This is a genomic window from Allobosea sp. Root483D1 (genome assembly GCF_001429505.1).
GTDB lineage: Bacteria > Pseudomonadota > Alphaproteobacteria > Rhizobiales > Beijerinckiaceae > Allobosea.
This window is the reverse complement of the sequence record NZ_LMJW01000015.1, coordinates 1-57671: the sequence shown is the minus strand read 5'-3', so window position 1 is coordinate 57671 and position 57671 is coordinate 1. Positions and strand designations below refer to the sequence as shown.

The 57671-nt window shown below is 62.6% G+C and carries 47 protein-coding genes and 1 pseudogene (1 of these 48 running past the window's edge); 22 read left to right on the top strand and 26 right to left on the bottom strand.

Going from position 1 to position 57671, the window contains the following annotated elements; all coding sequences use genetic code 11:
* Nucleotides 1–640, bottom strand: the 5' portion of a protein-coding gene (locus tag ASE66_RS12815; protein WP_057190018.1) for a transglutaminase-like domain-containing protein. It extends 137 nt beyond the left edge of the window; the window shows 640 of its 777 coding nt (coding positions 1–640); its start codon is at nucleotides 638–640; the stop codon falls past the left edge of the window.
* A 252-nt stretch (nucleotides 641–892) separates the two neighbouring features.
* On the opposite strand from ASE66_RS12815, the gene ASE66_RS12810 reads away from it, so the two are divergent.
* Both ASE66_RS12810 and glgX (ASE66_RS12805) read left to right on the top strand, forming a co-directional pair.
* Nucleotides 893–3361 carry a glycogen/starch/alpha-glucan phosphorylase gene (locus ASE66_RS12810; protein WP_413814264.1) on the top strand — a complete coding sequence of 823 codons (2469 nt, stop codon included), beginning with the start codon at nucleotides 893–895 and terminating at the stop codon, nucleotides 3359–3361.
* 56 nt (nucleotides 3362–3417) lie between these two features.
* Nucleotides 3418–5349: a glycogen debranching protein GlgX gene (gene glgX, locus ASE66_RS12805; protein WP_413814265.1), complete on the top strand. Its 1932-nt coding sequence runs from the start codon at nucleotides 3418–3420 to the stop codon at nucleotides 5347–5349.
* Between the two features lie 18 nt (nucleotides 5350–5367).
* Here glgX (ASE66_RS12805) and glgX (ASE66_RS12800) read toward each other — a convergent pair whose 3' ends face one another.
* Nucleotides 5368–7446, bottom strand: a complete 2079-nt coding sequence (gene glgX / locus ASE66_RS12800; RefSeq protein WP_057190017.1) for a glycogen debranching protein GlgX — start codon at nucleotides 7444–7446, stop codon at nucleotides 5368–5370.
* Between the two features lie 195 nt (nucleotides 7447–7641).
* Here glgX (ASE66_RS12800) and glgA point away from each other — a divergent pair, with 195 nt between their 5' ends.
* Nucleotides 7642–9174 (top strand): glycogen synthase GlgA, encoded by a 1533-nt coding sequence (glgA, locus tag ASE66_RS12795; protein WP_082613400.1) that lies wholly within the window; start codon nucleotides 7642–7644, stop codon nucleotides 9172–9174.
* A 77-nt stretch (nucleotides 9175–9251) separates the two neighbouring features.
* On the opposite strand, the gene ASE66_RS12790 is transcribed toward glgA, so the two are convergent.
* A complete protein-coding gene (locus ASE66_RS12790) occupies nucleotides 9252–9479 on the bottom strand; it encodes a DUF2934 domain-containing protein (protein WP_057190016.1) in 228 nt (75 codons plus the stop codon).
* Nucleotides 9480–9673: 194 nt separating this feature from the next.
* Between ASE66_RS12790 and malQ the strand changes: the two genes are divergently transcribed.
* Nucleotides 9674–11722: a 4-alpha-glucanotransferase gene (gene malQ, locus ASE66_RS12785; protein ID WP_082613399.1), complete on the top strand. Its 2049-nt coding sequence runs from the start codon at nucleotides 9674–9676 to the stop codon at nucleotides 11720–11722.
* A gap of 382 nt (nucleotides 11723–12104) precedes the next feature.
* A complete protein-coding gene (treY, locus tag ASE66_RS12780) occupies nucleotides 12105–14660 on the top strand; it encodes a malto-oligosyltrehalose synthase (protein WP_057190015.1) in 2556 nt (851 codons plus the stop codon).
* 6 nt (nucleotides 14661–14666) lie between these two features.
* Here the strand turns inward: treY and treZ are convergent, their stop codons facing one another.
* The 5 genes from treZ to ASE66_RS12755 form a co-directional block, all read right to left on the bottom strand.
* The gene (gene treZ, locus ASE66_RS12775) at nucleotides 14667–16436 is read right to left on the bottom strand and encodes a malto-oligosyltrehalose trehalohydrolase (RefSeq protein ID WP_057190014.1); all 1770 of its coding nucleotides are present in this window, start codon (nucleotides 16434–16436) and stop codon (nucleotides 14667–14669) included.
* Nucleotides 16437–16469: 33 nt separating this feature from the next.
* Nucleotides 16470–17327 carry an SDR family oxidoreductase gene (locus ASE66_RS12770; RefSeq protein WP_057190013.1) on the bottom strand — a complete coding sequence of 286 codons (858 nt, stop codon included), beginning with the start codon at nucleotides 17325–17327 and terminating at the stop codon, nucleotides 16470–16472.
* A 201-nt stretch (nucleotides 17328–17528) separates the two neighbouring features.
* A complete protein-coding gene (gene glgB, locus ASE66_RS12765; protein WP_057190012.1) occupies nucleotides 17529–19724 on the bottom strand; it encodes a 1,4-alpha-glucan branching protein GlgB in 2196 nt (731 codons plus the stop codon).
* Nucleotides 19717–22989 carry a maltose alpha-D-glucosyltransferase gene (gene treS / locus ASE66_RS12760; RefSeq protein WP_200964590.1) on the bottom strand — a complete coding sequence of 1091 codons (3273 nt, stop codon included), beginning with the start codon at nucleotides 22987–22989 and terminating at the stop codon, nucleotides 19717–19719. The genes glgB and treS overlap by 8 nt, the downstream gene beginning before the upstream one ends.
* A gap of 14 nt (nucleotides 22990–23003) precedes the next feature.
* Nucleotides 23004–26081, bottom strand: coding sequence for an alpha-1,4-glucan--maltose-1-phosphate maltosyltransferase (locus tag ASE66_RS12755; RefSeq protein ID WP_200964588.1), 3078 nt, complete (start codon nucleotides 26079–26081; stop codon nucleotides 23004–23006).
* Nucleotides 26082–26264: 183 nt separating this feature from the next.
* On the opposite strand from ASE66_RS12755, the gene ASE66_RS12750 reads away from it, so the two are divergent.
* Together ASE66_RS12750 and ASE66_RS12745 are read left to right on the top strand one after the other, a co-directional pair.
* Nucleotides 26265–27488: a YihY/virulence factor BrkB family protein gene (locus ASE66_RS12750; RefSeq protein ID WP_244494902.1), complete on the top strand. Its 1224-nt coding sequence runs from the start codon at nucleotides 26265–26267 to the stop codon at nucleotides 27486–27488.
* A complete protein-coding gene (locus ASE66_RS12745) occupies nucleotides 27466–27789 on the top strand; it encodes a SemiSWEET family sugar transporter (protein WP_244494900.1) in 324 nt (107 codons plus the stop codon). The genes ASE66_RS12750 and ASE66_RS12745 overlap by 23 nt, the downstream gene beginning before the upstream one ends.
* Before the next feature lie 194 nt (nucleotides 27790–27983).
* On the opposite strand, the pseudogene ASE66_RS33975 reads toward ASE66_RS12745, so the two are convergent.
* Nucleotides 27984–28118, bottom strand: a pseudogene (locus tag ASE66_RS33975) (response regulator); the annotation flags it as partial.
* 557 nt (nucleotides 28119–28675) lie between these two features.
* On the opposite strand from ASE66_RS33975, the gene ASE66_RS32085 reads away from it, so the two are divergent.
* The gene (locus ASE66_RS32085; RefSeq protein ID WP_156412134.1) at nucleotides 28676–28984 is read left to right on the top strand and encodes a hypothetical protein; all 309 of its coding nucleotides are present in this window, start codon (nucleotides 28676–28678) and stop codon (nucleotides 28982–28984) included.
* Nucleotides 28985–29426: 442 nt separating this feature from the next.
* Here ASE66_RS32085 and ASE66_RS12730 read toward each other — a convergent pair whose 3' ends face one another.
* From ASE66_RS12730 to ASE66_RS12715, 4 genes are all read right to left on the bottom strand, one after another.
* Nucleotides 29427–29681, bottom strand: a complete 255-nt coding sequence (locus ASE66_RS12730; RefSeq protein WP_162262479.1) for a DUF768 domain-containing protein — start codon at nucleotides 29679–29681, stop codon at nucleotides 29427–29429.
* Nucleotides 29682–30048: 367 nt separating this feature from the next.
* The gene (locus ASE66_RS12725; protein WP_057190004.1) at nucleotides 30049–32253 is read right to left on the bottom strand and encodes an amylo-alpha-1,6-glucosidase; all 2205 of its coding nucleotides are present in this window, start codon (nucleotides 32251–32253) and stop codon (nucleotides 30049–30051) included.
* A 15-nt stretch (nucleotides 32254–32268) separates the two neighbouring features.
* On the bottom strand, nucleotides 32269–33399 hold the full coding sequence (locus ASE66_RS12720; protein WP_082613395.1) for a glycosyltransferase family 4 protein: 1131 nt from the start codon (nucleotides 33397–33399) through the stop codon (nucleotides 32269–32271).
* A 76-nt stretch (nucleotides 33400–33475) separates the two neighbouring features.
* A complete protein-coding gene (locus ASE66_RS12715; protein WP_244494898.1) occupies nucleotides 33476–34696 on the bottom strand; it encodes an MFS transporter in 1221 nt (406 codons plus the stop codon).
* A 261-nt stretch (nucleotides 34697–34957) separates the two neighbouring features.
* Here ASE66_RS12715 and ASE66_RS12710 point away from each other — a divergent pair, with 261 nt between their 5' ends.
* Together ASE66_RS12710 and ASE66_RS12705 are read left to right on the top strand one after the other, a co-directional pair.
* Entirely contained in the window at nucleotides 34958–35359 is a 402-nt protein-coding gene (locus ASE66_RS12710) for a PRC-barrel domain-containing protein (RefSeq protein WP_057190003.1), read from the top strand.
* Nucleotides 35360–35403: 44 nt separating this feature from the next.
* On the top strand, nucleotides 35404–35607 hold the full coding sequence (locus tag ASE66_RS12705) for a CsbD family protein (protein ID WP_057190002.1): 204 nt from the start codon (nucleotides 35404–35406) through the stop codon (nucleotides 35605–35607).
* Between the two features lie 1185 nt (nucleotides 35608–36792).
* Here the strand turns inward: ASE66_RS12705 and ASE66_RS33970 are convergent.
* From ASE66_RS33970 to ASE66_RS12695, 3 genes are all read right to left on the bottom strand, one after another.
* Nucleotides 36793–37044: a helix-turn-helix domain-containing protein gene (locus ASE66_RS33970; RefSeq protein ID WP_082613394.1), complete on the bottom strand. Its 252-nt coding sequence runs from the start codon at nucleotides 37042–37044 to the stop codon at nucleotides 36793–36795.
* Nucleotides 37045–37277: 233 nt separating this feature from the next.
* Complete coding sequence (locus tag ASE66_RS12700) at nucleotides 37278–38105, bottom strand: alpha/beta fold hydrolase (RefSeq protein ID WP_057190025.1); 828 nt, start codon at nucleotides 38103–38105, stop codon at nucleotides 37278–37280.
* Nucleotides 38106–38354: 249 nt separating this feature from the next.
* Complete coding sequence (locus ASE66_RS12695; protein WP_057190001.1) at nucleotides 38355–39047, bottom strand: type 1 glutamine amidotransferase domain-containing protein; 693 nt, start codon at nucleotides 39045–39047, stop codon at nucleotides 38355–38357.
* Nucleotides 39048–39208: 161 nt separating this feature from the next.
* Here ASE66_RS12695 and ASE66_RS12690 point away from each other — a divergent pair, with 161 nt between their 5' ends.
* On the top strand, nucleotides 39209–40117 hold the full coding sequence (locus ASE66_RS12690) for a LysR substrate-binding domain-containing protein (protein ID WP_057190024.1): 909 nt from the start codon (nucleotides 39209–39211) through the stop codon (nucleotides 40115–40117).
* Nucleotides 40118–40168: 51 nt separating this feature from the next.
* On the opposite strand, the gene ASE66_RS12685 is transcribed toward ASE66_RS12690, so the two are convergent.
* Complete coding sequence (locus ASE66_RS12685) at nucleotides 40169–41140, bottom strand: alpha/beta fold hydrolase (protein ID WP_057190000.1); 972 nt, start codon at nucleotides 41138–41140, stop codon at nucleotides 40169–40171.
* Nucleotides 41141–41333: 193 nt separating this feature from the next.
* Here ASE66_RS12685 and ASE66_RS12680 point away from each other — a divergent pair, with 193 nt between their 5' ends.
* The 3 genes from ASE66_RS12680 (at nucleotide 41334) to ASE66_RS31360 (ending at nucleotide 42665) form a co-directional block, all read left to right on the top strand.
* Complete coding sequence (locus ASE66_RS12680; protein ID WP_057189999.1) at nucleotides 41334–41753, top strand: Rrf2 family transcriptional regulator; 420 nt, start codon at nucleotides 41334–41336, stop codon at nucleotides 41751–41753.
* Nucleotides 41754–42045: 292 nt separating this feature from the next.
* The gene (locus ASE66_RS12675) at nucleotides 42046–42417 is read left to right on the top strand and encodes a hypothetical protein (protein WP_057189998.1); all 372 of its coding nucleotides are present in this window, start codon (nucleotides 42046–42048) and stop codon (nucleotides 42415–42417) included.
* Complete coding sequence (locus ASE66_RS31360; protein ID WP_200964586.1) at nucleotides 42414–42665, top strand: RES family NAD+ phosphorylase; 252 nt, start codon at nucleotides 42414–42416, stop codon at nucleotides 42663–42665. Before ASE66_RS12675 ends, ASE66_RS31360 begins: the two co-directional genes overlap by 4 nt.
* A gap of 75 nt (nucleotides 42666–42740) precedes the next feature.
* On the opposite strand, the gene ASE66_RS12670 is transcribed toward ASE66_RS31360, so the two are convergent.
* Nucleotides 42741–43358, bottom strand: coding sequence for a hypothetical protein (locus tag ASE66_RS12670; RefSeq protein WP_057189997.1), 618 nt, complete (start codon nucleotides 43356–43358; stop codon nucleotides 42741–42743).
* Between the two features lie 187 nt (nucleotides 43359–43545).
* Here ASE66_RS12670 and ASE66_RS31355 point away from each other — a divergent pair, with 187 nt between their 5' ends.
* The 7 genes from ASE66_RS31355 to ASE66_RS12640 all read left to right on the top strand — a co-directional run bounded on the left by ASE66_RS31355 (nucleotide 43546) and on the right by ASE66_RS12640 (nucleotide 52095).
* Nucleotides 43546–44298 (top strand): ImuA family protein, encoded by a 753-nt coding sequence (locus tag ASE66_RS31355; protein ID WP_082613393.1) that lies wholly within the window; start codon nucleotides 43546–43548, stop codon nucleotides 44296–44298.
* Nucleotides 44213–45736, top strand: a complete 1524-nt coding sequence (locus ASE66_RS12665) for a Y-family DNA polymerase (RefSeq protein ID WP_057189996.1) — start codon at nucleotides 44213–44215, stop codon at nucleotides 45734–45736. The genes ASE66_RS31355 and ASE66_RS12665 overlap by 86 nt, the downstream gene beginning before the upstream one ends.
* The gene (locus tag ASE66_RS12660) at nucleotides 45733–48993 is read left to right on the top strand and encodes an error-prone DNA polymerase (RefSeq protein WP_057189995.1); all 3261 of its coding nucleotides are present in this window, start codon (nucleotides 45733–45735) and stop codon (nucleotides 48991–48993) included. The genes ASE66_RS12665 and ASE66_RS12660 overlap by 4 nt, the downstream gene beginning before the upstream one ends.
* Nucleotides 48994–49087: 94 nt before the next feature.
* Nucleotides 49088–49813, top strand: a complete 726-nt coding sequence (locus ASE66_RS12655; RefSeq protein WP_244494896.1) for an exonuclease domain-containing protein — start codon at nucleotides 49088–49090, stop codon at nucleotides 49811–49813.
* A 644-nt stretch (nucleotides 49814–50457) separates the two neighbouring features.
* Nucleotides 50458–50964 (top strand): ferritin-like domain-containing protein, encoded by a 507-nt coding sequence (locus tag ASE66_RS12650; protein ID WP_057189993.1) that lies wholly within the window; start codon nucleotides 50458–50460, stop codon nucleotides 50962–50964.
* 52 nt (nucleotides 50965–51016) lie between these two features.
* Nucleotides 51017–51445 carry a low affinity iron permease family protein gene (locus ASE66_RS12645; protein WP_057189992.1) on the top strand — a complete coding sequence of 143 codons (429 nt, stop codon included), beginning with the start codon at nucleotides 51017–51019 and terminating at the stop codon, nucleotides 51443–51445.
* A complete protein-coding gene (locus ASE66_RS12640) occupies nucleotides 51442–52095 on the top strand; it encodes a CinA family protein (protein ID WP_057189991.1) in 654 nt (217 codons plus the stop codon). Before ASE66_RS12645 ends, ASE66_RS12640 begins: the two co-directional genes overlap by 4 nt.
* A gap of 488 nt (nucleotides 52096–52583) precedes the next feature.
* Here the strand turns inward: ASE66_RS12640 and ASE66_RS12630 are convergent, their stop codons facing one another.
* Nucleotides 52584–52775, bottom strand: coding sequence for a hypothetical protein (locus ASE66_RS12630; RefSeq protein WP_057189989.1), 192 nt, complete (start codon nucleotides 52773–52775; stop codon nucleotides 52584–52586).
* A gap of 146 nt (nucleotides 52776–52921) precedes the next feature.
* Between ASE66_RS12630 and ASE66_RS32075 the strand changes: the two genes are divergently transcribed.
* Nucleotides 52922–53305 (top strand): hypothetical protein, encoded by a 384-nt coding sequence (locus tag ASE66_RS32075; RefSeq protein ID WP_156412132.1) that lies wholly within the window; start codon nucleotides 52922–52924, stop codon nucleotides 53303–53305.
* A gap of 376 nt (nucleotides 53306–53681) precedes the next feature.
* Here ASE66_RS32075 and ASE66_RS33205 read toward each other — a convergent pair whose 3' ends face one another.
* The 7 genes from ASE66_RS33205 to ASE66_RS12605 form a co-directional block, all read right to left on the bottom strand.
* Entirely contained in the window at nucleotides 53682–53831 is a 150-nt protein-coding gene (locus ASE66_RS33205; protein ID WP_244494894.1) for a BA14K family protein, read from the bottom strand.
* Nucleotides 53832–54500: 669 nt separating this feature from the next.
* Nucleotides 54501–55055, bottom strand: a complete 555-nt coding sequence (locus ASE66_RS12625) for a terminase small subunit (protein WP_244494893.1) — start codon at nucleotides 55053–55055, stop codon at nucleotides 54501–54503.
* Between the two features lie 307 nt (nucleotides 55056–55362).
* Nucleotides 55363–55578: a hypothetical protein gene (locus tag ASE66_RS12620; protein WP_057189987.1), complete on the bottom strand. Its 216-nt coding sequence runs from the start codon at nucleotides 55576–55578 to the stop codon at nucleotides 55363–55365.
* A gap of 120 nt (nucleotides 55579–55698) precedes the next feature.
* The gene (locus tag ASE66_RS33200) at nucleotides 55699–55923 is read right to left on the bottom strand and encodes a hypothetical protein (protein WP_082613391.1); all 225 of its coding nucleotides are present in this window, start codon (nucleotides 55921–55923) and stop codon (nucleotides 55699–55701) included.
* A gap of 12 nt (nucleotides 55924–55935) precedes the next feature.
* Complete coding sequence (locus tag ASE66_RS12615) at nucleotides 55936–56121, bottom strand: hypothetical protein (protein WP_057189986.1); 186 nt, start codon at nucleotides 56119–56121, stop codon at nucleotides 55936–55938.
* A gap of 332 nt (nucleotides 56122–56453) precedes the next feature.
* The gene (locus tag ASE66_RS12610; protein WP_057189985.1) at nucleotides 56454–56903 is read right to left on the bottom strand and encodes a DUF768 domain-containing protein; all 450 of its coding nucleotides are present in this window, start codon (nucleotides 56901–56903) and stop codon (nucleotides 56454–56456) included.
* A gap of 78 nt (nucleotides 56904–56981) precedes the next feature.
* On the bottom strand, nucleotides 56982–57428 hold the full coding sequence (locus ASE66_RS12605) for a hypothetical protein (protein ID WP_057189984.1): 447 nt from the start codon (nucleotides 57426–57428) through the stop codon (nucleotides 56982–56984).
* Nucleotides 57429–57671 lie beyond the last annotated feature (243 nt).

The window sequence follows — 57671 nt, the reverse complement described above, 5'->3', positions numbered from 1 at the left end:
CGAGCCACCACGCACCTTCGAGATAGACCTCGGCGATAGCGTGAAAATCCGGTGGCTCTAGTGCAAAGGCATAAGCGCTGACCGCCCGTGCCGGGATCGAGAGCGCTCGGCAGAGCGAGATCGTCAGATGGGTGAAGTCGCGGCAGACCCCGGCGCGGGTCATGAAGGTCTCCGCGGCAGTCGTCTCGGCAGTACTCGTGCCGACCACATAGTCGATGTGATCGTGGACCCAGCCGAGAACGGCCATGACGCGCGCGACGCCGTCGCCAGCATTGCCAAATTCTCGCTGGGCGAAGCGCTGAAAGCGATCGCTCGGGCAGAAGCGACTTGGCAGGAGGTAGGGCAACACTTCCAATGGCAGATCGGACCAGAGATGTTGCGAGCCAGTTGCAGGCAGAAGCTGCCGTTGGCCGTTGTCAACTGTCGCCAAATAGTTGATTGCTACCTCGCCATCGAGGGACGCTCGAAATCGCCGCGTACCATCTGGCTCTGCCTCGCATTTTTGCGAGGCGTTCGGCTCACAGGTCAGATTTTCATCAAGGATCGTTTGATCCGGGGACTTCGCCGCCTGGATAAGGCCGATCGTCTGCGTCGGCCCGCTAAAACGGTAAGTCAGTGTAGTCGAAACACGGAGCTTCATCGATCGCCTCAGAGAGGGTGACGATCGGAAAACCGAAAGAGCTAGTCTACGTTCCACGAGCAAGTGTTTTTTGTTGAAGCAGGCCGTACACCGAGCAGAGATCGCCAATCAGGCACTCCGGCAAGCGTCAATGCCGCCTTGCATTGGCTGGACCACACTCACCCTTGGCGATTGCATCGTCATCTCCTAGACTCATGCCCGGCAACCAGCGCCATTGGCCGACACCTTCTCCAAGGCAGAGGAACATCGCGGTTGAACGATATATCCGACAAGCGGACCGCAGCCGTCCATTTCGAGCCCGATGATCAAGTCGATCGTCTGAAGTCCGAGATCCTGCGCAAGCTCACCTATTCGCTAGGCAAAGCTCCAGCCGCCGCCCAAGCGCATGACTGGCTCACCGCGGGCATCCTTGCGACGCGCGATCATGCAATCGACGTCTGGCAGGCAAGCACGAAGGAGAGCTACGCGACCGGCCGCAAGCGGGTTTATTACCTCTCGCTCGAATTCCTGATCGGCCGCTCGCTCGCCGACACGCTCAACAATCTCGGGCTGACCGAGCCGATGACTCGGGCCATGCGCGAGCTCGGCGTCGACCTGCCGGAGATCGAAACCATCGAACCCGATGCTGCACTCGGCAATGGCGGCCTCGGCCGTCTGGCGGCCTGCTATATGGAGGCAATGGCCTCGACCGGCGTCCCGGCGCTCGGCTACGGCATCCGCTACGATCATGGCCTGTTCAAGCAACGGATCGAGAACGGCCGGCAGGCCGAGCGGCCGGAGGACTGGCTGTCGTTCCGCAATCCCTGGGAGTTCGAGCGGCGCGAGGCGTCCTATCGCATCGGCTTCGGCGGTTCGGTGGTGGCCAGCGGGCCGGATCAGGTTATCTGGACACCGGAGGAGACGGTGTTCGCCGTCGCCTATGACACCCCGGTCGTCGGCTGGCGCGGCCGCGATTCGACGACCCTGCGGCTCTGGCGTGCCCGCGCCATGCATCCGCTCTCACTCGACGCGTTCAACAAGGGCGACCTCGTCGGCGCGGTCGCCGAGCGCAATCGCGCCGAGGCGATCTCTAAGGTCCTCTATCCCAACGACTCGACGCCGGCCGGGCAGGAATTGCGCCTTCGGCAGGAGTTCTTCTTCACTTCGGCCTCGCTGCAGGACTTGGTCCATCGTCACCACCGGCAGTTCGGCAGCCTCGACAATCTTGCCGAGAAGGCCGCGATCCAGCTCAACGATACGCATCCGTCCCTTGCTGTCCCGGAGCTGATGCGGCTCCTCATCGACGAACATAAATTCAATTGGGAGAAGGCCTGGGAGATCACCAACGCGACGATCTCCTACACGAATCACACTCTGCTGCCCGAAGCGCTCGAGACTTGGCCAGTCGCGCTGGTCGAGCGCCTGCTGCCGCGGCATATGCAGATCATCTTCGGCATCAATGCTCGCTTCCTCGATGCGCTCCGCCGCCGCTCGCCCGACGCCGATCTGACGAGCCTTTCGCTGATCGACGAACATCATGGCCGACGCGTGCGCATGGCCCACCTCGCCTTTGTCGGCTCCCACACCGTAAACGGCGTCTCGGCCCTGCACTCCAACCTGATGAAGGAAACTGTTTTCGCCCAGTTGCACCGGACCTTCCCCGAGCGGATCACGAACGTCACCAACGGCATCACGCCGCGGCGCTGGTTGCTCAACGCCAATCCTGGGCTGACCCGGCTACTGCAGGAAATGTGCGGCGAAGGAGTCGCGGACGATATCGGCCTGATCCGACAGTTCGGCGCCCATGCCGACGATGGCGGGGTCCACGAGCGGCTTGCCGCCATCCGCCGCGATAACAAGCTCAGGCTCGCCAAGATCATCCGGCAGGACTGCGGCGTCGTCGTCGATCCGGAGGCGCTCTTCGACGTGCAGATCAAGCGCATCCACGAATACAAGCGCCAACTCCTCAACATCCTCGAGACGATAGCGCTCTACAATGCCATCCGGAGCGAGCCTTATCGCGACTGGGCGCCGCGCGTGAAGGTCTTCGCCGGCAAGGCCGCATCGAACTACACCACGGCCAAATCGATCATCAACCTGATCAACGACGTCGCGGCCGTGGTGAACAACGACATCACCACCCGTGACCGGCTCAAGGTCGTGTTCTTGCCGAACTACAATGTCAGCCTCGCCGAGCTGATCATCCCCGCCGCCGATCTCTCCGAGCAGATTTCCACCGCCGGCATGGAGGCGTCCGGTACCGGGAACATGAAGTTCGCCTTGAACGGGGCGATCACCATCGGCACGCTCGACGGCGCCAATATCGAGATCGGCGAGCGCGTCGGAGCGGACAATATCGTGATCTTCGGCATGACGGCGGACGAGGTTGAAATCGCCAAGCGCAATCCGCGGCCGAGCGCCGAAGTGATCCGCGCCGCGCCGCATCTCGAAGGCGTGCTCGACGCCGTCGCCGGCGGCGCCTATTCGCCGGGCGAGCGTGACCGCTATGCCCAGCTCGTCGAGGGCCTGCGCCTGAACGACTGGTTCATGGTGCTGCGCGATTTCGAGAGCTATCACCACGCGCAGCGACTGGTCGATGCGCTCTGGGCTGATCGCGCGCGCTGGTGGCATATGTCGGTCGCCAACACAGCCCATTGCGCTTGGTTCAGCGCCGACCGGGCGATCGGCGAATATGCGCAGCGTATCTGGCACGTGCCGGCAGGCCAAGCCGGGCGAGTCTGACCCTTGCGACCGTGCAATCCGGCGATGCGGCGGTTCCGGCGGTGACGGCCGAGCTGATCCCGTGCCGGCTGCCGCCGCAGCTCGGCGCGACGATTATGGCAGAAGGCGTCGCCTTCGCCGTCTTCTCGCACAACGGCGAGCGCGTGCTGGTTTCGCTCTTCGACGAGAGCGGCGAGACCGAGACCGCGCGATTGCCGCTGCCCTGCCGCAGCGGAGACGTCCACCACGGCTTGCTTCCTCGCGCCGGTCCCGGCCTACGCTATGGCTTACGAGCTGAGGGGCCGTGGCAGCCTGATCGCGGCCATCGCTTCGATCCGGCGAAGCTGCTGGTCGATCCCTACGCCAAGGCCATCGACCGACCATTCCGCTGGGAGCCACGGCTGGCGCAGCATGGCAAGGAGACGGTCGATCTCGTGCCGCGCGGCATCGTCATCGCGGAGAGCGCACCACTGGTCGTCGAGACGACACAGCCGAGTTTCATCTACGAGATCGCTGCGAAGGCGTTCAGCATGCACCATCCAGCAGTATCGGAGACGCTGCGCGGAACGCTCGCCGCACTGAGGGAACCTCGCATTCTGGATCATCTCCGCCGTCTCGGCGTCAGCCATGTCGAGCTCATGCCGATCGCGGCGTGGATGGATGAACGTCACCTGCCGCCCCTCGGCCTGCGCAATGGCTGGGGCTACAACCCCGTCAACTTCTTCGCACTCGATCCGCGGCTCGCCCCGGGCGGGGCTGAGGACCTGCGCAAGCTCTGCGCCACATATGCTGAGGCCGGCATTGGCGTGGTCCTCGACATCGTCCTGAACCATACCGCCGAGAGCGACGAATTCGGCGCGACGATCTCGCTGCGCGGCCTCGACAATGCCGTCTACTATCGGCATGCGCAGGACGATCCCGGGCGGCTCGTCAACGATACCGGCTGCGGCCATACGCTGGCGCTCGATCGTGTGGCATTGGTGGCGCTGGCGATGGACGCGCTAAGATATTGGCGCGGCCTAGGCGTCGCCGGCTTCCGCTTCGACCTGGCGACGGTGATGGGCAGAACGGCGGCCGGTTTCACACCCGACGCGCCGCTCCTTGCGGCGATCCTGCAGGATCCGGTGCTCTCGCAAACCATCCTGATCGCTGAGCCCTGGGATATCGGCCCAGGCGGCTACCGACTCGGCGAGTTCCCTTTTCCCTTCGCTGAATGGAATGGGCGCTTCCGCGACAATGTCCGCCGCTTCTGGCGAGGCGACGCCGGCATGGCCGGCGCGCTGGCGACGCGGCTTTCCGGCTCGTCGGACCTGTTCGCGGCGCGGCATCGCGGTCCGCATGCCAGCGTCAATTTCCTGGCCGCCCATGACGGCTTCACACTCGTTGATCTGGTCAGCTACGCCGGAAAGCACAACCATGCCAATGGCGAGGACAATCGCGACGGCGACAATGATAGCCATAGTTGGAACAATGGCCTGGAAGGTCGGACCGACGACGCGACGATGACGGCGGCCCGCGCTCGCGATGTCCGCGCATTGCTCGCGACGCTCTTTACGTCTCGTGGCGTTCCGATGTTGACTGCCGGCGACGAGTTTGGCCGCACGCAAGGCGGCAATAACAACGCCTATGCCCAGGACAACGAGACGACATGGCTCGATTGGGCGAATGTCGATGAGGATCTGATCACGTTCGTCGCTGGCCTCGCGCGGCTGCGTCGCGAGCTAGTCCTGCTGACCCGGAACGGATTTCTCAAACGTGACGGCGATCCACCCGAGGCGCAATGGCTCAAACCGGACGGATCGGCGATTGCCGACGACGAATGGCCAAGCCTCGATGTGCTCTGCCTGCTGCTGCGCGATCAGGCGCACAGCGTGCTCGTTGCGCTCAATCGGAGCTGGAAGGGTGTTTCACTATCGCAGGCAGAGCGAGGCTGGGCTCGCCTGCTCTGCTCGTCGGACGGTCCCGACGATCTTCCTGCACGCAGCGTGAGCTTGTGGCGAGCCGGCTGAGTTGCGCAGTCCAGCCGGCTACATCAGCACGATCAGCGAGCGCGGCGAGAGCGTGATCTCCTGATCGGCTTTCAGCCCCTTACGGCCTTCGTCGGAATTCGGACCGGTCTCGGTGTCCAGCACCACCGACCAGGAACCGCTCTTCACACGCGAGGGGATTTTGAAGACGACCTCGCCATCGAAGGCGTTGAACAGCATGAGCGCCTCGTCGCCGCCGGCTTCGACATCAGGCATGTGCATCAACAGCCCGATCGCCAGCACGCCGGGGTCGTCCCAATGCTCCTCCTGCTGCTCGCCGCCGGCCGGGTTGATCCAACGCAGCAGGCAGCCGTCACGGAATGAGGCGCGGCGGAAGATCGGATGCTCGGCCCGCAATTGCAGCACGCGTCTCACGAAGTCGCTGAGCTTCTGGTCCCGGGCGCTGATCTCTTCCCAGCGCATCCAGGCCGTTTCGTTGTCCTGGGCGTAGACATTGTTGTTGCCGTGATTGGAATGCCCGTACTCGTCGCCGGCGAGCAGCATCGGCGTGCCGTGCGACAAAAGCAGCGTCGCCAGCATGTTGCGCTTCTGGCGCTGGCGGACGGTGAGGATGCCGGGATCGTCGGTCGGCCCCTCCGCGCCATGATTGAAGGACAGGTTATGGCCATGGCCGTCCTTGTTGTCCTCGCCATTCGCCTCATTGTGCTTGTCGTTGTAGGAGACGAGATCGTTCAGCGTGAAGCCGTCATGGGCGGTGATGAAGTTGACGGTCGCCCAGGGCCGCCTCCCACGTTGATCGTAGACGTCGCCCGACCCGGTGATCCGCGCCGCGAGGTCGCGGATGATGCCCTCCTCGCCCTTCCAATAGGCGCGGATCGTATCGCGGTACTTATCGTTCCACTCGGCCCAGCCAGGCGGAAAGCCTCCAACCTGGTAGCCACCTGGACCGATATCCCAGGGCTCGCCGATGAGCTTGACCTTGCGCAGCACCGGATCTTGGCCCACCGCGTCGAAGAAGCCGCCGCGCGGATCGAAGCCGTGCGGCTCGCGGCCGAGAATGGTGCCGAGATCGAAGCGAAAGCCGTCGATCTCCATGACCTCGACCCAGTAGCGCAAGGAATCCATCACCAACTGCAGCACGCGCGGATGGCTGGTGTTGACGGTGTTCCCGGTGCCGGTGTCGTTGATGTAGTAGCGCGGCTCCTCGGGCATCGTCCGGTAATAGGAGAAATTGTCGATGCCCTTGAACGAGAGGGTCGGCCCTAGCTCATTGCCTTCCGCGGTGTGGTTGTAGACCACGTCGAGGATGACCTCGAGACCGGCATCGTGGAAGGCCCTGACCATCTCGCGGAACGAGGCCAGACCCGCCCTACCCTCATAGCGCGGCATCGGCGCGAAGAAGCCGATGCTGTTGTAGCCCCAATAGTTCGAAAGGCCCTTCGAGACGAGGTGATGGTCGTCGAGATAGGCATGAACCGGCAGCAGCTCGACGGAGGTGACGCCGAGGCTGCGGATGTAGTCGATCACCTGGTCATGACGCAGCCCGTCGAAGGTGCCGCGCTCGGCCTCCGGCACGGCAGGGTGAAGTTGGGTAAAGCCGCGGACATGAGCTTCGTAGAAGACGGTCCGGTCCCAGGGAACGTGCGGCTTGGCCGGCGGCTGTGGATCAGCCTTCCAGTCGCAGACCACGCATTTGGGCGTGAAAGGCGCGCTGTCGAGCTCGCTGAAGCTGAGATCGCGATCCTCGGTGGCGTTCAGATTGTAGCCGTAATGCGCCTCGTTCCAGTCGAGGTCGCCCGCAAATTCGCGGGCGTAGGGATCGAGCAGGAGCTTATTTGGATTGAAGCGATGCCCCTCCTCCGGTGCAAAGCGGCCATGCACCCGGTAGCCATAGCGCTGACCGGAGCGAACCCCCGGCAGATAGCAGTGAAAGATTTCGTCGGTATACTCCGGAAGGATTATCCGCGCCGTCTCGGTCTTCCCGCTGTCATTAAAAAGGCATAGTTCGACACGATCGGCATAGGTCGAGAACAGCGCGAAATTGGTGCCCTCGCCATCGAAGTTCGCCCCGAGCTCGACTGAGGAGCCGGGCCTCACCTCGATCTGTTCTTGCGACATGTCGTGATTGTCCCTGGATGCTTGAGCAGAGGGCCTGCTCTCGACGAGTGGCCGTTCGCGGCGCCGTGCCGATTGCAACGTGACAGGAGGCCGGCAGTTCCAGCCCGGCCTCAAGCTTGCATGTGAATTTTGCACTGCAGCATGGAACTCAGGATCACGCTAGTGGTTGCGGGTTCGCAGTCTGGGAACCGGGCCATGGCGGACGTTTTGAAGCTCACCGAGACGAGGACCGCGTCCTCCACGTCGGCGCACGCACTTCACTATGCACACGTCGTCAAAGACGATCTCCATGATGCCCCATCCCCGATCGCGGGAAGCACGAAGCTTCTCTTCGTGACCTCGGAGATGAGCGACTTCGTCAAGGCCGGCGGTTTGGGGGAGGTCTCGACGGCCCTGCCGCGGCAGATGCGCTCGTATTGCGACGTCCGGGTCCTGATCCCAGGCTTCCGCCAGGTCCGCACCGCCAGGCCGGTGATGGAGGTCGTGCGCCAGATGCCAGGCACGGCCGAACTGCCGCCCTGGTCGCTCGGCCGCTTCGCCACAGCCGACGGCCTGACGATTTATACCGTGCTCTGCGACGAGCTTTATGATCGCGCCGGTTCGCCTTACGGACCTTTCGGTGGCAGCGATTTCCCCGATAATGACATCCGCTTTGCTCGTCTCTCGCTCGCGGCAGCAGAGATCGCGGCTGGCGAGGCCGACCCGAATTGGAAGCCGGACATCCTGCACATCAACGACTGGCCATCCGGGCTAACCGCCGGCTATTTGCGCTGGAAGGATGTATCGACACCGACCATTCTGACCATCCACAATCTTGCCTATCAGGGTCTGTTCGAGCCTGGTCGAATGGCCGCCCTTGGCATACCGGACCAGGCATTCAGCGTCGACGGCGCCGAGTGCCACGGGATGCTGTCCTTCCTCAAGGCCGGGATCTTCTACGGCTCGCACGTCACCACCGTCAGCGAAACCTATGCGAGGGAGATCACCACGCCCGAACATGGCTGCGGCCTCGACGGCCTGCTCCGGAGCCGGATGAAAGCTGGCCATCTGACCGGGATCGTCAACGGCATCGACGCCAGTTGGGATACGCTGATCGACGGCGGGGCGACAACCGAGCAGGTTGTCCGGCAGTGGAAGCGGCGCAATGCGGCTGCGATCCGCAAGGCGTTTGCGCTGCCAGAGTCGCGCGGTCCGCTCTTCTCGATCATCTCCCGTCTCGTCCATCAGAAGGGCATCGATCTGTCGATTGAGGCAGCCGAGACGATCGTCGCAGCCGGCGGACAACTCGTGGTCAAGGGTCAGGGTGAGTCCCGCCTGGAGGATGCGGTCGCGCATCTGGCGAAACGCTATCCGCATGCGGTCGCCGCGCGGATCGGCTTCGACGATGCCGAGGCGCGCCGCCTGTTCGCCGCCAGCGATTTCCTACTGATGCCGTCGCGCTTCGAACCCTGCGGCTTGAGCCAGATGTATGCGCAAAGGGCAGGAGCGCTTCCGATTGCCTACCGCACCGGGGGACTCGTCGACACGATCGAGGATGGCATCTCGGGCTTCCTCTTCTCGTCGCTGAGCGGGGCGGGCTTGTCAGCAGCCGTACGCCGCGCCCTCGATGCCTACCGGTCGAAGCGGGCCTTCAAACTGATGCGCGGGCAAGCTATGTCGAAGCGCTTCGACTGGCGGCGTCCGAGCTTTCACTATGCATCGGTTTATGCCCGAGCGCTCGACGCTTGAAAGCGCTTTATGGCCGCGACCGCGCCGAACCGACGCTAAGACAACAATGGCGGGCTCCAAGGCCCGCCGCGGGTTAATCAGACTGCCTTCTTCGTCCTGCCCTTCGCCGCAGCAGGCTTGTCGGCCGTCTCCTTCTTGCTCCGCCCTTTTGGAACGGTCGCGGTCTTGGACTTGCCTTGCTCCGCGTCGCCTCGCCCAACCCTTTCCTCTGCGAGCCGCCAATGCTCGGAGTCACGCCCTTCCGGACGGCCTTCGGCCTCCCAAATCTCATAAGCTGTATCCCGCACAAGTTTTTCGCGGCTCATCGGCTATCTCCCGGCTGCATCAGGCGCTGCAAACAACCGCCGCAGAAGCCCCATGTTCCACGCGGGTGCGCTGAGGCACAATTGCGGCGGAGCGGGAACGGCGGGCACCTCTGCCGCGTTGCGCCACGGATGTGCCCATGGGGCGTTGCTCAAGCGAACTCAACGATATCCCAGTCCAGGTGGCTTAGCGACATATGAGTGACCAAAGTCTTCGCGAACTTTCGATCCGCGCCGGGGTTGCGCCCGATTGGACGGATCAAGCCGGCGCTATTCACCAGGTTTCTCCAGCAAGCTTGCGCGCCATCCTCCGGGCGATCGGGCTCCCGGCGGACACAGATGCCGCCATCGAGGATTCACTTCAGATCGTCTCGCTGCGAGATGCCGGGTCCGCTTCGCGCTTCATCGTCTCCCGGGTCGGGCTACCGATAGTGCTGCCATTTCTGCGCAAAGACGCTGGAGATTTCGAAATCACGCTCGAACGAGGCGGAAACCGCATTGTGTCGCCGCGCACGGCCGATGGCGGCGGAACGACCCTGCCTCCCTTCGAAGAGCCCGGATATCATACAATCCATCTGGCTGACGGCGATGTCACGGTTGCCGTCGCTCCATCACGGTGCGTGACGTTCGCTGATCTCGGCGATGGGCAAAACGGCTGGGGCCTTGCTGCGCAGATCTATTCGCTTCGCTGCGGGCTGGATGGCGGCATCGGCAATTTCGCCGGGGTCGCGGCGCTCGGCCGTGCGGCGGGGGCACATGGCGCCGATGCCCTGGCAATCAGCCCCGTGCATGCTCTTTACGGTGCGCTGCCGGACCGGTTCAGCCCGTATTCTCCTTCGACACGGCTGTTCTACAATCCGCTTCACGCCGATCCGGCGGCAGCGCTTCCCGATGCCTTCATCCGTGACGTCGCCGCGCAGAATGGACTTGCCGAGGAAATGGCGCGCCTATCGGCCCTGACCGAAATCGATTGGTTGCAGGCGACACCGATGCGTCAGCGTCTGCTGAAGGCTTTGTTCGAAGCCCTGCGTAAGTCGTCGACGGCGGCACCGGCGCGCCAGGATTTTGAGAACTTCCTGGCCGACGCATCGCCCTTGTTGCGCGACCACGCGGTCTTTGAAGTGCTCCATGCCGCGCAATGCGAACGCGACCTGACATCCTCGCATTGGCGCGACTGGCCTGCCCGTTATCGCGATGCCGCGAGTGCGGACGTCGCCGCTTTTGCCGCAGGCCATGCCAAGGAGATCGATCATCAGATCTTCCTGCAATGGCTGACGGCGTGCTCCTATTCGAACGCTCAGCGGGCCTGCCGCGAGGCCGGCATGAAGGTCGGTCTGGTCGCCGATCTCGCCATCGGCATGGACGGCGCCGGTAGCCATGCCTGGAGCCGGCCGAGCGATGTGCTCATCGGCCTCACCATCGGCGCGCCGCCTGACTATTACGCGATCGATGGCCAGAACTGGGGGCTGACTACCTTCTCACCGCTCGGCCTGGCGGCCAGCGGTTATGCGCCGTTCATCGAGACCCTGCGGGCGAGCCTGCGCCATGTCGGTGGCATCCGCATCGATCACGTCATGGGCGTGAGCCGCCTGTGGCTGATCCCAGAAGGCGCCGGAGCACTCGACGGTGCCTATGTCACCTTCCCGTCCGAGACGTTATTCCGGCTGATCGCGCTCGAATCCTGGCGCCACCAAGCCATCGTTATCGGCGAGGATCTTGGAACATTGCCGTACGGTTTTCGCGAGCTGCTGCGCGAGCAGGGCATCGCCGGGATGCGCGTGCTCCGCTTCGAGCGCACGCAGCATGGCTATGTGCCGCCGCGGGATTGGGATTCACAGGCCGTCGCCATGACCAGCACCCACGACTTAGTGCCGACCGCTGGCTGGTGGGCAGGCTCCGATATCGATCCGTCGGGCGGCGGGATCGACAATCAGAGCATTCGCGAATGGGATCGCGGCATCCTCTGGGGAGCCTTCCGCGATGCCGGGATCGCCGACGGCGAACGACCGGCGCCGGACGATACAGCCCCCGTCGTCGATGCCGCCGTGCGCTATGTCGCGGCAACACCCTGTTCGCTGAAGATCGTGCCGATAGAGGACGTGCTCGGTATACGGACACAGCCAAACGTCCCCGGCACCACGGTCGAGAAGCCCAATTGGCGACACCGGCTAGCGGGGAGCGCTGCCGATCTGCTCGATGATTCTGCCGTCGACCGCAGGCTCGCTCAGCTCGCGCGGCGAGGCTGACGGTTCGGCTCGCGTTCTACGGCGTCCGGGCCGGTCCCGGCCGGCGGGTGATCCCTCGGCGACGCGTTCGGTGATGCAGCGGTAATGCTCGACCGCGTCGCGCAGGGCCGCATATTCGAGCTCTTCCTCCGCCCCCCGGGTCAAAGCTGCCAAGGCGGCGAGGCGCGCTTGCGCACGCGCCATGTCGAGGGGCGATCTGATCGGCGCAATGTGCATGGAGTACCTCCATTACTCAAACGCGGCGGCGAAGCGGCGGTTCCGATGCCGCGGCTCCTTATTTTGCCGCTCGCTACCGCAACCGAACTGCTGGTCAGTTCGCACGTTGAGCAAATGAGCCAATTGCTGGAAAGCCGAGGGGGTCTACTTGCGACGATCGAATGCGGTGCGGTCCACCTATCGGCTGCAGTTCCACCGGGGCTTTACCTTTGAGGCGGCTCTCGGCCTGGCTACCTATCTGCGGCAGCTCGGGGTCAGCCATGTGTATTCGTCACCGATCCTGGCGGCGCGTGCCGGCTCGCTGCACGGCTACGACGTCATCAGCTATGACGAAATCAATCCCGAGCTTGGCGGGGCCGATGATTTCCGAGCGATGGCCGAAGCGTTCCGCCGTGAAGGCATCGGCATCATCCTCGATATCGTACCAAACCACGTGGCGGTGGGCGGCGACGACAACGCTATGTGGCTGGACCTGCTGAAGCACGGGCGAGGCAGCCGCTATGCGACCTGGTTCGACGTCGATTTCGACGAGCGCGATCCGGTTCTCGCCGGGCGCATCCATGTGCCGTTCCTCGGCGAGCCCTTTAACGATGCGCTTGGCCAGGGAAAGCTGACGCTGATCGAGGACCCGGCCCGGCAAGGCTACGCCCTGCGCTACGGCGAGCATCTGCTCCCGTTGCGCGTGGAGGACGATGGGGAAATCCAGTTGGCCGGACAGGCTGCTTATCGCGAGCCCGACAGGCTGCGGGCCCTGATCGAGCGCCAGCACTATCATCTCGACTACTGGCGCAACGCCTCGGACAGGCTGAACTGGCGCCGCTTCTTCGAAATCACCCAGCTCGCCGGCATCCGGATTGAGGAGCCGAACGCCTTCGAGGCCGCCCATCACCTTGCTTTCGCATTCTACGAGGAAGGGCTGATCGACGGTCTGCGGATCGACCATGTCGATGGGCTCGCCGATCCGGCGAGTTATTGCGCGAAACTCCGCGCGCGGCTCGATGGCTTGTCACCAAAGCGGCCAGGTTGGGCGATGCCGGGTCCTGCCTGGTTGATCGTCGAGAAAATCCTGGCGCCCGGCGAGTCCCTGCCCGCGGGCTGGGGTGTCGACGGCACGACCGGCTATGATTTTATGGATCAGGTCGACGCCGTGCTCCATGACGGTGGCTCCGAACCGATCTTGGCAACGTTCTGGTCCGAGCTCAGCGGTCGTCCCGCCGCCTTCGTCGACGAGGAGCAGAGCGCCCGCCGCGAGGTTCTCGAACACGGCTTCGAAGGCCAGCTCGAATATGTCGTCGACAGGTTGGTGGCGCTGGCGGTCAAGGCCGGCCGCGATGTCGACATTCCGCGCGGCGCGATGCGGCGAGCGACGGCGGCGCTCGTCTGCAACATGCACAGCTATCGCACCTATCTGACCGGCGCCGGCGGGATCGAAGAGCCCGGCCCGTTCTTCCAGGCCGCGCTCGAAACGGCGCGGGCACACCCGCAGGCGGAGCATCTGGCACTCGATTTCATCAGCGCGGCTATGATCGGCTCCGAGCCAGGGCTTCCAGCCGATTTACGCAGTTCCGCCGTGCGGCGCTTCAATCAGTTGACCTCGCCGCTGGCCGCGCGCAGCGTCGAGGACACCGCCTTCTACCGATACGGGCGGCTGCTGTCGCGCAACGATGTCGGCTTCGACGCGGCGCGGCTATCGCTGCCAGTCGCGGAATTCCATGAGCTGATGCGGGAGCGAGCAGCGGTCCAGCCCCGCTCAATGCTCGCCCTGGCGACCCACGATCACAAGCGAGGGGCCGATGTCCGTGCACGCCTCGCCGTCATCAGTGAGGATGCACCACGCTGGCGGGAGACCGTCGAGGGATGGTTCGCCCAGAACGAGGCCATCCGCCCGGACGAGCTCGACCGAGGCGACGAATATCAGTTCTACCAGATGCTCGTCGGCAGCTGGCCACTCGACGGCTCGGCACTGTCTGGGAAATTCGCCGACCGGCTAAGTGCATGGTGGGTCAAGGCCTTGCGCGAAGCGAAGCTGAAAACCGGTTGGGTCTCGCCCAATGAGAGCTATGAGCAGGCCGCGGAGCAGTTCCTGCGTGCGGCGCTCGATCCCTCGCCCAGCGCCGCCTTCCTTCAATCGGTCGAGCATTATGTCGGGACGATCGCGCCTGCCGCTGCGCTCGGTGGTATCGTGCAACTGATCCTGCAATGCACGGTGCCCGGTGTGCCCGATACCTATCAGGGCACCGAATTCTGGGATCTGAGCATGGTCGACCCGGATAACCGCCGGCCGGTCGACTTCACCATACGCCAACAGGCCCTGGCTTCCGGCGCGGAGGAGTGCGAGCTCCGCCGTAACTGGCACGACGGCCGGATCAAGCAGCAGGTGTTGCATCGGCTGCTCCAGGCGCGGCGTGAGAGGCCGGATCTCTTCGTCGGGGCGACCTATCGTCCGCTATCGGTGACCGGCGTGAGACAGGATGATGTCGTCGCCTTCCTGCGCGAGACGCAGGATACGGCCCTTCTCGTCGTCGCTCCATTGCGATGCGCCGCGATGGTCACAGCCGAGCTCACGCTTTCGGCTGCGTGGTGGCAGGACACGAGGATTGAATTGCCGACGATCGGCGCCGAGTGGACACCGATCATCGGCGCCGCGGTGTCCGGCGATGCCTTGGCGCCGGGTGGGCCGAGCGGCGATTTTCCGTGCCGCGTCGCGATCGCCCAGCGATGAGCGTCTTCAGTCGGACAGGATCGCCAGGAACGACGGCCCTTCCAGCTTCACTCGATCAGCCTGGGCGGCGACGACCCCGAGCGAGAAGATCGGCCGGCCTGCGGGCAATGCCGTTTCGACCGGCTCGTCGGCGAAGTTTGCGAGCAGGACGAGCGAGCGGCCACCCAGACGCCAGGCAGCCTTTACCGCCTGCGCGCCGAGCGGCTCGGCTCCGGCGCTACCGCAATCATCGAGATCGGGCACGATCAGGCTGCGTCTGATGTCGATCAGCTCGCGATAAAGGGCGAGCCACTCATCGGCCTCGTCACCGGGCTGCGGGCGCGAGGCTTCGAAGGTCTCGGGCGCATTGGGATCGAGCGCGAGCGGGTCGCCGTCATGGTCCTCATGTTCGAATTCGCGCTTGCGCCCTTCGCGAACAGCCTGCGCAAGCTCCTCATTGTGGTCGGTGAAATAATGGAAGGGCGTGCGGCTGCCATGCTCCTCGCCCATGAACAGCATCGGGATCTGCGGATTGAGCAGCAGCAGAGCCGCTGCGACCTTGACCTGGCCGGGCTCCGCCAGCGCGAGCAGCCGCTCGCCGAAGAGCCGGTTGCCGATCTGATCGTGGTTCTGCAGACAATTGACGAAGCGGCTCGGCGCCAGATGCCCGCTCGGTTTGCCGCGCGCTCGCCCGCGGCTGGGCGCCACCTGCCCCTGGAAGGCGAATCCGCTCTCGAGAATCCGGGCAAGATGGTGGAGGGGCTCGGGCGCGAAGCTTCCGTAGTAGGTTTGTGTCTCGCCGGTCAGCAGCACATGGATGGCATGATGGAAATCGTCATTCCATTGCGCGTCATATGCGCCGAGCAGATCGGCGTCATTATCCTCATTCTCGACGACGAGATGTATGTGCCGCTCTTGCGGCAGCGCCGCGCGGATGTCGCGCTCGAGCTCAAGCAGGAACTCGGCCGATGGGATGGCGTGGACCGCATCAAATCTCAGCCCATCGAAGCGGAACTCGTCGAGCCATTGCAGGGCGCAGGCGCGATAGAAGCCGCGGACCTCGGACCGGTCAAAATCGATGCCCGCACCCCAGGGCGTCTGGCTCCCGCTCTTGAAGAATTCCGGCGAGTGGGTGTGCAGGTAGCAGCCATCCGGGCCGAAATGATTGAATACGACATCGAGCAGGACGCTGAGCCCGAGCTCGTGAGCACGGTCGATCAGGCTCTTGAGCTCGGCTGCGGTCCCGTACGCCGCGGCGGGGGCGAACTGCAGCACGCCGTCATAGCCCCAATTCCGGCTGCCGGGAAAGTCGGCGATCGGCATCAGCTCGATCGCTGTGATGCCCAGATCCGCCAGCCGAGGCAGCTCGCGCTCGACGCCGGCGAAGCCGCCAAACAGCCCAACATGTAATTCGTAGAGGACCGTTTCTCGCCACGGACGCCCGCGCCAGCCGGCGCAGCGCCACGTGTAGTCGTCCGGCGAAACCAGTACGCTCTCGCCATGGACCCCACCTTCCTGCCGCCGAGAAGCCGGATCGGATACGACAGTTCCATCAGGCAGCTGGTATCGATAGCGCGTCCCGAACGGAAGCTCGGCCCGATATTCGTGCCAGCCATCGGCGAGCGGAGCCATCGGCACCACTGCGTTCCCATCGATCTCGATCGAGAGTTGCGCGACAGCCGGCGCCCAGATGCGGAAGACGGCTTCGCTTCCCGCTCGCCAGGCGCCGTAGCGGGGTCCGTCAGGCGCTGGACGAACATGCTGCGACGAGCGAGGGTGGGTTTCGGCCAAGGGCATCTCGAACTCCCTGATTCACCGCATCCGCATGTCCTAAAGGATCGGTTTTCCACCGGTCACGGCGATCGTCGCACCGGACACGTAGCTGGAGAGAGGATCGGCGAGCATGACATAGGCAGTCGCCAGCTCGGCCGGCTGGCCTGGGCGCTTCATCGGCACCTGCTTGCCGAAGTTCGAGACCCTCTCCGCATCCATGGTCGACGGGATGAGCGGCGTCCAGATCGGTCCTGGCGCGACGGTGTTGGCGCGAATCCCTCGCTCGGCCAGGAGCTGCGCCAGGCCGGCGGTGAAGTTCTGGATGGCGCCCTTGCTGGCGGCATAGGCGAGCAACGTCGGATTGGGCATGTCTGAGTTGATCGACGTGGTGGTGATGATCGCGCTGCCCTCCCCCATATGCGGCACCGCCCGCTTGGTCAGATAGAACATTGCATGGATATTGACCTTGAAGGTCAGATCCCACTCCTCGTCGCTGATTTCCTCGATGGCCTTGAAGGTCGCCTGATGGGCGGCATTGTTGACGAGGATATCGATGCCACCGAGCTCCCGCAGCGCGGTGTCGACGATCATCTGGCAATGGTCCGGCGACTGGATGTCCCCGGGAACCAGCACAGCCTTGCGCCCCTCCTTCTCGATCCAATGCTTAGTCTCGGCCGCATCCTTGTCCTCGCTCAAATAGGACAGCAGGAGATCGGCCCCTTCACGCGCATAGGCGATCGCCACCGCCCGGCCAATGCCGCTATCGGCACCCGTGATGATTGCCCGCTTGCCGGTAAGCTTGCCCGAGCCTTTGTAGGAATGCTCGCCATGATCCGGCTGGGGTGCCATCTGTCCGGTGGCCCCGGGCATATCCTGCTGCTGCTTGGGGAAGGGTGGCTGCGGGTGCTGTTGCATGACGTCCTCGCGAAGGTCGGCAATCTGGAACTAAAGCGCGCGGTTCGGTGTCAGGTTCCCACCACTCGCGATCGGTTCGGTAGCGAGCGTTAGTCAGGCGCGGACCACGGGTTGATCGCTTTGAGCCGTCTTCCAGACAACGGCATTGATGCGATGCCGTCCCAGCTTCGCCGCGCTTCCGGAGGAAGCTTGGGCAGCCGATCAGGTGACAGGCATGAGGATCAATGTAGCGAGCGGCGGCAGCGTCAGTTCGAGGCTGGTCGAATGGCCATGGCCGGGGGCGTCGACGGTTTCGACATCACCGCCATTGCCGATGCCAGAGCCGCCATAAAAGATCGAATCGCTGTTGAGGATCTCGCGCCAGCGGCCGGCTTGCGGCACGCCTAATCTGTAGCCCAGCCGCGGCACCGAGGTCAGGTTCGCCACGACCAGCACGGTCGGCGAGCCGGGTCGCTGACGAAGGAAGGCGTAGACGCTGTTCTCCCGATCGTCCTGCACCACCCAGCGGAAGCCGCTCGGGTCGGAATCGGTAGCGTGCAGCGCGAGCTGCTCGCAATAGATTCGATTGAGATCCTTGATCAGGCGCTGCACGCCGGCATGGCCGGGATCCCGAAGCAGGTCCCAATCAATCTCGCCGTCATGGTCCCATTCGCGTTCCTGCGCGATCTCGCCACCCATGAAGAGAAGCTTCTTGCCGGGATGGGTCCACATGAACGAGAAATAGGCGCGCAGGCCGGCAAGCTTGGTCCAGCGGTCGCCTGGCATCTTGCCGAGCAGCGAGCCTTTACCGTGCACCACCTCGTCATGCGAGAGCGGCAGCACGAAATGTTCGGCGAAGGCATAGACCAGGCCGAAGGTCATCTCGTCGTGATGGTGCCGGCGATGGATCGGATCACGCGCCTGATAGTGCAGCGTGTCGTGCATCCAGCCCATGTTCCATTTGAAGTTGAAGCCGAGGCCGCCCTCTTCGGACCTGCGCGTCACTCCCGGCCAGGCCGTCGATTCCTCGGCGATCATGATTGCGCCGGGATGCCGCTCCGCCACCACCGCATTGAGGTGGCGCAGGAAGTCGATCGCCTCGAGATTCTCGCGTCCCCCATGGATGTTCGGCCGCCATTCGCCGGGATTGCGGCTGTAGTCGCGGTAGAGCATCGAGGCGACGGCGTCGACCCTCAGGCCGTCGACATGAAAATGCTCGAGCCAGTGCAGCGCGCTGCCGATCAGGAAGCCGGCGACCTCGCGGCGACCGAAATTGTAGATCAGCGTGTTCCAGTCCTTGTGGAAGCCTTCGCTGGGATCCTCGTGCTCGTAGAGCGCGGTTCCGTCGAAGCGCGCCAAGCCGTGCGCGTCGGACGGGAAATGCGCCGGCACCCAGTCGACGATCACGCCGATCCCCTGCTGGTGGCAGGCATCGACGAAGATCGCAAAATCCTCCGGATCGCCGAAGCGTCGGGTCGGGGCGAACAGGCCGAGCGGTTGATAGCCCCAGGAGCCGGTAAACGGATGCTCCGCCACCGGCAGGAGCTCGACATGGGTAAAGCCCATCTCCTTGGCGTAAGGCACGAGACGATCCGCCAGACCGCGCCAGTCGAGCGTCGTCCCGTTCGGACCGCGCGTCCAAGAGCTGGCGTGAATTTCGTAGATCGTGATTGGTGCCCGTTCGTTCTGTCGGGTGGCGCGAGAACTCATCCATTCGCCGTCGCGCCAGACATGCGATGGCTGACGCGGCACCACCGAGGCCGTACCCGGCTGCGGCTCCGCAGTCCGCGCAACCGGGTCGGCCTTCTGCGGCAGGACACGGCCGTGCCGGTCGACGATCTCGTATTTGTAGAGCTCGCCGCTGCCAAGCCGCGGGATGAACAGTTCCCAGATGCCGCTGCCGCCGCGCCGGCGCATGACATGGCGGCGACCATCCCAGCTATTGAAAGCGCCGATCACCGCGACGCGCCGGGCGTTGGGCGCCCAGACAGCGAAGCGGGTGCCTTGCACACCATCGACCGTGACGAGATTTGAGCCGAGCGCATCCGCCAGCCGCTGGTGCCTGCCCTCCCCGATGAGATGAAGGTCGAGATCGCCGAGGAGCGGACCGAAGGAATAAGGGTCCTCGGTGATCTGCTCGCCGCCAGGCCAGGCAATCGAAAGAAGGTAATCGCCCTCTCCGATCGCGCCTTCGAACAATCCGGCTGGCTCGCGCGACGTCAGCTCGGTGCGCTCGCGCTGTTCGCCTTGCAGCACGGCGACGGACCAAGCGCCAGGCAGGAACACGCGGACGAAACGTCCATCGGGACCGCGATGCGGGCCGAGCGCGGCAAAGGGATCGCCGAACTGCCCATGCGCGAGGGCAGTCGCAATCTCCGGATCCAGCGGCGGAATCCGCTCTGCCACTCTGTCAATCATCGGCAGCGTCCCCGCTTAGCAATCGGTCCATGAGATCAGTCAAGCCGCGCAAGGGTACGCCGAGCCAGTCAGGCCGATTGCTGACCTCGTAGTTGATCTCGTAAGCGGCCTTCTCCAGCATGAAGAGATCGAGCAGTGCCGTATCTCCCGCCCTATCTCGCGAACGGCAGTTGCCCTGCGCGCCAGTGGCCTCGGAATAGGCCTGCAGCAGAGCCTGCGGCATCCTGTCCCTGAACGCCGTCGCGAGCGTCGCGTATGCACCATCTTGACTCACAGCGGCAGGACTGCGGCTCGCTGCCTCAAGCGCATAGTCGAACGAGCGCAGAATGCCAGCGACATCGCGCCAGCCACTGTCCTTGGCTCGGCGCTCGGCCAGCGGTTGCGAGGGCTCGCCTTCGAAGTCGATGATCATCACGTCACCGCTCGCAACCAGGGTCTGGCCGAGATGGAAGTCACCATGGATGCGATGAAGCAGGCTGCCCTGGCCCGCCTTGCACAGCCGTCTCACCAGCGCGAGCAAGGCTTTCCGGCGCCCGAGTAATCCTTTGGCCAGGGCCTGCTCGTCCTCGCCCAACAGCTCGCGCTGCCGCTCCAGATTGTCGCAGGCCGCCTGAATGCGGCCCTCGACCCGCTTGGTCCAGCGCTCGACCTGCGCGCTATCAGCCGAAACCGGGGCAAATGCTTCGTCATCGGTCGGCTGCGACAGCGCGACATGCATCTCGCCAAGGCGCCGGCCGAGAATCGCCGCGAAGCTTTCGAATGTCGAAAGCAGGTCGGCGAGATCGGCGCCCTCTCGAGAGAGCTCGTCGAGAACCCGGCCGAGATAGGACGCTGTCCAGTCCCAGGCATCACCCTCGCCGGGGATGAAGGCCTGCACCACCCCCAGCACCTCCTCCTCACCCTCCTCCGGCACGTGTACAATCTCGCCGAGCTGGGCCGGCGCGTTGGCGAAGCCGCGCTCGGTCAGCGCTCGCATCATCTCGGCCTCCGGATGGCGGCCAGGCGCGAGTTTCCGGAACAGTTTCAGCATCACCTTGTGGTCGACGACGACGGAGGAGTTCGACTGTTCGGCCGAAAGCCACCGCACAGGATCGTCCGGCAGGAGTTCGACCGCGTCGAACGCCGGTGTCGGCCTGAACGAGACCACTCCTGCCGCGCTCCTGACCTCCGCGCCGACCTTGAGGAGAGAAAGCAGTTCATGGATGAAACCCGATAGCGCGAAGGCGTCGGTCAGAAATCCGGTGCGTCGGCCGCGGCGCACGCGCGCGAGAGCGAGTTGCTGCGGCAGCGCCGTGGCGACATCCTCGTCCCAGCTGATGCCAAGCGGCAGGAGATAGCGCTCGCCGCCGCCGCCATGCGTCGCCTCGACCGCAACGAGCGCCATCTCCCGATTGGGCCCGATGCGCGCCGTCAGGGCCACGCGCGCGCTTTCGAGCTTCTGGTCCTTGGCCGCGAACCAGCGCCGCTTGGCGAGGTAAGGCGGCAGGATGTTTGTCTCGAATTCGCGCCGGTGCTGCGGCGTGATCATCTCGTCGGGCCCGCCGCGCAGCACGAAGGTCGTGTAGTCGGGCATCGGCTCCGGCGCCTGCGCATGCCACGACGGGGCCTGCGCACCTTCCACCAGGAGGAACCAGTAGAAGCTGTAGGGCGGTAGCGTCATCAGATAGGTGAGTTGCCCGATGGCAGGGAAGACCGAATTGCCGAGCATCTCAACGGGATGGCGGCCGGCGAATTCCGCCAGATCGAGCTCGAAAGCCTGCGCCGAGCGCGACAGGTTCGAGACGCACAGGATCGTCTCGCCGTCATGCTCCCGCAGGTAGGCGAAGGCCTTGCGGTTCTTCGGGTAGAGAAAGCGCAGCGTTCCCCGTCCAAAGGCTTGGTGTTCCTTGCGGACGGCGAGGATGCGCTTGGTCCAATTCAGCAGCGAATGGCGATCGCGCGTCTGCGCCTCGACATTAACAGCGCTGAAGCCATAGAGCGGATCCATGATCGGCGGCAGCACGAGGCTTGCGGGATCGGCCACCGAGAACCCGCCATTGCGGTCCGGCGACCATTGCATCGGGGTGCGCACGCCATCGCGATCGCCGAGGAAGATGTTGTCGCCCATGCCGAGCTCGTCGCCGTAGTAGATCACCGGCGTACCCGGCATCGACAACAGCAGATTGGTCATCAGCTCGACGCGGCGCCTGTCGCGTTCGAGCAGCGGCGCCAGCCTTCGCCGGATTCCGAGATTGATGCGGGCCCGTCTGTCGGATGCGTAAAAGTTCCAGAGATAGTCGCGTTCCTTGTCCGTCACCATTTCGAGCGTCAGCTCGTCATGATTGCGCAGGAAGATCGCCCATTGGCAGTTCGCCGGAATGTCCGGCGTCTGCCGCATGATGTCGGTGATCGGAAACCGGTCCTCCTGCGCGATCGCCATGTACATCCGCGGCATCAGCGGGAAATGGAACGCCATATGACATTCGTCGCCGGCGCCGAAATAGGCCTGCGTGTCCTCCGGCCACATATTGGCCTCGGCCAGCAGCATGCGGTTCGGGAAAGTCGCATCGAGCTCGACCCTGATCCTGCGCAGGATGTCGTGCGTTTCCGGCAGATTCTCGTTCGAGGTCCCGTCACGCTCGATCAGATAGGGCACCGCATCGAGACGCAAGCCATCGACGCCGAGCTCGAGCCAGAACTTCATCACGCCCAAGACCGCTTTCAGTACGGCCGGGTTGTCGAAATTGAGATCCGGCTGATGCGAGTAGAAGCGATGCCAGAAATAGGCTTTCGCCACCGGGTCCCAGGTCCAGTTCGAGCGCTCGGTGTCGAGGAAGATGATGCGCGTGCCGGAATAAAGCTTGTCGTCGTCGGACCAGACATAGAAATTGCGGTGCGCCGAGCCCGGCTTGGCGAGGCGAGCTCGCTGGAACCAGGGATGCTGGTCCGAGGTGTGGTTGATGACGAGCTCGGTGATGACGCGTAGGCCGCGCTCATGCGCAGCCCGGATGAAGCGCCTGACATCCGCAGCCGTGCCGTAGTCCGGATGGACGGCCTTGTACTCGGAAATGTCGTAGCCGTCGTCGAGGCGGGGCGAGGGATAGAAGGGCAGCAGCCAGACCGCAGTGGCGCCAAGCTCGACGATATAATCGAGCTTAGCCATCAGTCCCGGAAAATCGCCGATTCCGTCACCATTCGCATCGAAGAAGGATTTCACGTGGAGCTGATAGACCACCGCATCCTTGTACCATTGCGGATCCGCCGGATCCGCCGCGACGGTCTGAATAAGGCTCGCATCCATCATTGGAATTTGCTCCCCGGCGTAATGCGCCAGATCGCGAAGGGCGTGTCCTGCGGATCGAGCCGGATCGTCTGCCGTTTGCCATGCCAGTCGAAGCGGGTGCCGCGCATCAAGTCCTCTGCGGCGACTGTGCCGTGATCGGGCAGCCCGAACTCCCAGAGCGGCACCTCGATTGAAGCGGCATGCACGCCGAACGGATCGAGATTGACCGCGACCAGGATGATCTCGGACGCGGTGCCGGCGCGCTTGCCGAAAAAGAGAATGTTGTCGTTCGCGGCGTCGTAGAAGGTCAGGCCGACATGACTCTGCAGCGCCGGGTGGCTGCGCCGCAATTGGTTGAGCCGGGTGATCTCCGCGATGATGTTGCCGGGAGCCTGCCAATCCCGCGGCTTGATCTCGTACTTTTCGCTGTCGAGATATTCCTCCTTGCCGGGGATCGCCGCGGCCTCGCAAAGCTCGAAGCCGGAATAGACGCCCCACAGGCCGGACAATGTCGCAGCCAGCGCCGCGCGGATCAGAAAGCCCGGCCGCCCTGAGTTATGCAGGAAGACCGGATTGATGTCGGGGGTGTTCACGAAGAAGTGTGGCCGAAACAGGTCCCGCACCGGCGCTGCGTTGAGCTGCGTCAGATATTCCGTCAGCTCTGCCTTGCTGTTGCGCCAGGTGAAGTAAGTGTAGGACTGAGTGAAGCCGACCTTGCCCAAGCGATACATCACCTTGGGACGGGTAAAGGCTTCAGACAGGAAGATGACGCCCGGATCGCGCGAACGGATATCGGCGATCAGCCATTCCCAGAATGGGAAGGGCTTGGTGTGCGGATTATCGACCCGGAAGATCCGGACGCCCTGGTCGACCCAGTGCTGGACAACGTCGCGCAGAGCCAGCCAGAGCCCGGGAATCGCGCCGGACGCATAGAAGTCGACATTGACGATGTCCTGGTACTTTTTCGGCGGGTTCTCGGCATAGCGCATCGAGCCGTCCGGCCGCCACTGGAACCAGTCATGGTGCTCGCGCAACCAGGGATGATCGGGTGAGCACTGGATGGCGAAGTCGAGAGCCAGCTCGAGCCCGTGCTTAGCTGCCTCGTCGACGAGCGCGCGGAAATCCTCGGCCGTACCAAGTTCGGGATGGATGGCGTCGTGGCCCCCCTCCGGCGAGCCGATGGCATAGGGGCTGCCGGGGTCGTCGGGCGCAGGGGTCAGCGTATTATTGCGGCCCTTGCGATTGGTTGTCCCAATCGGGTGTATCGGCGGGAAATAAAGCACGTCGAAGCCCATCGCCTTGATCGCGGGGAGGCGGCCAATGACGTCGCGAAACGTGCCATGGCGCGCCGGATCATCGGTGATCGAGCGCGGAAAGAGCTCGTACCAGCTCGCGAATGATGCCGCCTCGCGATCGGCATCGACCGGGTACATCTCGGAGCTGACGGCATGGGGCCGAGGATCGGCGCGCTCCATCGCGCTCCCGAGCGCGCCCGAGAGCAGGATGGCGACCTGATCACTGTCCGCTTCGTCGAGCCGCTGCAGGTGCCTCTCGATGATCGGCCTGTCGGCAGCTGACGCGGTCGCGGCAAATTTTTCGAGGATGAGCCGCCCTTCCCTAAGTTCGAGCGCGATCTGCACCCCCGCCTCGTGCTTCTTGCCAAGATCGCGGCGGAAGGTGCCGAACTCGCTCCACCAGGCGACGATCGCAAAGACGTGGCGGCCGGTCCGGAGCAGCGGAAATTCGCCGTGCCAGCGATCGTTGACAAGAAAGCTCATCGGCGCGCGCGACCATTCGCTCTCGTCGGCGGCGCGCCAGCGCAGCTCGGCCGCGAGCACATCGTGCCCATCGCTGAAGATGTCGGCCTCGACCGCGACGAGGTCGCCGACCGTGCGTTTGACCGCGAAGCGACCATTGTCGACCGCTGGTGTCACGGCCTCGATGGCCAGCCTGTCGGCATCGAGTCGTATCCGCTCCTGCAGCGACGCGACGGCATCGTTCTGCACCGGCCGGGTGGCTGAGAGCGCGATCAGCGTGCCTGCAGCCGCTGGGAGATGACGCTCGACATTCGTCTCTTCCGGCCTCGCTTCGACCTTTGCCGCCAGCCGGTCGATCTGGGGCTCGCACGCGTTGATCGGATCCCGGTTGAGCAGCACGAGGCGAGCAGGGCGCTGGTTCTCGACACGAACAATCGCGGCGAAATCATTGCGGAGTTCGAGCCCTCGCATCGATCGGTGCCCTGCGACCGATTGAGTCGCCAGAGCCCCGTTGAGCGCCCGGATCTGCTCCTGAAGCTCGTCCGTCCTGTGCGAGAAGGCTTCCTCGAAATCCTCTCGACGGGCCTCGATGAAGGGCGCCTCCATTTCGAATTCGAAACCCATCGGCATGAGCCAGCCATCGGCCAGCAACGCTGCCGCACTCACCGCCAGGCTGTGCCGGCGATCGAGATTGATGGCGGCCGGCTCGGTGATGCGTTTGCCAAACGGGTCCTCGGGAAAGCCGATCAGTGCCGCGCTTCCGGAAAGGTCATTGTACTCCTGCGCCAGCCAGTGTGCGCCACCCGTCCACCACGCCACCGACGAGGGTAGGAACTGGAAAACCTTGCCGGCCTCGACCAGGGCCCGCCGCGGGTGCCCCGGCATCCAGCCAAAGGCGGTAAAAGACGGCTGCGCGTCCTGCACCGGCTGAAGGATGTCCTGCCATAGCTGGAGATTGAGATCGCCGGCGTCGTGGCAGCGGACACCGCTGATGCCGCCCTCCTGCCAACGCAGCAGGCGGTCCTGCCAGAACGAGGTCAGTTCCCGGCGCACCGCCTCATCGGCAAAGCGCGCGGCTCGCTCATGCTGGCGGTGGATCGTGCGAGGATCGAGACTGACCGCTTCGGCCTTGTGCCACCAATTCTCGCGCTTTGCGACGAAAGGGCCCGTGCCGTCGGCCCGATCGATCGTAAGATCGATCCAGAGCTGCAGGCCATGTGCGCGACATTGCCCGGTCAGCTTGACCAGTACGCCGGACGCTGCCTGCCCGCCGATCGACTCGATGTCATGAGTCAGGAAGAGATCGTCCGAGGCAGAAAAGGGCCACGCCAAAAGCACGTGAGAAAAGCCTAGTCCCTGAGCGCGTTGGAGATGGCCGTCCCAGGTCTCGGGTCCGCCACCAAAAGTCGGATGCAGATAGTAGATCCGCGGAGTTCCAGCTGAGCCGCTTTGCACATCACCCTCGATCTTGGCACCTCAGAAGAACCGGGAGGTCCAGAGCGGGTTCCAAACGAAGACGTCTTGATTTATGGCCTGGCATCGTCAGCTCGTGACGCGGAACACGGCGGCCGGGCGAGCGTTCCCGACGAACGCTCTCTCCCGTCGGTCACGATGATCAAAGTCTCGAAACAATCAGGTTCACGTAAAAAGCGCTTGGATGGCAAGCAGTTGGAGGCCGGCCTGCGCGGGGCGGCCAGGGATCTCGGCTTGATCGGGCTTGGAGCGGCGCTGGCCCTTTTCCTCCTGCCTGGCTTAGCAGGTGGCAGCAGCTCCAATCGCGAGCAGCGGGAAAAAGCGGGACGCCCGCTGCGATCGCGCGATGGTGACGACGCCGTCTCACCCGCCGATATCCCGCCGGCGGGATGGTACGACATTGCCAAGCGCACTTACTACGAAGTGGACCGCGACCGCGTGCTCGCAGTGGCTGCGGGCGTGACATTCTACGGGTTGCTCGCCCTGTTCCCGGCCCTTGCCGCCTTTGTCAGCCTCTACGGGCTGATCGCCTCGCCCGAAACCGTTGTCGAGCACCTCTCGGCCCTGGCGACTATGATGCCGGAGGACGGTTACGAGCTCATCCGCGAACAGGCTCTCAAGCTCACAGCTCAAGGCGGAGGCGAGCTTGGACTATCCCTCATCCTCAGCCTCGCTCTTTCCATATGGAGCGCCAATGCCGGGATGAAAGCGATGTTCGACGCCCTCAACATCGCCTATGGCGAGGACGAAAAGCGCGGCTTCATGACGCTCAATCTGATCTCGCTCGCCTTCACCGCCGGTATGTTAATCTTCGCCCTAGTCGGCGGCTTTGCGGTCGTCGCCATCCCCCTTCTGCTCGAGGGTCTCTATCTCGGATCGGTCGCCGAGCCGCTGATCCAGATCGGGCGCTGGCCGGTGCTGATCGTCGTTCTCGCAGCCGGCCTGGCAGTGCTCTACCGGTTCGGACCGAGCCGCGATCAGGCGCAATGGCGCTGGGTCAGCCCCGGTGCGGTCGTCGCCGTCCTCGTCTGGATCGTCGCCTCGATCGGCTTCTCCTGGTACGTGGCGAATTTCGAAGATTACGACAAGACCTACGGCACGGTCGGCGCCGCGATCGGCCTGATGATGTGGATGTGGATCTCGGCCACGATCATTCTGGTCGGTGCCGAGCTGAACGCCGAGTCGGAACGACAGACCGATAGAGACACAACGCGAGGCCCGCCGGCGCCCCTCGGGCTGCGCGGGGCGGATGTCGCCGACCGCAAGGATTGAATTTAAGATGAGCTGGATCACGATCATCGGCAGCCTGGCGGCCATCTGCTCGATGGCAAGCTTCATCCCGCAGGCCTGGCGGATCGTCCGGACGAGGGACACGCAGGCGATCTCGCCGGTGATGTACAGGTTCACGACAACAGGCTTCGCGCTCTGGACCGCCTATGGAGTCGGCCTTCGCGAATGGCCGCTGATTATCACCAACGGCGTCTGCTTTCTGCTCGCGGCATTCATTCTCGTCATGACGCTGCTCCCGCAGCGTGCGAAAGACAGGGTCGCCGACCAGGTTTCCGGCAAATGAGACCGTGGCGTACCTAGTCGGCTCGCCTCCTGTTCAGCGTCTCGATCGCCTCGATCAGGCCGGGGATGCTGTATGGTTGTGGAGGAAGACCGCACCCGGAATCGCCGCGGATATCTCGCCGTTGGACGATGGTGTCGCGCCGCGCCCGTCGCGAAAATGACCGGCAGACTCGCGTTACCCGCTCGTGCCGCCTTCGCCAACTCGGTTCCCGAGATGCCAGGCAAGCCGATATCAGTAATCAGCAGATCGATCCTCTGGGCCTCAAACCCGGGCAGAGCCTGCGTGCCATCGCCGGCTTCGATGACCTCATGCCGGAGGTCGGTCAGCATATCGGCCGTCGTCATTCGCATCAGCGCGTCATCCTCGACTAACAGAATCCGCAAGGCGCGCGGCCGGTCGGCGGTGTCATCCACCATCACGGGCGCGGTCTCGGCCGGGCTTGCGCTCGGGGCGATTGGCCAGAACATGGCGCAGCCTCCGTGCCAATGCCTTACGTGTATAGGGCTTGCTGAGGAGCTCGACCCGAGGATCGATGCGTCCGCAACCGATGATGGCGTTGTCCGTATAGCCGGAGGTGGAGAGGACGGCGATTTCGGAAAGGCCTTCACGCGCCTGACGGCCAGCTCGGGACTACGCAACGGCCTCGGCATGACCACATCGGTAAACAGCACGTCGATCGGCATGCCGCTTTCGATGATGGGAGGACCGCTTTGCGTGTCCCTCGCCTTGAGGAAGGTCACCAAGCATGCCTAGCGCATGCCAGCACGAAGGCACTGCCGGGCGCTGCTTGGTACGGCAGCGCACTGAACTCGCAAATCAAATGTTATCGCGCCGGCATACGCGTTGCTCATTCTGAGCGGAGAGCCCTAATCCCTGGAGAGGCGCGATGTCGCTGCGAGCAGTCGGTTTTGTTGAAGATTGGCTGTCCAGAAATTTACAGCGCCGTACGAGCGGCTCCGCCTGCCGGACAGAAACGCCAGACAATTATGCGGTGCATCTCTTGATCGCTGCAAACGGAAGCGGAATTCCGCCCGAGGAAATCGTCGGCGAATTCCCCGATCTCATTGGTGTGATCACGGCAATCCTAGCGGGATCACCGTTAACTCTCGGAGAACATTGGGGCGGCGTCGAGAGGCCCGCTCGTATCATGTCATGCACCCGTCGGAAGGTGAGCGAAGACGGTGTTCGCAAGTAGCCCCATTGGAGCCGAACTTTTGCACTAGACATTCTCAGCGTCGCATTCAGGATCGGCAGATGCTCGGGCGGGTTGCGATCAGTGTCGCAAACTGTGCGAACGTTACTATCGAACTATGGGCGTCTGACCGTCTCGTCGTTTCCGCGGCAATCCTCGGCTCATCCAACGCGGTAGAACTGGCCCCATATATCTTTGCGCCAAACGAAGTTCTTTGGCGTAGCAACCAGCAGGCCACCTGCAAGGGTGCCCATGGCCTCAACCTCGTGAGCTGAACGGCTTGTACCGAGAACGGAACCGGCACTGAAGCTGTCGGGCGCCGCATCTGACGATGTGTGCTGGTCAGTACACGCGATTTTACCACCATTAGCCGCAAGGGGCCAAGCGTCGCTCTAACGGTCAGCCGAAGGCGCAATAGCGATATTTTTCGTGCCGAAACGACCACTTATTCATCTTCGAGAATAGCGCGTTTTGCTTCCTCGTCGGCCGCCTCCTCCATCGCTTCCGCGATGGTTCTGTTAAGATCGGGATATTCTTCCTCGATCTCATGCGGCTGAATACCTGCGGAACCAGCATCCAGGATGAGCTGTCCAGCAAGATACTTATTGCGCTCCGCTGGACCTTCCTCATCGTGAAATACGTCAGGCTTAATCCGGTCGATAAGCCAAAACTCCACAAAACTGATTGCGCGTTCTGACATCATCTCCTCCTTAAAAGGCTTTGGACCTGCGACCTCCTAGCAATACCCACACCGATCATGCATGTTCCGCAGGCGGCCCGGCTGACGATGAGTGAAGGTTATAGCCGTGACCGAGCGACATTTGCCTCGCCTGCTGCCAACAGACGGACGGCCCGACCCAACTGCCTCACGACTTGGCTGGCCTTTCAAACTTTTCACCGGATGTGGTCAGGTTTCCGGCGCTTTCGGGTTCCGCATAGCGAACGCGTGAGGCGCTCTTGTTGCTATACGGGAAATAAAACCTGCCGCTTATGCGCCGACCGGAACCTGCACGGCTTTGTTCTGAAGCGTAGGCCGGAGAAGTTCGAAGTTTCTTTCGTACTCTCAACTATTTCGAGATCAAGATCTTGGCGCTGCCATCGCGCGACAGGACATTGGCGGTCACGTCGGAGCCATAGCGATGGAGCCTCACATCGGCGCGCGACGCGCCGAGCCGAAGGTTCCGGATCACGACCTCATCGAGGAAATCGGGCATGACGGGCTCATGGAACTCGATCTCATCCTCTTCATGTTTGAGCTCTAGGCCCAGGCAAGCTCCAAGCAGGCCGAAAACCGCCGCCGCCGACCAGGCCTGCGGCGCGCAGGCGACGGGGTAAGGTGTCGGCGCGCGGTGCGGCTTCCTGGTGAACCCGCAGAACAATTCCGGCAGGCGCGACATGTCTTGATGTCTGCCGGCGTCGAAGATCGCCGAGAAGACGCGGCTCGCCTCAGTCCTAAGGCCGTACCGGCCAAGCCCTATTGCGATCAGCGCATTGTCGTGCGGCCATACCGAGCCATTGTGATAGGACATCGGATTATAGCGAGGTTCTCCCATGGCTAGAGTACGAATGCCCCAGCCACTGCAGCCAGCGGGCGCGAGCAAGTTCGCTGCAACCCGCTTAGCCCGATCCGGCGCCGCAATGCCGGCGAAAAGCGCGTGCCCGGCATTCGATGCCGAGACGAGACAGGGCCGCTTGCTGCCATCCAGCGCGAGCGCATAGGTCCCAAGTTCCTCGCACCAAAAGGCGCTTTCGAAGTTGCCGCGAAGACGCTCTGCTTCGTTCGTTAGCCGCGACGCCATGTCGGTGTGTCCGAGTCGGCGCGCCATCACGGAAGCGTGCTGCTTGGCGGCGTAGGCATAGGCTTGGACCTCGCAGAGGGCGATAGCCCCTGGGGCATCGCTTCCATCGGCATGGAAAACTGCATCATGCGAGTCTTTCCAGCCCTGATTTGCAAGTCCGCTCTGACGAGCTCGGGCGTATTCTATGAACCCATCGCCGTCACGATCGCCATAATCGTCAAGCCAGCGCAGCGCTGAGCAGATATTGGGCCAGATCGCCTGGATCGTGGCAAGGTCGCCGGTCCGTTCAAGGTACTGACCCGCCAGCATCAGAAAAAGCGGGGTCGCGTCGATCGTGCCGTAGTAGCGCCCGAACGGCACCTCGCGCAGCCTCGCCATCTCGCCGTGTCGCATCTCGTGCAGGATTTTGCCCGGCTGAGCGTCTGCGTCCGGATCGACCAGCGGAGCCTGCGTCGCAGCCAGGGTTCGCAGCACTCCGCGCGCGATCTCAGGATCGATCCAAAGCATCAGCATCGCCGTGATGATGCCGTCGCGTCCAAATACGGTGTTGAACCAAGGAATGCCGGCATAGGGATACGGCCCGTGCTCCCCCCAGGTGATCAGTGTGTAGACGTCTGATTTGGCCCGGCACAGCATCTCGTTGAACGCGTGGCTCGAAGTCGTCACGGTTGCGATCTGGGCCGTAGCGCCGCGCCGCGCCCGCCGCGTCTCGCGGTACGCCGCGAAAAAATTCACCGGCGGCAATGATTTTTCCGCGACATCTAGGCAGGAGACTGTCAGAAAAAGCGACCGCTGTTCGTCGCATCCGAGCTCGACTTCCATCGTCATACGATGGCGGTCGATCACCACCGGAACCGGGCTTGCTTCGATGATGGTCCGGCGCTCGATCTGATCAAGGCCGATATAGCAGAATTCGACCCGGTCGGGGCCGATCACCTCCGCAGTGCTTGCCCCGCGTTGCAGGCGCTGCGTTCCGCGGACCTCGAACATGTCATGATAGTCGGCGCCGAACAGTAGGTCGATGCGCAGCTTCAGCGGCACGGGCCCGAAGTTTCTGACGTTGATCCGCTCATAGCAGACGGCCCGCCAAAGGAGTTTGGTGCGATGAAGAAAGATGGTGTCCCGCGGCAACCGGACATCGCCGATACGCAAATCGGGGTTTGTGAGTTCGACCGACAGCGCAGCCTTGTCCTCATGTACAGCGGAGCTCAGAAGCAACGGGCGCTTCCCTTCCACTCGCAACTCAAGCAGCGAGAGAAAGCGCGTGTCGCGATAGAACAGACCTTCCGCAGTTTCGCTTACCGTCCCGATGTCGCCATGAGCGTCCATCACAGCGAAGGCGTCGCCGTGTTTGAGATTGCGCAGGACGCGATCGGTGAGCGAAGTCTTCGCCTCGATCTCATATTCGGACCAGAGATTGGGACCGCTTTGCGCGGGCGCAATCTGCGCTGAGGCGCGATTGGTTTCGGGCATCGGATCTGCCCCGGTTCAGGCCGACTGCAAGGGACTAGCCCCCGCGCCGGTGGCCATACCATGCGCCTCTTGATAGAGGGACGGCAAGACCAGGGAAGGTGTCGCTTGCGTCGGTGCCAGGCGGCTGCGATCCAGCATATTGGCGAATGTCTCGATATAGTCCGTCGCCATGCGAGACGCCGTGAAGCGCATCTCGAAGCAATCGCGCACGGCGCCTCGGTCCAGCCGATAAACCTGTCCAACGGCTTCGACCGCTTCGTCTAGCGACGATACGATCATGCCGGAAATGCCGTGATCGATCACTTCGGGAACGGAGCCCGCGCCCCAGGCGATCACCGGGGTTCCGCATGCCATTGCCTCGATCATGACAAGCCCGAATGGCTCCGGCCAGTCAATCGGGAACAGAAGAGCCGAAGCTCCAGACAGGAAATCGCCCTTCCTTGCATCGTCGATCTCGCCGATGAAGTCGACGAGGGGATGATCGAGCAGAGGCTGGATCGTGCAGACGAAATAATCGCGGTCGGCTGGGTCTACTTTGGCCGCGATCTTCAGCGGTACCCCGCTACGCTTTGCGATCTCGATCGCTCGGTCCGGGCGCTTCTCAGGCGAGATCCGGCCGAGGAATGCCAAATAGCCGCCCGGCTGCTCTGTGAATCGGTAGAGCTTCTCGGGGAGACCGTGATGAATGGTCGAGAGCCAGTTGACCGCGGGCAGCGGGCGCCGCTGATCGTCCGAAATTGAAACAAGCGGCATTTCGGGGAAGGCGCGGAAGACCGGATGGAAGTCGGGTAGGTCGAGGCGCCCGTGCAGCGTCGTTACGCATTTCGGCAGCAAGTCCTTGAACAGCGCAAACTGGAGGAGGTCGACATGGAAATGGATGATGTCAAACTCCTCTGCCCGACGCCGGACCTCGTCCAGCATGACGAGTGTGCTCGCCGTGTGGTCGCGGATACCAGCAAGCCGCAGCGCCTCCGGCACGGCTGAAACAAGCTTTGCGCTGCTGCGCGAGTCGCCGCTTGCAAATAGCGTGACGTCCTGACCTTGATGGACGAGCTCTTCGGCGAGCCAGGACACCACTCTCTCGGTGCCGCCATAGAGCCTCGGGGGAACCGCCTCCGCCAACGGGGCCACCTGAGCGATGCGCATCTCGCTGAATTCCTTCTGGATTTCGAGACTGCTTTCCCCCGCCTGAACCCGACAACGCGGATGCCCTGCTCGGGGTTCATCGATTACCATGTGGCGATTTGGCATCAGCCGGAGTTGGCTCGCGCAGTCCCGGCGTCAGCGACAAAGCAGCAGCGCACAAAGCCGCCATCACGAAGAACGCTGCGCCCCCCCAGCGGGCGTAGAGCGCGCCGGCCGCTAAGGTCAGGAATGCCGTCGTCGTAGCAGCGGCAAGCGCATAGATGGCCTGTCCCGTGGCTGCCAGTTGCGGTGGTACAACCTGGGTGAGCAACCGCATGCATGCGAGATGCAAAAGGGCGAAGGTGAAACCGTGCAGCGGCTGCACGATCGCAAGCGCAAGCGGCGCGGCACTCAGCGCCATGACGACCCAGCGCAGAATGCCGGCGCCGGCAGCGATCGCAGCAGCGGCAGCCGGGCCTACACGCGCCATCAGCGTTGGACCGATTAGGAAGAAGACGATCACTTCGCCCGCCACTGAGAGCGACCAAAGGAGACTGGCCATTCCCGGACCGATGCCCGCAGCATTCCAGCGGATAACAGCGAAGGCGTCGTGCACAGCATGGCTGCCGAGGATAAGCGCGGCAACCAGAAGCAACCGGCGAAACAACGCTATGCGAAGGAGCGGTGCGAAGCCCGCGAGCGGGGAAGCGGCGGGCTCGGCTCTCTCTTCGTGGGAGGATGCGCTCCGGATCAAGTGATAGGCGACTGCGGCGGAGGCGACCAGCAGGCCTGCATGCACCAGCACGATCGAAGACAGTCCCACCAAGCTCACGATCTGACCAGCAATGAGTGTGCCGGCGATGAAGGCCGCTGACCCTGCGCCACGCACCCACCCGTATTCGAAGCGCCGTCCGGTGGCGTTTCCTGCTCCGCTCGCTTCGCGTAGCGCCAACGCGTCCGCCAGCGTAGTCACTGGTGCCAACGATGCTGCCTGACACAGGCTGACCACAAACAGTAACCAGAAGCTCTCGGCCGGCAATAGGCCAAGAGCAAAGAGCCCTGACATAACGATGCAGATTGCGAGGACCGCTCGTCGCGCCCCGAGCCGATCGGCTACACGGCCAGCAAACGGACCCGAGACGAGGCGTACAGCAGTCCCAAGCGCAAGCAATACGCCAAGCTCTTCAGGTCCCAACCCGCGCGTTTCGAAGAAGCGCGGCCAGAATGGCGACGCCACTCCAAACGCTCCATACATCAGCACATAAAGCAGGATGAAGTGAGAGAGCGGATTTCGATCGAGGCGATCCTGGGTCACCACGGTGAACTCGCGATCGTAACGCCCTTACGGCGTTGAGGACGAGCTATCCCTGCTCGCTGCAAGAACCCCGAACCGGTCGAGGCAGTTCCGAAGGCAATCGCCCGATGTCGGTTAGAAGGGCCCCGTGCTCGGCAGGCTGACCGCAGTTCCGTAGCCTAGCATTGTTACTGCCCCCTGACTTTTTCAATCGAACTCGCGGAACAAGCCGAATAAGCGAACGTTGTTGAGGCGGCTGGGATATAATTTTTCGGAGATTATTTAATGCGCAAAATGTTCGTCGCTCTTGCCATTGCCACATCCTTTACCGGAGCGACCTCTCTGCATGCGCAGACAGCTACGACTTCTACGCGCGAAGTCTATGTCAAAGCGCTACCGACCGACGTGCTCAGCAGCAATCTGATCGGCCTCAACGTCCACAATAATGCCAAGGAGACTGTTGGCGAGATCAAGGATCTGGTCGTTTCCGGCGGCAACCTCTCGGGCCTGATCCTGTCGGTGGGCGGCTTCCTGGGCATTGGAGAGCGCTACGTCGTGGTTACGCCATCGGCCGTGAACGTCGTCTATTCCGAGAACGACAAGAAGTGGACGGCCACGATGGACACGACGAAGGATGCCCTGAAGGCGGCGCCCGAATTCAAATACGAGGGCCGCTGGAGCAAGTGAGCTCCGCCCGCACTTCGGCAAACTGCAACCACAGGAGGTCCGCCATGGACTGGAACCGTGTCGAAGGAAATTGGAAGCAGCTCAAGGGCAAGGTCAAGGAGCAGTGGGGCAAGCTGACCGATGACGATCTCGACGTCATTGCCGGCAAGCGAGACCAGCTCGAAGGCAAGATCCAGGAGCGCTATGGTATCGAGAAGGACAAGGTGAAAGCCGACGTCGACACTTGGTACAATCGCCAGACTTGGTGAGCATCATCGGTTGGGCCAGCAGGCTGCCCAGCTATGGCTCAGACGATGGCCCGTCGCTCTCACTGGGCGGCGGGCCTTCCCGTTCCACTGGCCCGTCAACGCCAATCCGAGGTTCTAATGGCAAATTCTAACGATCCCGACATTCGTGCCGCGACCGTGCGAGCTAAGGCGCAAAGCGAGATGCACGGAACCGAGTCAATCCCACCGCTTCAGGCCGATCGTCACTCCAGTCTGGATCCAGCTGTGGAAACCCCAGTGGAAGCCCGTCAGGGCTTTTTAGGGATGCCTGTGCTCGCCGTGCTCATTGGCGGGCTATTGCTTGCAGGGATCGCGTGGTTCGCTGTCCATTACGCCGTGCAGTAGCAAAAAGGGCGTCCATTGAAACAGATCCACTCGGCCTCCCTGTCCCGTACTCCTCGCCGTACAAAAACGAGCGACATCACACCTTCCCCGCTGATATTCGCCGCCATGGACGCAGCGACCCGGGTGCGGCGGGCTCAACGCGCAACTGTGGCGCGAAGACATGCATGATCTCGCCTAATGCTCATATCAAAGCCGAATAACCTCACTGAAAGTAGCGTTAAGCATCTCGCCGCAGCTGCCTGACAATTTCCCTGAGCACATCTTCCTTGCGACTCGAATTGGCCTTCAGCTCCGGTCCACCGTGCCGCCATATATTCGAATTCGAAGCGGGCCACGCGAAAGCCCGAGCCGGCCAGCGCCTTCGCGGCCCAGATCGATCGAGAGGCTGGTCGCGAGTCCGGCCTCGACTGGCGCATCTCGTCCGCCACGGCGCTGGACGTGACCTACTCCGCCGCCATCGGCGAACGCGCCAGAGACCACGCCCTCAAGGGCAGGGTCGAAATGAGATTCTGAAGGGAAGAAGCAGGCGAGCTTTCCATCTATGTCGAGCCTCCGCCATTGCGCTCCGACTGAGCCATTTTGTCCTTTCGATCTGAAGCCGGTCGACACTGTCGTCCGAGGCATTATCGCGGAACGTGAGCTAGATCCCGAAAGGGCATTCGATGCTTGGACAACAATGTTCGAGCTTGCCGGGCCCGTTGAACATCACGCAGCATCGGACACTGCCCGCCATTCCAAGGCCCTCCGGACTCTGGTCAGCTTACGAGTTGGCTGAGCGGCCATAATCGAGATCGACGACTTGGGCCTACGCGCCCCAGCCGCTCAAGGCCGTGGCCCGAAAACAGCGGTTAGTACGCGATTGATGTGGACTAGGGACATTCCTGTGGCGTCGGCGAGGTGTTCTTGCGTCATGGGCAGGTAGAATCCTTCGGACTTTCCAAGACCTGCAACCTCGAGTCGGCGGCCGAATTCACAAAGCAGGTGAGCGACCCGCGCCAAGCCATCGCGCTTGCCAACGCTGACGACCCATTCGCGGTATATCGACCCACATCGCCATTCCGACCGCCAGCTCATATCATGATCACGGATGCCGCTTTCGACACTCTCAAGATCACTGCAACAGAGAGTGCGCGGCACAGTTCTGGATGTCCTATACGCCGACCCGACAGTACCCTCTCTTCGCGAATGTCTGCTGTGCTTGAGGGATTCTGAGTAGCAGCTTCAAGATCCGCTTCGCGGGCCTTTTGCGCCCCTCCACGTCCAATGATCTGGCGGGCACCTCGTAAAAGGCGCCCGCCAGTCGCGCCTCAAGCCCTGATGAAGGCGTGTACGTCGGCATTGAAGCGGTCGGCGTCGACTTGAGCCAGGCCGTGGCTGCCACCTTCGTAGATCTTCAGCTCGGCGCTCTTGACGATCTTGGCTGCCTTGTGAGCGGAAGCGGCGATCGGGACGATCTGGTCGTCCGAGCCGTGGATGATCAGCGTGGGCTTGTCGATCGCCTTCAGGTCGGCGGTGTAGTCGACCTCGGAGAATTCGCGGATGCAGTCGTACTGGCCCTTGATACCGCCAGCGAGCCCCTGCAGACGGAAGCTCTCGCGGAAGCCGTCATTGACCTGGGCTCCCTGACGGTTGAAGCCGTAGAAGGGTGTCGTCAGGTCGTAATAGAACTGCGAGCGGTTGCTTCTCACATTGGTGCGGATGGCGTCGAAGGCCTCGATCGGGGTGCCTTCGGGATTGTCAGCCGTCTTCAGCATCAGCGGCGGCACCGCGCCGACCAGGACCACCTTCGCCACGCGCTTGGTGCCATGGCGGCCGATATAGCGGGCGACTTCGCCGCCGCCGGTCGAGTGGCCGATCAGGACGGCATTCTTCAAGTCCAGCTTTTCGATCACTTCGGCCAGGTCGTCGGCATACTGGTCCATGTTGTTGCCGTTCCAGGGCTGATCAGAGCGACCATGGCCGCGGCGGTCATGAGCGATCACCCGAAAACCCTGCAGGCCGAAATAGAGAAGCTGGGCGTCCCAGGCGTCCGATGACAACGGCCAGCCATGGGCGAAGACGATGGGCTGGCCGTCTCGCGGACCCCAGTCCTTGAAGAAGATGTTGGTGCCGTCCTTGGTCTTGACCGTGCTCATGATGAGATCTCCTTTTTCGTTGAGTGCGGCGGGTGCCGCGTTGGGGTTGCTGGAGGTGAAGAGGGAGGCTGTGAGACCGCTTCCGAGAGCCAGTGCATCGCGGCGGGTAATGTCGACGGTGATCGGAGGCATGGTCCTTCTCCTGGTTGGGAAGATACTCGCTCGGGGCACGCCAAGGTGCTGGCCGGCGTGCCCGGTCCATCGCCGTCATGCCGTCGGCGGATTGCGATACAGGGGTTCGGCGCCGATTCAGGCGGCCCGGGCCGATGCCAGAGCGGTAATGAGAGCCTGTGCCGCTTCGGCCGACGATGCCGGGTTCTGGCCGGTGATGAGCCGGCCGTCGATCACCGTGTTCATCCCCCAGTCCTTGACCTTCGAGAAGACCGCGCCGAGGCGGACGAGCTCATCCTCCACCAGGAACGGCACGACCTTCGTGAGGCCCATGGCTTCTTCCTCGCTGTTGGTGAAGCCGGTGACTTGCCGGCCCTGAACGAACGGCGTGCCGTCGGGGTTCCTGACGCGACGCAGGACGCCTGGTGCATGGCAGACAAGGGCGATCGTCTTGCCGGCGGCGATGAAGGACTCAATCAAACCGATGGATGCCTGGTCCTCGGCGAGATCCCACATCGGGCCGTGGCCACCGGGGTAGAAGACCGTGTCGAAATCCTCCTGGGCGACGCTGTCCAGACGGACCGTTGCGGCGAGCTGGGCCTTGGCGGCCTCGTCCGCGCTGAAGCGCCGTGTCGCCTCGGTCTGGAAGGCCGGCTCGTCGCTCTTGGGGTCGAGCGGCGGCTGGCCGCCCTTCGGCGAGGCGAGGGTGATGTCGGCGCCAGCGTCCTTGAACACGTAATACGGCGCGGCCAATTCCTCGAGCCAGAATCCGGTCTTCTTGCCGGTGTCGCCGAGCGTGTCGTGTGAGGTGAGCACCATGAGGATTTTCATCGCCTGATCCTTTCGAGCAGAGTCGCGGGCTAGCCGCTTTTTGGAGCATGAAGTTGGACGAAGCGGCGCTGGCCGTTTCGATGAAGGGATCATCGCATCGGACTACATATTAGAAAAATTTATTTCTTTGATTTTAGATATAGATGTCAGATTATATCTGGATGAAGTACGATCTCAACCTTCTCCCCGTCTTCCTGGCTCTGATGGAGGAGCAGAGCGTCACGCGGGCTGCGGCGCGGCTGGGCATTACCCAGCCGGCGCTGTCCAATTCGTTGAACCGTCTTCGCGACACGCTGCGCGACCCGCTCTTCATCCGGGAAAGATACGGCATAAAGCCCACGCAACTGGCGGAGGAGATCACGCCGGTGATTCAAGCGGCGCTCGCGCAGTTGGATGATCTTGTCGTGAACCAGCAGGAGTTCCAGCCGGAAGGGGCCGAGCGCCTGTTCACTCTCGCGCCCAACAGCTATGTCGAGCTCGTATTGATGCCGGCGCTGGTTGTGCGGCTGCGCAAGCAGGCCCCCGGGATCAAGCTGCGCATGACGCCGTTCGGCAATGATCTGGCCGAGACCGGCGTCATCTCGGGCACGACGGCCATGGTGCTGGGGCGCATCGTCGATCCACCCGACAATCTCGTCGTTCAGCACATCATGGACGATGGGCTCGCCTGCATGGTGCGCGCGGACCACCCGGAGGTGACCGACGGCATTTCCCGAAAGCAGTATGAGCGCCTGAAACATGTCAACGTGCTCCCGCCCGGGCGATTGCGAGCAGGGCTCTTTCAGGCGTTGGAACAGCGAGGCATTCGGCGCGAGGTGGTCGTCTCGGTGACGCATTTTCTGGCGGTGCCCGAAATGATAGCCGTTACCGACTACTGCGCGACCTTGCCCACGCTGATCTGCCGTGCCCTCGCACGGGATCCGCGCTTCAAGGTGATACCGGCGCCCGTCGATCTCGGTAGGTTTCCGGTGGAGATGGCATGGCATGTGCGCTACCGCCATGACCCGGCGCACCAGTGGCTGAGGTCGCTGATCATCGAAACGGCGAAAGAACTTTCGGAAGACCGGTAAGTCGCTTTATTCGATCGGCGAAGGAGCACCCGGCATCCCATCGATATCGTCTCAAATATGCCGGGCGAACTTGATGATGGCGTCGTTGAGCCGATCCGGGCGCTCCTGTGGGAGCCAGTGCCCGCTGCCGGGGATGATGATCTTCTCAGTGAGGCGAGGGACAAGCGCCGGCATGGCATCGATGATGTCGTGCATTCCAGGCATACTGAGGCCTGGATCACGCTCGCCAACGACGAAAAGGGCCGGGATCTCTACCTTCGCGCCGGCGAGGGACGCTTGTAGCTGCCAGTTGCGATCCAGATTGCGATAGTAGTTCAATCCCCCGCGAAAACCGGAGGTGGTGAAGGCGCCCGTGTAGGCATCGAGATCGGCAGCCGTGAGCCAGTCTGGCATTTGCCCCGGATCAGGCAGTGCTGAAAGCAGTCCATCCCTGCGAGATACCATGCCGAAGGGATTTGGCGTTTGGTCGCCGGCTTGCCGCGCCCCGGCGTTTCCGGAAGCTGCGAAGAGGATTTTGCGAAGCGTCTGGGGAATGTCCCGCTCCAGTTCGGCCTCGGCCACGCCGGGGTCCTGGAAATAGAGCGTATAGAGTTGCGCGTCGTCGGTCTGTGGGAAGATGCGGGTCGGCGGCACAGGGGGCTGTCCCATCATCGGCACGCCGATCGCGACCACGCCACGGAAACGGTCCGGCCGCATCTGTGCCGCCTGCCAGGCAACCGTCGCTCCCCAGTCATTGCCGACAATGATGGCTGTCTGGGCCTCAAGCGCGTCCAGCAGCGCGATCATATCGCCGACGAGGTGGATCACGGTGTACGCATCGATCGCCGAGGGAGATTCCGTCAGGCCGTATCCGCGCATATCGGGCGCGACCGCGCGAAATCCTGCGGCGGCAAGGGTGCGTATCTGGTGCCGCCAGGCATGGGCAGTTTCCGGAAAGCCGTGGCACAAGAGCATGAGCGGCCCATCTCCCTGCTCGACGATGTTCGTTCGAAGGGTCCGCGTTTCGACAATCCGGGTGCACATCTTCGTTCTCTCGGTTGCCGACATTGTGTCCCGCGCATCAATTCATATTGCGGACATCGGACATGTCGCCGTCCGCACGCCAGCTGATATACGTGTCGCGCTTCGATATCGTTATTCCGTAATTTTATAAGTTACAGAAACGCGCGGCGTCAAGGATGCGTAACAATAATTGTTACGATTTACGGAGATCCGGATGAAACGGGACAGCCGCCTGGCACGGATGCTCCATGTGCTCATTCACATGGGATTATTGGGCGGACGAGAGACATCGGAAACCATCGCCAAGATGTTGAACACCAATCCCGTCGTCGTGCGTCGGACGATGGGAGCCCTGAAGCGCAAGGGCATCGTGAATTCAGAGGGCGGTCGCGGAGGGGGCTGGATCCTGCTGCAGCCCCTGGATGAATTGACTGTGCTCGACGTGCAGAAGGCGTTGGATGAAGGGCCGCTTCTATCCGCTGGCGTGTCGGAGGATCACCCCTCCTGCCCGGTCGAGCGCGCCACGAATGCCGCTCTGCTTGAGGCGTTCGGCCGCGCAGAGCTCACCTTACATGAGGAGCTGGCGAGGCTTAAGCTCTCGACCATTGCCGAGCGGGCAATCTCTGCGGCGTGATCCGGAATTCCGACTGGCCGGGCGGACGCAGGCCGGGATGTAGCTGCGGCCTGCACGGCTCACCATTCTAGTAGGAAACAAGAACGCAACTGGTCGAGATCAGCTACGGGGATGCGATCTGGTCCCGCTCTACAACGATCCGAGCTATCGCGCAGCGTTGATGCAGCTCGGGTCTCCGTAATTGAAGTCTCGGGCATCGGGTGGGGCTCGGACGACGCCAAATTCTCCGATGCTCGAAAAGTGCGTGCAATGTGCGTAGATTGAGCGGGCGCTCTTTTGGCAGGAGATACCCATGCCCGCACTCGCGCTTCCCGAGGTGTTGGAGTCTGTCCATCGGCCCGGGACCTCTGATCTCTCGGCACCAGGCGTTGCCGATTTGTTTGGTCTACAGCTCCAGGATCTCGCCGCGATCGCGTCAGTTCACCGCAACACGATCCGGACGCACCCGAATACGCCCAAGTTGCAGGCGGCTCTCCGTGACTTGATGCGGGTCCTGTCAGCCATGTCTGTCGTAGAGCCCAATCAGGACCGTGCGCTCTTTCTCATCAAGAACGCTCCGATCCCAACCTTCCGACATAAGACCATCTTGCAGTTGGTCACGGAAGGACGAACCGACGATGCGATCGACTATCTCGAGTCTGTAAGCTCGGGGTTTGTCGGTTGATCCTCAAGGATTTTCCGGCAGGCACCTTGGTCTACCGTGCTCACACACCAGAATGGGCCACTCGACCAACAAGCGGTGCAGGCGCAGCTCTCAAGGGTGGCCGCTTCAATCGAGAGAGGGTCGAAGCGCTCTATCTGGCGCTCGACGAGGTGACGGCGTTGCGGGAGTACCAACAGACGTCTCCCTTCCTGCCGCCGTGCACGATATGCTCCTATACGTTGGAAAATCTCGTCGATCTCCGACGCTGATCCGCGCTCAGCCTCGAGCTCAAGCTGGCACGCTGCAGCGGGTGGTCAGACCCGGATGACCGCGACGCTCTGGAATCAGCGCAGAAGCCCTTTCTTGGCGAACTCCTCCCAACCTTCCAACTCCGGCTCAGTTTCCTGGTTCGAGGTCCTGGCAACGTTTGTTGGTCTAGCTTGCCGCTTGCCAGCTCGCGTCAGGGCCGCTTTGCCAGCAGCTCGGCGGCGGTTCTCGGCCAGCGCTTCAACGTCCTCTTCTCGCCAGACCTCGGTCAAACCACCATCGAGAATGTGTTCGATGTGATCGGGCTCGAAGACGTGAAAGGTGACTGCCTTGGCGCGCCCCCGCAGCTTGACCGTGCGCGTACCTGCGCTCTTCAGGCGGCCATCATTCATCCACTTATGTCGCTCGCGAGAGGAGATCGAAAGGATGTCCTCTGCTTCGCTTGGGAGCACAGGCAAGTCAGTGATGCTGAGAAGCGCCTGAGCGATCGTGGCGGAAGCAGCTTCAAAGTCTTCACTATACGCGTCGGGCATACGCAAGATGGCACTCCCGGCTTCGACCGTGAGAAACTTTTTCGTCGGCCAAGGCAGCCGGCGCCTGAGTTCGCGCTCGATCCCCTTCGCCCGCACAGCCGATCCAAGCGTGGTGATCGATGGGAGCGGCCATTCACTGACCAATTTACCCGAGGTGCTCAAGGCTTTGGGCTCTGTTGCATGAAGCTAACTGGAGGCTGGAAAATGAGTTCCGGCCAGATCGGCCGTTTCAGTCTGCGCGTCCTAGGTGTCCGCATTGAGGATCTCGCTTAAAAAAGCACGATTGACTCTCGGCACTTGAAGGAGAACATAAAGAGAACATTTCGCAGCAAACAGCAGGTCCTTCAAGTTGCGGCCAGAGCCGATTTTTCAGTCCTTGCGCGACCAAATCGTGAGACTCGAGGGGCGTAGTGCGCGAGGAAGAAAAGTTCTGCCTTTTGGCATCGCTGCGGTAGATGGCCGTCTGCCAGGAGGCGGATTGGCTGTCGGCGCTCTCCATGAGGTTGCTGGTGGCGGAAATGGTGCGATCGATGGGGCGGCGGCCGCACTGTTCAGCGCAGGTGTTGCAGCCCGCAGTGCCGGGAAGGTTCTCTGGTGCCTGAGCCGCGCCGATCTTTTTGCACCTGCATTGGCTCAAGCCGGACTCGTTCCCGACCGGGTGATCTATGTCGAAGCGGGCGACGATAAAACCGTCCTCGCCTGCATGGAGGAAGGCCTCCGCCATGGTGGTCTTGGCTCCGTCATTGGAGAAGTCGCCCGTCTTTCGATGACAGCGTCACGGCGGTTGCAGCTCGCTGCCGAAGGAACCGGCGCCATTGGAATTGCCCTGCGGCGATGGCGACGGGAAGTCGATGCCTCTGACTTCGGACAGCCGACCGCAGCCATGACGCGGTGGCGAGTGTCGGTGCTCCCATCCACCGCCCTGCCTGTAGCTGGTGTCGGACGGCATCGCTGGCTGGTGGAGCTTATCAGAGCCCGAGCGGGCGAAAGTGCGGATTTTGAGGTGGAGGCATGCGATGACACGGGTCGTCTCGGTCTTCCTGCCGAACTGGTCGATAGATCGATTTCGGCGGGCAGTTGGCGACGCGGCGCCTCCGCCTGAGGTTCCGCTCGTCCTTATCGCTCGCGATGCAAGCAGGAGGTTGGTGCAAGCGGCTAATGCTGGTGCCCGCGCCGCAGGGCTTCGTGTCGGCATGCCGGCCACGAAAGCGCAGGCGATCATACCGGGCCTTGTGCTGGAAGAGGCCGATTTTGCGGCCGACGCTCAGGAACTGGAGCGGCTGGCGATCTGGCTGCATCAGCGTGTGGCTCCGATCGTGGCGCCCGATCCGCCGCATGGCATCGTCATCGACACGACAGGCGCCGATCACCTTCACGGCGGCGAAGCGGATATGCTCGAGGCGATCGTCGGTCGCCTCGCCTTGTCGGGCGTGGAGGCCAGGGCGGCGATCGCCGACACTTGGGGCGCTGCCCATGCTCTTGCGCGTTTTGTCGCGCACCCGACGGTCGTGGTTCCCCCCGGTCATGGAACTGTGCCGATAGCCTCACTTCCTTTGGAATGCCTTCGCATTCCTGCGCAGATCTCGGCTGATCTGCGGGTCCTGGGCTTTGAGACAGCAGGGGATCTGATTTCCCAGCCGCGATCTGCACTAATCCTGCGGTTTGGGCCCGAGATCGCCCGCCGGCTAGCGCAGGCCCTCGGCGAACTCGGCGAACCAATCGTCGCGGTCAAGCCACAGGATTTGATCGAGGCTCGCCGCGCCTTTGCCGAACCGATCGGCGCGCCAGAGACCATTACCCGCAACATCGCCAAGCTCGCCGCACAGCTTTGCGATCGCCTCGAACAACGTGGTCTCGGCGCTCGCCGGCTTGATCTCATCTGCCACCGCGTCGACCGCGGCCTTCAGACGATCCGGGTCGGGCTCGCCAGACCAGTCTGCGATGTGAGGCGATTGACGCGGCTGCTCTGTGAGAAGGTCGATACGATTGAGCCTGGCTTCGGGATCGAGATCATGACGCTCGCTGCAACACTGGCAGAGCCGCTCGAACGGAAGCAGACGACCAGCTCACTTGTCGAGGAAATCGGCCCCGACGTCTCCGATCTTATCGATATCCTGGCCAACAGGGTTGGAGAAAGAGCCGTCTACAGATTGGCCCCGGTTGCCAGCGATGTGCCAGAGCGATCGGTGCGTCGGGTTGCGGCGCTTGCAGAGGACGCGGGAGCCACATGGCCGGGGCACTGGCCTCGTCCGACGCGATTGCTGCCGCGTCCCGAGCCGGTGGAGACGATGGCCCTGCTGCCGGATCACCCGCCAGCCTGGTTCAGTTGGCGCGGCGTCCGCCGGCGTGTCCGACGAGCGGACGGACCGGAGCGCGTGTTCGGCGAATGGTGGAAACGGGAAGCAGAAATGGTTGCCGTCCGCGACTACTTCCGGGTCGAGGATGACGCTGGCGAGCGCTATTGGCTCTACCGAGCCGGCGACGGTGAAGACGTCGCGACGGGTTCGCATCGCTGGTTCCTGCACGGGGTGTTCGGATGAGCGCCCGTTATGCAGAGCTCCAGGTCACCAGCCATTTCAGCTTCCTGCGCGGCGCCTCTTCGGCTGAAGAGCTATTTGCACAGGGCGCCCTGCTCGGCATCGAGGCCCTGGCGGTAGCGGACCGCAACTCGCTCGCCGGCATCGTCCGCGCCCATGAGGTGGCCAAGGCCACCGGCGTCAGGCTGATCGTCGGCTGCCGCCTCGATCTGGCCGACGGGATGTCGCTCCTGGTGTATCCCACCGACCGGTCAGCCTATTCTCGGCTCTGCAGGCTGCTCTCCATCGGCAAGAAGCGGGGCGGCAAAGGCCGCTGCCATCTCGATTGGTCAGATGTCATCGCGCACGGCGATGGCCTTGTTGCCATCTTGGTGCCGGACCTGGCCGACGAGGACTGCGCGTTTCGCCTGCGTCGGCTCCGGGAAGGATTTGGCGACCGCGCCTATGTTGCCCTGTCGCTGCGGCGCCGACCGAACGATCACCTCCGTCTCCACGAGCTGTCGAACCTCGCAAACAAAATGCGTGTGCCGACAGTCGTAACGAACGACGTGCTCTTCCACGAACCGGCGCGGCGCATCCTGCAGGACGTCGTCACCTGTATTCGACACAACGTCACAATCGACGCGCTGGGCGATCGGCGCGAGCGCCATGCCGATCGATACTTGAAACCGCCCGAGGAGATGCACCGGCTGTTTGCTCGCTATCCCGAAGCCCTGGCTCGGACGCTCCAGATCGCCAATCATTGCCGGTTCTCGCTCGATGAACTTGCTTATCAATACCCGGAGGAGCGCGACGATCCCACGCTGACGCCGCAGCAGACCCTGGAACGGCTGGTCTGGGAGGGTGCGGCGAAACGTTATCCGGAAGGCTTGGAGAAGAGCGTCCAGGCGAGCCTGAATCATGAGTTGTCGCTGATCGAGCGGCTAGGCTACGCACCATACTTCTTGACGGTGAACGCCATCGTCCGCTTCGCTCGCTCGCGCGACATCCTATGCCAGGGCCGTGGCTCGGCCGCGAACTCCGCCGTCTGCTTCGTGCTCGGCATCACGTCGATCGACCCGAGTCGCAACGATCTCCTCTTCGAGCGCTTCGTCTCGGAGGAGCGCAAGGAGCCGCCGGACATCGATGTCGATTTCGAACACGAGCGGCGCGAGATCGTCATGCAGTGGGTGTTCGATACATACGGCCGCAGCCATGCAGCACTCTGCTCGACGGTCATTCGGTATAGGACCAAAGGTGCGTTGCGCGATGTCGGAAAGGCCCTGGGGCTGCCCGAGGACCTTATCAGCACTCTTTCATCGCAGGTCTGGGCCTGGTCGGAGGAAGGCGTCGAGAAGCGGCATGTCGAGGAGCTCAACCTCAACCTGACCGACCGCCGGCTTCGGCTCGCCTTGGATCTCGCCCGCCAGCTCCAAGGCGCTCCGCGGCACCTGTCCCAGCACCCAGGCGGCTTCGTGCTGACGCATGACCGACTCGACGACCTCGTCCCAATCGAGCCGGCAGCGATGGTCGATCGTCAGGTCATTGAATGGGACAAGGACGACATCGATGCACTGCGCTTCATGAAGGTCGATGTCCTCGCCTTGGGCATGCTGACCTGCATGAAGCGGGGCCTCGACTTGCTGGCCGATCACAAGGACATCAAGCTCGACCTGGCTTCGATCCCGGCCGAGGATCCTCGTACCTACGCGATGATCCGTAAGGCTGACACGCTCGGGACTTTCCAGATCGAGAGCCGGGCGCAGATGTCGATGCTCCCGCGCTTGAAGCCGCGCACCTATTACGACCTCGTCGTCCAGGTCGCGATCGTCAGACCGGGCCCGATACAAGGTGACATGGTCCATCCGTACCTGCGGCGCCGGGAGGGACGCGAGCCGGTTCACTATCCCAAACCCGAGCTCGAAAAGGTCCTCGGCAAGACGCTCGGTGTGCCGCTCTTCCAGGAGCAGGCGATGCGGGTGGCTATCGAGTGTGCCGGCTTCACGCCTGGCGAGGCCGACATGCTTCGCAAGAGCATGGCGACCTTCAAATTCACCGGCGGGGTATCCGCCTTCAAGGAAAAGCTCGTCGCGGGTATGGTCGCTAACGGCTACGAGGCCGAGTTCGCCCAGCAGACGTTCCGCCAACTCGAAGGCTTCGGAAGTTATGGCTTTCCCGAGAGCCACGCGGCCTCCTTCGCTCTGATCGCCTATGCCTCTGCTTGGTTGAAGTGTTGGCATCCAGACGTGTTCTGCGCTGCTCTCTTGAACAGCCAGCCCATGGGCTTCTACGCGCCTGCCCAGATCGTACGGGACGCCCGCGACCACGGTGTCGAGGTCCGCCCCATATGCGCAAACGCGTCACGGTGGGACTGCACTTTAGAGCCGACAAACGACGAAGCGCGGTTGGCTGTGCGACTGGGACTGCGCATGGTGAAGGGGCTCTCGAACGCACACGCTGCCGCGATTGTCACGGCCCGCGCTGGCCTCGGGTTTTCTTCGATCGAGGATCTCTGGCGCCGCGCTCGTATACCCGTCGCGGCTCTGACCTACCTTGCCGAGGCTGATGGCTTCCGGCCAAGCCTCGGGCTCGCGCGCCGCGAGGCGATATGGGCCATTCGTGTGCTGAGAGACGAGCCGCTGCCGCTGTTCGCCGCAGTCTCCGATCGACTGGCCGAGGAGACACCAGAGCCGGCGGTCACTCTCAGACCCATGGCGGCCGGCGGGGAAGTGGTCGAAGACTATCGCCATATTGGGCTTACGCTCGGCGATCACCCGGTCTCATTCCTCCGCGGCGATCTGCGCCAAAAGGGTGTTGTCAGCTGTCAGGCCGCTATGGACGCTCGCGACGGTCGTTGGCTTGAAGCCGCCGGTATCGTGTTGGTGCGGCAGCGCCCAGGCTCTGCAAAAGGTGTCATGTTCATCACGCTGGAGGACGAGACGGGCATCGCCAACCTGGTCGTCTGGCCAAAGGTATTCGAACGCTTCCGGCGGACGATCCTTTCGGCCGGGATGATCTCCGTTCGCGGTCGCATACAACGTGAGGGAGAGGTCGTGCATCTCGTCGCGCAACGGCTCACAGATTTCTCCGCGGAGCTTGCTGGTGTGGGACAGCTGCATCGTCCCTTCCCGCTGCCACACGGTCGAGGCGACGAGTTTCATCATGGTTCGCCAACACCGGATCCGCGCGACCTGCCGCCAAAAGGCCTGCGAACCCGGGATATCTACATCCCAGATCTGCACCTCGACACCATCAAGGTGAAGACGCGAGACTTTCGGTGAATGCATCAACGCGCATGCAGCAACGCATCGCTCCTGACTTGCGCCGGCCAGGAGGAGTGCTGATCTTTGGTCCATGCTTAACCAACGCGTGCGAGTGATCGACCTCGAGACCGCCGGTGATGGCCCCCAAGACGTCTGCGAGATTGGATGGCAGGACGTCTCTGTGGATGTCGATGGCCGATGGCAAGTGACCGAGGAGCGCGGCGCGCTCCTGGTGAATCCTGGCAGGCCGATCTCCCCGGACACAATGGCGGTGCATCACATCCGGGATGAGGACGTCATCGGCGCGCCGTTCTGGAAGGAAGTCGCCCCTCCCGTCCTGAAGCCTGCCAGCGGGGTTGTGGCTCTGGCGGCGCATCGTGCCGCATTCGAGCAGCGCTACTGTCGGCCCAGCCTGACTGCAGGGGTCCAGTGGATTTGTACTTGGAAATGCGCCTTGCGGCTTTGGCCGCATCTGCACCGGTTCTCAAACCAGATGCTTCGTTATCAACGCAAGCCCGAGGGGCTCGTCCATGAGATTGGGCTGCCCGCTCACCGCGCGATGCCTGACGCCTATGTTACGGCACATCACCTCCGAGACATGTTAAACCAAGCATCGCTAGACCAACTGATGGCCTGGAGCAGCCAGCCCGCTCTATTGCCGCGCGTGCCGGCCGGCCCGGAACGCGGCAAAGGTTGGGATCAGTTGAATCTCGCTGCGCTGAACGAGTTGGCTACGAACCGTGACGCCGATATCCGCTTCACTGCCCGGGCCGAACTTGGGCGGCGCGAAATTCAACTACCCGCCCCGGTCGAAGTCGCCCAAGCGAAGCTGCTCTGAGGAGTTCGTGAGCAATCGACGGCCTTTCGAGCCTGTGAGTCTCGGGTACGGATTATTGTTGTGCTTCTCAGATGACCGGCACGATCCGATCGCAGCCCTTGCTGGTCAACGCCGCCCCATTGATGACGCCGCCGCCTTGGTCGGAAGCGCTCGGTTGATCAGTTCCGAAGACGTATCGCTAAGCGCGTCCTCTTTCCGGCAGGCGCCTGCCATGAAAAGCAGTCACGGCTTCTGAAAACGGCTTTTGCTGACCCTTTTCATAAATCTTGATATCAAAAATGATCCCAGATGAAATTTTCTATGAAAATCGAAAACGGACGCCTCGATAGCGAAAAGCAGTTCGATTGTAACGGCCCGGCTGGGATAGCAACCGGGTGCCGGCTCTAATGAGAATCCTGGGGCAGTGCAGGCTGAAGATCGCCTCGCCGCCGCGATCCGCTACATCCTCGGACGCGGCGCAGGTGTCGAGTATCGCCAGCATCGCCGAAGCTTGTGTGAATGATGCCCTCGGGACAACGTCGCAACTAACCATGCCCGGGTTACGTCCAGGGCAGTTTCGTACGCCACCGTACCAGGCCGCGATGCCGGGAACGAAGCGAGCCGAACTCAGGTTTTTAAGCGCCCATTCCAAACGGAGCGCAACCATGGCCAGCAATCCCAAAACCCTCGATGACCTCTTCCTCGATACCCTGAAAGACATCTACTACGCCGAAAAGCAGATCCTGAAGGCGCTGCCGAAAATGGCGAAGACGGCGACCTCGCCCGAACTCAAGCAGGCTTTCGAGAAGCATCGCGACGAGACCGAGACGCAGGTCGACCGGCTTGCCGATGTCTTTGAGATGATCGGCAAGGCTCCGCGCGGCAAGACCTGCGATGCCATTCTCGGCATCATTGAAGAAGCCAAGTCGATCATGGAGGAGTTCGAGGGCAGCCCGGTTCTCGACGCGGGCCTGCTCGCCTCGGCACAGGCCGTCGAGCACTACGAAATCTCACGGTACGGCACGCTCAAGGCCTGGGCCCAGCAGCTCGGACTGGACAATGCCGTAAAGCTTCTCGACCAGACCTTGGCGGAGGAAGTGAACACCGACGTGACGCTCTCCAAGCTCGGCGAGAGCAAGGTCAACAAGCAAGCCCAGGCGAAGGCAGCCTGAGAAAGCGCGGCTCCGGTTCCGCCGGAGCCGCCTTTCATCGAGAGGTCATCCCATGACCGACACATCCGACCCGATTTCCAATCTCGGGCGCGCGTCGTTGTTCAGCCGTCTGTCACAGGCAGTGGCCCGCTACGCCGGTAAGCCTGCAACAACCTTCGTCGCGCTTGCAGTGATCCTCGTATGGGCGGCGTCGGGGCCGTTCTTCGGGTTCAACGACACCTGGCAGTTGGTAATCAATACCTCGACGACGATCGTCACCTTCCTGATGGTCTTCATCATCCAGAACAGCCAGAACCGCGATACGGCCGCGATGCAGATCAAGCTCGACGAACTGCTTTTGAAAATCGAGGGCGCCCGTGAGGAGTTGATGGACCTCGAAGAGCTCGACGAGGAGAAGCTCGCGACAATTCGTGATGACTATGAGCAGCGCGCGGCCAAAGCACGCGGCAGAGCAGAGTGCAGCGTTCCGGGGGTCACATGAGCGAGGGCCTTCCGTCGATCAGAGGCCGTCGCGACCGCTCCACCTTGACTGAGCCGCTCGCGACGATCCTGACTTGGCGCTCGCAGTCCGTCGAGACTTTGCCGGGATCCAGCCTGCCGGAACTACAGGCGCTCTCGCAGCAGCTCGTGGCGGAACTCGTTCACGCCAAACAGACAGTGGCCGTCGCCGAATCCTGCAGCGCCGGCGCGCTCGCCAACAGCTTGTCTAAGGCCGAAGGAGCAGGCGAGGTCCTGGCCGGCGGCTTCGTGACCTATATGTCCGCCGCCAAGACACGGATTCTCGGCGTGCCGGCTGCCCTCATCGAAACCCACTCAGCGGTCTCCCGCCCGGTGGCTCGCGCGATGGCAGAAGGCGTGCTTGCGAGAACCGCCGCCGATCTTGCGCTCGCCATCACCGGCGTCACGGGCCCCGTTCCAGACGATCGCGGCAATCCTCGCGGCCGTATCCATATCGCCGCAGTGACCCGGACTGGCGGCGGAATCGAATGCCATTGCGAGTTCGGCGCCTTTCCCCCGGCCGTCCTCCTTGATGCGGCGTTGCGGATTGCCCTGGTGGTCGGCTCAGAAGCTCTGAAGGGCTCGGGGCCGATCCAGGCATCTCTCGCAAAACCTAAGGGATTCGGCCGATGATGGACAGGCTCGCGAACAGCTGGTGGGCGGTCTGACTGTCCTTGATCGGGCAGGCATTCCAAAAGCTCACCCTGTGTCGCGCTAGAACGAGATAGCCGCACCGCTTTTTTCCGCGGCCTTCGCGAGTTCGCGCTCGACGGCGTCGATGCGCCAGACGCACCGCGCGCTGCGCGCATAGCCGATTACGGATCGAGGCGGTAATGCCGGTTCGAAAGCGTAGAACCAAAGCCCGGGTGAACGACGTTGCGGCGTGGGCTGAATTCCTGATGTGGGGCAACTTCTTCTTCGACGAGCTGGCCGCGATTAGCCTGACTAACGCCACGGCCATGCCGCTCGCCGAAAAGGTCTGGCACCCCACATCGACGAGATGCATCACAGCTTCGCGCCGCCTAATCGGCCGTTATGGGCCGAGCGCGAATTGGGCCACCCGGTGAAAAGGAGCCGGTAAGGCCCACTCCGTGATCCTGCAGACGAGTTTTTTCGACTAGTTAGCTCTCACCCACACCCGCCGCAGGCTTATCCTCCGGTGGTACTTTCGGCTTATCCGCCTCGCCGGTGTCCTTTTCGGCGTTGGGGTCGATGGAAACGCCGCTGACCGATTCATTGTCGGGAGTGCCCTGAATGGATCGAACCTTTTGCTGCTCTTCGGGACTCAGCTTGTTTCCCTGTCCATCGCGCATGGTGACCTCCTGTTCCCCCAATGAGGAACGGACGGCCCGAACAGCGGTTCCGGCCGAGGCTCAAAAAGCCGCCCGATAACATCCTGCAACAACAAATAGCCTATTTGTCAGTTGTAAATATCGTATGCGGCGCCGATGCTCCGCATATGTACACAGACGGCGGCCTGTTCACTAAAGATGGCAGCGTTTCAGCGATCCTCTGTAAAGCGGATTGTCTGCCCCATATTAACACGGCGCTTTCGTCACGAGGCTCTTTATTCTTTGCAAATCAGCTCGCCCTTACGATCAACCATACATTCTCCAGCTATGAGGGCCTGATCACTGGCCTTCCGCAGCTTTTTCGCCAGCAGTATGAAAAGCATCGCGATACGATCGAGAAGGCCGGCGCATCATTTGAACTCTGGCTTGCCGGGTGGTCGCCTGAACGAGGACGACCTGAGGCCTGGGCGATTTCGAGTCATGGGCTATGCGCTGTGCGCCACCGGGCCGGACATCGAGGTGTTTCTGGCGGGTTGGTCGGAATCGCGTGAACGGCCTGAAAGCTATGTGGTGACATCGCACTCGGTGAACGGGCCGGCGTGGAGCTGCAGCCGCTCGGTCCTGTTGCCGTCGCTCCGTTCGACGCGGATTAGACGCCGGTTGCACAGTGCTGGAGCCCACCGACGACGTCGTCAGTACAGGCGTCGCTCTGATGGAGGAACAGCGGAAGGTAGCGGCCCACATGCCGGTGTAGGCGCCTCTGTGGCGGGGGTCGGCGGGGTCTGTCAGTTGACGGTGATCAGGCCGCAGTCGATCCAGACGGCCGTCGTCAGAAAGTGGGATGATGTCGCGGGGGAGGTTCTAGGCTTACCAGCCTAGTAACTCGCGGCCCGCGACCTCGGATGTACAGGCGCGGGCCGGTAGTTCCTAATATGGCGAGACGCACTGTCTCCGCGGCCCGTTATTCGGCTGCCAAGTGTTGTCGGACGCTCGGTACGACCGGAAGCGCTGAGAGCACCACGCCACATGGTTGCTCCAAGCGCTCTGGTTCTGCCGAGCAACTGCCGAGGCGGCCATTCCGCCGATTATCATCCCGCCAATGACGCCGGCTGCGACCGCGCCGCTGTTGCTCCGCGAATGCCGATAATAGCGGTGGTGGCGATGATGATGGCGAGGCGGCGCATGCCAATGCCCGCGGTGATGTCCGCGAACGTGTCTATGAGAGCCCGCTCGAGATGGACCGCGTGAGTGCCGAACAGAACTAGACCGATTTCCGGGTCGGGTAAGAGTTCCCCTCGACTGGACGACTGTCACCATTTCGGGAACCGGAGCTGTTGGCATTCCGATTGGCAATGCCCAGGCAGGTGCAGCCATGCTCAAGACGAGAGTGGCGATGATGATACTCTTCACACGAGCCTCCACGGACCGACCCCGCGTCACTTTGATGCCGCTTGGCTTAGGGAGCAACCGTCTTCTCGGGCTGACAGCCCGCCGCATCCCCGGGGGCGCGGGCCGGTAGTTCTTCAAAGACTGCATGTCGTCAGTGCGGCGTTTCTTAATCACCGCGTGCCAGAAGAGGGCATGGAGCTTCCGCCGTCCGCGAATGTGGCATGGGAAGTGATCTTGGCCAAGATCGAGACGGCTCGGCACGGTCGCCGAGTTCCCGTCACGTTGCGCCTGATCGAAGAAGCGGGGCTGCTTTCGGAGGCCTCATCTGGCTCTGGGATTCCTCTAAAACTCACCCGGCTAGCTCATGACAAAGGTTGCGTCGTTTGGGGGCCGTATTGCCCACGGAACAGCGACCCTTATTGCGTTGTCGAAGGACATCGTTAGCGGCCTCGAGACGCTGCCTGCCAGTCCCTTGCGCCAGATGACCGGGCAGTCACGAACCGCCTTCATCATGCCGCTCTCGCCGTAGAGATCGGCGAGATCGGCCTCGGTTTCTTCGACAAGGCGCTTGAGCACCCAATCGGCATCGATTCGGGTCCGTTCCGAGCGTGCCGCCTGCGCCGCTGCGATGGCCTCGACGACCTCAGGCTTCTGCAGCTGCTCGTAGCCGATGTTCTTCGCGGTCCTCTCGCTGTAGCCGGCGCGTATGGCCGCCTGCGTCGCGTTCAGATCGCAAAGGTATTCCTCTACGAAGCGAGCCTGTTTGCCGTCAATGTCATGGATTGCTCGTCCGTCTGAGGGACTGGAAATGAAAAACCCTGCAGGAGTGGGGTGAGTACTTCTTGTGGGCGACGAGGCCAATGGTTCCGTCGTGATAGCCTGGACAGCATGATTCCACTGCATCCGCGCCATAGGGTCTGGCGTATATTGCCAATGCATACGCCTACTGGCCGTAAGCGGGTGGCCGCCGATCCCCCGCGCGCCAATGAGACGCCTATCGATCTTGATACTCACCGCACATTACGATGCGATCTCAAGCTCACCAGTCAGGATATCGCGGAGATCGATTTAGAGCTCGCGGTCGAGGCGGGGCTGTTAAAGGCACCCAAACGTCGCTGATCGGGCGCCGAGCTTGGACAGACACATGATCTCAAGGCGGCTTGGCTGGCATGAGAAAGCCCGCAGGGCGAACCGCGCGGGCTTTGGTGGCGTATTGACGTTAGTGGTGTGAGTCGGGCGGTTCCAACCCGAAATCGGCGATGACCACGAAGCCGGAACTGACTTGCTTGCTTACGCCGCCGACCGCCACTTCCCGTGAGGGTTGCCAAAGCACGCTGACCACAACACCCTCGTCCTCGCTGACTTGGTCCAGGGCTTCTTGCAGCAATTTCGGGTCGTCCTCGACCGAAATCACCCTATATCCGTCATCGCTCATAGCAGGCTCCAATCATGAGCCGGGACCATAGGCCGGGAGCACCGAGCAAGATAGCGGCCGGACCAAAGCCACCAAACGATAAGCGATGAGCCCCACCTACTAAGGCCGGGCTCCACGACTTCAGACCGTGCCCTTGCCTGCTGGATGGGTTCTGCCACCCTTTTGCTCCGGGTCACGTGTGTGATGCTCGTCTCGCTCGCCACCGCCGCCTGAGACCTTCGAGTGACGGCGCTGGTCGTTGTCCGCCGGTGGCTTCTTGATCTCAAGCGGCTCATTCGCATTTTCGTGAGACGCCCCCGGTCCGCCCTGACGGATTGTACCGGGTGATTTTGATGACGTAGACATGATGCCTCCCCCTCAGCGGTCCTGCTGGTAGCCCTGATGGGTGGTGTTGATCTTGGTATTGCCCTGATGGCCCTGCGAGGCTGTGTTGTCCGGCCTCTCGTTCGGTTTGGCCTTGTGATCATCAGTTGCCGGATGGGAAGGCTCGCCAGGGCCCTTGTCGCTTCGATTGGCTCGCGGAATCGGCGGTTGCTTGCTCATGGCATTCCTCCTTCGCTTGCAAGGCAACCGATAGAGAAAGGCGAAGTTCCGAAATTACAAGAAAGCCCGACCTCGAACGGCCGGGCTCCTGTTGCCCTGTCCGTTGGGACATTCGCAGTCGCAGGGCAAAGCTTCGCACAGGACCGCTGGTCAAGCGGCGCGGGGTTTGGGGAGCATCAGCCAACAGGTCGGGCACAAACGGCAGCAAGGGAATTCGCCAAGCAACCGGTGCCGCCGCGCAAAACCTGGAACGACAACGCCCGCGGGCCTTTCGGCTGCGGGCGCAATTCGGAGTGCGCAATTACTGACATATGAGTGCCCCTGCGCAAGCGCTATGCGGGCGGCCCTTTCAGAGAGTCAATCAAAGCCTGGATACGGGTTAGATCCAGCTCTAGGCGCTGCCTCACCCTGCCTGTCACGTCTTCGGCGTTTCGTTTAACAACAACCGAACCCGCGTCGAATTCTCCGAGCTCGGTTTCGAGATCCTGCTTCCACATTTCCAGCACGTCGATCCGTTGGCTCAGCGGCGGCGTGTCGACTCTCGGTGGGCCCTCAAGGTTTTGATCGGGCGAAATCCCCAGCGCCAAGGCGATATCGCCGCCCAGGTCTGGGTACTCTAGCTCGATCTCCTGTCGGGGGATGCCTGCGGCATCGGCATCGAGCAAGAGCTGCTCGCGGAGACTTGCTATCCGCTCAGCCGGTCCTTCTTCATCGTGGAAAACGCCAGGCTGAACCCGTTCGTCGACCCACTCCTCGACAAAGGTAATTGCTCGCACTGACATTGCGTACCTCTCTCGCCCTCTCACGGGCGAACGGAGCGATCCACGCCATTGTTCCATTTCCGCGTCAGTCGCTACTCGTCAGATCGACGCTGAACTCGCGGATGTCAGCTTTACCATACCGGACTTGTCGCCTTCCATCGAAGCATACTTGATCCGTCCCCCCGAGAGGGCCGTAAGCAACGGCAGCAAGGCTTCTTCGGGGAACGAAAGAAAGGCCTCGAAATCGTCCCGGTGCATCAGAATGCTGCCAATGGCAGCTGGAGAATGCCGTGAGCGATCCTTTTCGTTAAGGCCAGGGTTTGGAATCAGTAGAAGGCGGACAGTTTTTGCCTTCACCCCTTTTGGGGCTATCAACCGCCCCCATAAATTCACCGTCTTGTGTTCTCGGTAAGGCTCGTCCGGTTTGAAATTTAGGCCGAACGGGTATGGCCACGACCAGTCTGTGATTTCGATCTCGTAGAACTGTTCCTCGACCCTTAGCTGAATCGCCGGCTTTCTTTTTGGTCCAGTCGGCATCCTGGCCATCACCCACTCCGTCCAACTTCGATGGCCTGGAGGTCACTGGACGCGTCCGGTGCCGGACTTGGCTCGGCAGCCCGAGCTCGGGCTCTAGGAAATCCGGCAAAGTCGAATTGCCCCCCAGAGCTGCGTCGGCGGAGCCGGAAGCTACGGTTGGTCTTCTAATCTGATCTTCTAGGTGCTCTTCTAGGGTCCGGACCCATAAAATGATTGGCGCCGTCGGCTCGGTGTGATTCACGGCTTCCGGGA

Coding starts and splice junctions, on each gene's coding strand:
- glgX (WP_057190017.1), bottom strand. CDS start 7,446: ATGTCGCAAGAACAGATCGAGGTGAGGCCCGGCTCCTCAGTCGAGCTC.
- glgA (WP_082613400.1), top strand. CDS start 7,642: ATGGCGGACGTTTTGAAGCTCACCGAGACGAGGACCGCGTCCTCCACG.
- ASE66_RS12790 (WP_057190016.1), bottom strand. CDS start 9,479: ATGAGCCGCGAAAAACTTGTGCGGGATACAGCTTATGAGATTTGGGAG.
- malQ (WP_082613399.1), top strand. CDS start 9,674: ATGAGTGACCAAAGTCTTCGCGAACTTTCGATCCGCGCCGGGGTTGCG.
- treZ (WP_057190014.1), bottom strand. CDS start 16,436: ATGCCCTTGGCCGAAACCCACCCTCGCTCGTCGCAGCATGTTCGTCCA.
- ASE66_RS12770 (WP_057190013.1), bottom strand. CDS start 17,327: ATGCAACAGCACCCGCAGCCACCCTTCCCCAAGCAGCAGCAGGATATG.
- glgB (WP_057190012.1), bottom strand. CDS start 19,724: ATGATTGACAGAGTGGCAGAGCGGATTCCGCCGCTGGATCCGGAGATT.
- ASE66_RS12745 (WP_244494900.1), top strand. CDS start 27,466: ATGTCGCCGACCGCAAGGATTGAATTTAAGATGAGCTGGATCACGATC.
- ASE66_RS32085 (WP_156412134.1), top strand. CDS start 28,676: ATGTCGCTGCGAGCAGTCGGTTTTGTTGAAGATTGGCTGTCCAGAAAT.
- ASE66_RS12730 (WP_162262479.1), bottom strand. CDS start 29,681: ATGTCAGAACGCGCAATCAGTTTTGTGGAGTTTTGGCTTATCGACCGG.
- ASE66_RS12725 (WP_057190004.1), bottom strand. CDS start 32,253: ATGCCCGAAACCAATCGCGCCTCAGCGCAGATTGCGCCCGCGCAAAGC.
- ASE66_RS12720 (WP_082613395.1), bottom strand. CDS start 33,399: ATGCGCATCGCTCAGGTGGCCCCGTTGGCGGAGGCGGTTCCCCCGAGG.
- ASE66_RS12710 (WP_057190003.1), top strand. CDS start 34,958: ATGCGCAAAATGTTCGTCGCTCTTGCCATTGCCACATCCTTTACCGGA.
- ASE66_RS12705 (WP_057190002.1), top strand. CDS start 35,404: ATGGACTGGAACCGTGTCGAAGGAAATTGGAAGCAGCTCAAGGGCAAG.
- ASE66_RS33970 (WP_082613394.1), bottom strand. CDS start 37,044: ATGAGCTGGCGGTCGGAATGGCGATGTGGGTCGATATACCGCGAATGG.
- ASE66_RS12700 (WP_057190025.1), bottom strand. CDS start 38,105: ATGAGCACGGTCAAGACCAAGGACGGCACCAACATCTTCTTCAAGGAC.
- ASE66_RS12695 (WP_057190001.1), bottom strand. CDS start 39,047: ATGAAAATCCTCATGGTGCTCACCTCACACGACACGCTCGGCGACACC.
- ASE66_RS12690 (WP_057190024.1), top strand. CDS start 39,209: ATGAAGTACGATCTCAACCTTCTCCCCGTCTTCCTGGCTCTGATGGAG.
- ASE66_RS12685 (WP_057190000.1), bottom strand. CDS start 41,140: ATGTGCACCCGGATTGTCGAAACGCGGACCCTTCGAACGAACATCGTC.
- ASE66_RS12680 (WP_057189999.1), top strand. CDS start 41,334: ATGAAACGGGACAGCCGCCTGGCACGGATGCTCCATGTGCTCATTCAC.
- ASE66_RS12675 (WP_057189998.1), top strand. CDS start 42,046: ATGCCCGCACTCGCGCTTCCCGAGGTGTTGGAGTCTGTCCATCGGCCC.
- ASE66_RS12665 (WP_057189996.1), top strand. CDS start 44,213: ATGACACGGGTCGTCTCGGTCTTCCTGCCGAACTGGTCGATAGATCGA.
- ASE66_RS12660 (WP_057189995.1), top strand. CDS start 45,733: ATGAGCGCCCGTTATGCAGAGCTCCAGGTCACCAGCCATTTCAGCTTC.
- ASE66_RS12650 (WP_057189993.1), top strand. CDS start 50,458: ATGGCCAGCAATCCCAAAACCCTCGATGACCTCTTCCTCGATACCCTG.
- ASE66_RS12645 (WP_057189992.1), top strand. CDS start 51,017: ATGACCGACACATCCGACCCGATTTCCAATCTCGGGCGCGCGTCGTTG.
- ASE66_RS12640 (WP_057189991.1), top strand. CDS start 51,442: ATGAGCGAGGGCCTTCCGTCGATCAGAGGCCGTCGCGACCGCTCCACC.
- ASE66_RS12630 (WP_057189989.1), bottom strand. CDS start 52,775: ATGCGCGATGGACAGGGAAACAAGCTGAGTCCCGAAGAGCAGCAAAAG.
- ASE66_RS32075 (WP_156412132.1), top strand. CDS start 52,922: ATGTACACAGACGGCGGCCTGTTCACTAAAGATGGCAGCGTTTCAGCG.
- ASE66_RS33205 (WP_244494894.1), bottom strand. CDS start 53,831: ATGGCCGCCTCGGCAGTTGCTCGGCAGAACCAGAGCGCTTGGAGCAAC.
- ASE66_RS12625 (WP_244494893.1), bottom strand. CDS start 55,055: ATGGCGCGGATGCAGTGGAATCATGCTGTCCAGGCTATCACGACGGAA.
- ASE66_RS12620 (WP_057189987.1), bottom strand. CDS start 55,578: ATGAGCGATGACGGATATAGGGTGATTTCGGTCGAGGACGACCCGAAA.
- ASE66_RS33200 (WP_082613391.1), bottom strand. CDS start 55,923: ATGTCTACGTCATCAAAATCACCCGGTACAATCCGTCAGGGCGGACCG.
- ASE66_RS12615 (WP_057189986.1), bottom strand. CDS start 56,121: ATGAGCAAGCAACCGCCGATTCCGCGAGCCAATCGAAGCGACAAGGGC.
- ASE66_RS12610 (WP_057189985.1), bottom strand. CDS start 56,903: ATGTCAGTGCGAGCAATTACCTTTGTCGAGGAGTGGGTCGACGAACGG.
- ASE66_RS12605 (WP_057189984.1), bottom strand. CDS start 57,428: ATGGCCAGGATGCCGACTGGACCAAAAAGAAAGCCGGCGATTCAGCTA.